This is a genomic window from Limnohabitans sp. Rim8 (genome assembly GCF_943326455.1).
Lineage (GTDB): Bacteria > Pseudomonadota > Gammaproteobacteria > Burkholderiales > Burkholderiaceae_C > Limnohabitans_A.
This window is the reverse complement of record NZ_CALPTI020000007.1, coordinates 1-55,829: the sequence shown is the minus strand read 5'-3', so window position 1 is coordinate 55,829 and position 55,829 is coordinate 1. Positions and strand designations below refer to the sequence as shown.

At 60.4% G+C, this 55,829-nt stretch carries 51 protein-coding genes and 2 riboswitches (1 of these 53 running past the window's edge); of the genes, 21 read left to right on the top strand and 30 right to left on the bottom strand.

Translation table 11 applies throughout. The features are described 5' to 3' along the window. Together Q1M54_RS06780 and arfB are read left to right on the top strand one after the other, a co-directional pair. Positions 1–506: the 3' portion of a DUF1178 family protein gene (locus Q1M54_RS06780; RefSeq protein WP_300555553.1), read on the top strand. The gene continues 34 nt to the left of window position 1, outside the view; only the last 506 of its 540 coding nucleotides appear in the window; its start codon lies beyond the left edge, outside the window; it ends in the stop codon at positions 504–506. Positions 507–523: 17 nt separating this feature from the next. Next, the gene (gene arfB / locus Q1M54_RS06775; protein ID WP_300555552.1) at positions 524–925 is read left to right on the top strand and encodes an alternative ribosome rescue aminoacyl-tRNA hydrolase ArfB; all 402 of its coding nucleotides are present in this window, start codon (positions 524–526) and stop codon (positions 923–925) included. 142 nt (positions 926–1,067) lie between these two features. Here the strand turns inward: arfB and Q1M54_RS06770 are convergent, their stop codons facing one another. Both Q1M54_RS06770 and Q1M54_RS06765 read right to left on the bottom strand, forming a co-directional pair. Further along, positions 1,068–2,090, bottom strand: coding sequence for an alpha/beta hydrolase (locus Q1M54_RS06770; RefSeq protein ID WP_300555550.1), 1,023 nt, complete (start codon positions 2,088–2,090; stop codon positions 1,068–1,070). Then, positions 2,087–3,058, bottom strand: a complete 972-nt coding sequence (locus tag Q1M54_RS06765) for a tripartite tricarboxylate transporter substrate binding protein (protein ID WP_300555548.1) — start codon at positions 3,056–3,058, stop codon at positions 2,087–2,089. The genes Q1M54_RS06770 and Q1M54_RS06765 overlap by 4 nt, the downstream gene beginning before the upstream one ends. A gap of 136 nt (positions 3,059–3,194) precedes the next feature. On the opposite strand from Q1M54_RS06765, the gene Q1M54_RS06760 reads away from it, so the two are divergent. Further along, a complete protein-coding gene (locus Q1M54_RS06760) occupies positions 3,195–4,148 on the top strand; it encodes a LysR family transcriptional regulator (RefSeq protein ID WP_300555546.1) in 954 nt (317 codons plus the stop codon). An 18-nt stretch (positions 4,149–4,166) separates the two neighbouring features. Here Q1M54_RS06760 and miaA read toward each other — a convergent pair whose 3' ends face one another. The 3 genes from miaA to mutL all read right to left on the bottom strand — a co-directional run bounded on the left by miaA (position 4,167) and on the right by mutL (position 8,484). Beyond that, positions 4,167–5,168: a tRNA (adenosine(37)-N6)-dimethylallyltransferase MiaA gene (gene miaA, locus Q1M54_RS06755; protein ID WP_300555544.1), complete on the bottom strand. Its 1,002-nt coding sequence runs from the start codon at positions 5,166–5,168 to the stop codon at positions 4,167–4,169. Positions 5,169–5,204: 36 nt separating this feature from the next. Continuing rightward, entirely contained in the window at positions 5,205–6,428 is a 1,224-nt protein-coding gene (locus Q1M54_RS06750; RefSeq protein ID WP_300555531.1) for a Bcr/CflA family efflux MFS transporter, read from the bottom strand. 142 nt (positions 6,429–6,570) lie between these two features. Beyond that, positions 6,571–8,484 carry a DNA mismatch repair endonuclease MutL gene (gene mutL / locus Q1M54_RS06745; protein WP_300555529.1) on the bottom strand — a complete coding sequence of 638 codons (1,914 nt, stop codon included), beginning with the start codon at positions 8,482–8,484 and terminating at the stop codon, positions 6,571–6,573. A 53-nt stretch (positions 8,485–8,537) separates the two neighbouring features. Here mutL and Q1M54_RS06740 point away from each other — a divergent pair, with 53 nt between their 5' ends. Further along, positions 8,538–9,176 carry a DedA family protein gene (locus Q1M54_RS06740; protein ID WP_300555527.1) on the top strand — a complete coding sequence of 213 codons (639 nt, stop codon included), beginning with the start codon at positions 8,538–8,540 and terminating at the stop codon, positions 9,174–9,176. Positions 9,177–9,202: 26 nt separating this feature from the next. On the opposite strand, the gene Q1M54_RS06735 is transcribed toward Q1M54_RS06740, so the two are convergent. Next, positions 9,203–10,615: an N-acetylmuramoyl-L-alanine amidase gene (locus Q1M54_RS06735; protein ID WP_300555525.1), complete on the bottom strand. Its 1,413-nt coding sequence runs from the start codon at positions 10,613–10,615 to the stop codon at positions 9,203–9,205. Then, positions 10,605–11,183: a tRNA (adenosine(37)-N6)-threonylcarbamoyltransferase complex ATPase subunit type 1 TsaE gene (tsaE, locus tag Q1M54_RS06730; RefSeq protein ID WP_300555760.1), complete on the bottom strand. Its 579-nt coding sequence runs from the start codon at positions 11,181–11,183 to the stop codon at positions 10,605–10,607. Before tsaE ends, Q1M54_RS06735 begins: the two co-directional genes overlap by 11 nt. Here tsaE and queG point away from each other — a divergent pair. Then, positions 11,172–12,272, top strand: coding sequence for a tRNA epoxyqueuosine(34) reductase QueG (gene queG / locus Q1M54_RS06725; RefSeq protein WP_300555523.1), 1,101 nt, complete (start codon positions 11,172–11,174; stop codon positions 12,270–12,272). The two genes, tsaE and queG, sit on opposite strands and share 12 nt — an antisense overlap. Positions 12,273–12,308: 36 nt before the next feature. Here the strand turns inward: queG and Q1M54_RS06720 are convergent, their stop codons facing one another. After that, on the bottom strand, positions 12,309–13,226 hold the full coding sequence (locus tag Q1M54_RS06720) for an AEC family transporter (protein ID WP_300555521.1): 918 nt from the start codon (positions 13,224–13,226) through the stop codon (positions 12,309–12,311). Positions 13,227–13,372: 146 nt separating this feature from the next. Here Q1M54_RS06720 and Q1M54_RS06715 point away from each other — a divergent pair, with 146 nt between their 5' ends. Both Q1M54_RS06715 and xerD read left to right on the top strand, forming a co-directional pair. Next, on the top strand, positions 13,373–14,347 hold the full coding sequence (locus Q1M54_RS06715) for a tripartite tricarboxylate transporter substrate binding protein BugE (RefSeq protein WP_300555519.1): 975 nt from the start codon (positions 13,373–13,375) through the stop codon (positions 14,345–14,347). A gap of 9 nt (positions 14,348–14,356) precedes the next feature. After that, on the top strand, positions 14,357–15,265 hold the full coding sequence (gene xerD, locus Q1M54_RS06710) for a site-specific tyrosine recombinase XerD (RefSeq protein WP_300555517.1): 909 nt from the start codon (positions 14,357–14,359) through the stop codon (positions 15,263–15,265). On the opposite strand, the gene Q1M54_RS06705 is transcribed toward xerD, so the two are convergent. From Q1M54_RS06705 to Q1M54_RS06690, 4 genes are all read right to left on the bottom strand, one after another. Further along, positions 15,266–16,180, bottom strand: coding sequence for a transglutaminase family protein (locus Q1M54_RS06705; RefSeq protein ID WP_366146251.1), 915 nt, complete (start codon positions 16,178–16,180; stop codon positions 15,266–15,268). Next, positions 16,177–18,936, bottom strand: coding sequence for a circularly permuted type 2 ATP-grasp protein (locus tag Q1M54_RS06700; protein WP_300555515.1), 2,760 nt, complete (start codon positions 18,934–18,936; stop codon positions 16,177–16,179). The genes Q1M54_RS06705 and Q1M54_RS06700 overlap by 4 nt, the downstream gene beginning before the upstream one ends. Next, complete coding sequence (locus Q1M54_RS06695) at positions 18,933–22,358, bottom strand: transglutaminase family protein (protein WP_300555513.1); 3,426 nt, start codon at positions 22,356–22,358, stop codon at positions 18,933–18,935. The genes Q1M54_RS06700 and Q1M54_RS06695 overlap by 4 nt, the downstream gene beginning before the upstream one ends. Before the next feature lie 113 nt (positions 22,359–22,471). Then, complete coding sequence (locus tag Q1M54_RS06690; protein WP_300555511.1) at positions 22,472–22,609, bottom strand: hypothetical protein; 138 nt, start codon at positions 22,607–22,609, stop codon at positions 22,472–22,474. Positions 22,610–22,621: 12 nt separating this feature from the next. Here Q1M54_RS06690 and Q1M54_RS06685 point away from each other — a divergent pair, with 12 nt between their 5' ends. The 3 genes from Q1M54_RS06685 to Q1M54_RS06675 all read left to right on the top strand — a co-directional run bounded on the left by Q1M54_RS06685 (position 22,622) and on the right by Q1M54_RS06675 (position 27,731). Then, positions 22,622–25,210, top strand: coding sequence for a DNA internalization-related competence protein ComEC/Rec2 (locus tag Q1M54_RS06685; RefSeq protein WP_300555509.1), 2,589 nt, complete (start codon positions 22,622–22,624; stop codon positions 25,208–25,210). Positions 25,211–25,276: 66 nt separating this feature from the next. Continuing rightward, positions 25,277–26,740, top strand: coding sequence for a circularly permuted type 2 ATP-grasp protein (locus Q1M54_RS06680; RefSeq protein WP_300555507.1), 1,464 nt, complete (start codon positions 25,277–25,279; stop codon positions 26,738–26,740). Between the two features lie 13 nt (positions 26,741–26,753). Then, entirely contained in the window at positions 26,754–27,731 is a 978-nt protein-coding gene (locus tag Q1M54_RS06675) for an alpha-E domain-containing protein (protein WP_300555505.1), read from the top strand. 1 nt (position 27,732) lies between these two features. On the opposite strand, the gene xth is transcribed toward Q1M54_RS06675, so the two are convergent. Genes xth through Q1M54_RS06650 form a run of 5 tightly spaced genes read right to left on the bottom strand, consistent with a single transcriptional unit; the run spans position 27,733 to position 31,786 of the window. After that, complete coding sequence (xth, locus tag Q1M54_RS06670) at positions 27,733–28,524, bottom strand: exodeoxyribonuclease III (protein WP_300555503.1); 792 nt, start codon at positions 28,522–28,524, stop codon at positions 27,733–27,735. After that, positions 28,521–29,021 carry a dihydrofolate reductase gene (locus Q1M54_RS06665; protein ID WP_300555501.1) on the bottom strand — a complete coding sequence of 167 codons (501 nt, stop codon included), beginning with the start codon at positions 29,019–29,021 and terminating at the stop codon, positions 28,521–28,523. The genes xth and Q1M54_RS06665 overlap by 4 nt, the downstream gene beginning before the upstream one ends. 11 nt (positions 29,022–29,032) lie before the next feature. Next, positions 29,033–29,884 carry a thymidylate synthase gene (locus Q1M54_RS06660; protein ID WP_300555499.1) on the bottom strand — a complete coding sequence of 284 codons (852 nt, stop codon included), beginning with the start codon at positions 29,882–29,884 and terminating at the stop codon, positions 29,033–29,035. A gap of 25 nt (positions 29,885–29,909) precedes the next feature. Further along, entirely contained in the window at positions 29,910–31,346 is a 1,437-nt protein-coding gene (locus Q1M54_RS06655) for an FAD-binding oxidoreductase (protein ID WP_300555497.1), read from the bottom strand. 5 nt (positions 31,347–31,351) lie between these two features. Then, on the bottom strand, positions 31,352–31,786 hold the full coding sequence (locus Q1M54_RS06650) for a DUF2069 domain-containing protein (RefSeq protein ID WP_300555495.1): 435 nt from the start codon (positions 31,784–31,786) through the stop codon (positions 31,352–31,354). Positions 31,787–31,807: 21 nt separating this feature from the next. Between Q1M54_RS06650 and Q1M54_RS06645 the strand changes: the two genes are divergently transcribed. After that, positions 31,808–33,049, top strand: a complete 1,242-nt coding sequence (locus tag Q1M54_RS06645; RefSeq protein WP_300555493.1) for a YihY family inner membrane protein — start codon at positions 31,808–31,810, stop codon at positions 33,047–33,049. Here the strand turns inward: Q1M54_RS06645 and Q1M54_RS06640 are convergent. From Q1M54_RS06640 to Q1M54_RS06625, 4 genes are read right to left on the bottom strand one after another with little or no spacing between them, the layout of a single operon-like run. Then, positions 33,039–33,362 carry a DUF962 domain-containing protein gene (locus Q1M54_RS06640; protein ID WP_300555491.1) on the bottom strand — a complete coding sequence of 108 codons (324 nt, stop codon included), beginning with the start codon at positions 33,360–33,362 and terminating at the stop codon, positions 33,039–33,041. The genes Q1M54_RS06645 and Q1M54_RS06640 overlap by 11 nt on opposite strands. A gap of 17 nt (positions 33,363–33,379) precedes the next feature. Continuing rightward, positions 33,380–34,720, bottom strand: a complete 1,341-nt coding sequence (locus Q1M54_RS06635) for a cytochrome P450 (protein WP_300555489.1) — start codon at positions 34,718–34,720, stop codon at positions 33,380–33,382. 40 nt (positions 34,721–34,760) lie between these two features. Continuing rightward, on the bottom strand, positions 34,761–35,579 hold the full coding sequence (locus Q1M54_RS06630) for an alpha/beta hydrolase (RefSeq protein WP_300555487.1): 819 nt from the start codon (positions 35,577–35,579) through the stop codon (positions 34,761–34,763). A gap of 2 nt (positions 35,580–35,581) precedes the next feature. Further along, positions 35,582–36,883 (bottom strand): O-acetylhomoserine aminocarboxypropyltransferase, encoded by a 1,302-nt coding sequence (locus Q1M54_RS06625; RefSeq protein ID WP_300555485.1) that lies wholly within the window; start codon positions 36,881–36,883, stop codon positions 35,582–35,584. Positions 36,884–36,998: 115 nt separating this feature from the next. Here Q1M54_RS06625 and Q1M54_RS06620 point away from each other — a divergent pair, with 115 nt between their 5' ends. The 4 genes from Q1M54_RS06620 to Q1M54_RS06605 are packed head-to-tail and all read left to right on the top strand — an operon-like array spanning position 36,999 to position 40,694. Continuing rightward, positions 36,999–37,466 carry a CBS domain-containing protein gene (locus Q1M54_RS06620; protein WP_300555483.1) on the top strand — a complete coding sequence of 156 codons (468 nt, stop codon included), beginning with the start codon at positions 36,999–37,001 and terminating at the stop codon, positions 37,464–37,466. A 45-nt stretch (positions 37,467–37,511) separates the two neighbouring features. Beyond that, on the top strand, positions 37,512–38,609 hold the full coding sequence (gene aroC, locus Q1M54_RS06615; RefSeq protein ID WP_300555481.1) for a chorismate synthase: 1,098 nt from the start codon (positions 37,512–37,514) through the stop codon (positions 38,607–38,609). Between the two features lie 3 nt (positions 38,610–38,612). Beyond that, entirely contained in the window at positions 38,613–39,794 is a 1,182-nt protein-coding gene (locus tag Q1M54_RS06610) for an MFS transporter (RefSeq protein ID WP_300555479.1), read from the top strand. 12 nt (positions 39,795–39,806) lie between these two features. Next, positions 39,807–40,694: an alpha/beta hydrolase gene (locus tag Q1M54_RS06605; protein WP_300555477.1), complete on the top strand. Its 888-nt coding sequence runs from the start codon at positions 39,807–39,809 to the stop codon at positions 40,692–40,694. Between the two features lies 1 nt (position 40,695). Here Q1M54_RS06605 and aroQ read toward each other — a convergent pair whose 3' ends face one another. Continuing rightward, the gene (gene aroQ / locus Q1M54_RS06600; RefSeq protein ID WP_300555475.1) at positions 40,696–41,133 is read right to left on the bottom strand and encodes a type II 3-dehydroquinate dehydratase; all 438 of its coding nucleotides are present in this window, start codon (positions 41,131–41,133) and stop codon (positions 40,696–40,698) included. Between the two features lie 100 nt (positions 41,134–41,233). Here aroQ and Q1M54_RS06595 point away from each other — a divergent pair, with 100 nt between their 5' ends. The 5 genes from Q1M54_RS06595 to Q1M54_RS06575 are packed head-to-tail and all read left to right on the top strand — an operon-like array spanning position 41,234 to position 44,334. Further along, complete coding sequence (locus Q1M54_RS06595) at positions 41,234–41,890, top strand: DsbA family oxidoreductase (protein ID WP_300555473.1); 657 nt, start codon at positions 41,234–41,236, stop codon at positions 41,888–41,890. Positions 41,891–41,892: 2 nt separating this feature from the next. Continuing rightward, positions 41,893–42,492, top strand: coding sequence for a histidine phosphatase family protein (locus Q1M54_RS06590; protein WP_300555471.1), 600 nt, complete (start codon positions 41,893–41,895; stop codon positions 42,490–42,492). Continuing rightward, positions 42,489–42,872 (top strand): thiol-disulfide oxidoreductase DCC family protein, encoded by a 384-nt coding sequence (locus Q1M54_RS06585; protein WP_300555469.1) that lies wholly within the window; start codon positions 42,489–42,491, stop codon positions 42,870–42,872. Before Q1M54_RS06590 ends, Q1M54_RS06585 begins: the two co-directional genes overlap by 4 nt. Continuing rightward, positions 42,872–43,639 (top strand): SUMF1/EgtB/PvdO family nonheme iron enzyme, encoded by a 768-nt coding sequence (locus tag Q1M54_RS06580; protein WP_300555467.1) that lies wholly within the window; start codon positions 42,872–42,874, stop codon positions 43,637–43,639. Before Q1M54_RS06585 ends, Q1M54_RS06580 begins: the two co-directional genes overlap by 1 nt. After that, complete coding sequence (locus tag Q1M54_RS06575) at positions 43,639–44,334, top strand: SDR family NAD(P)-dependent oxidoreductase (RefSeq protein ID WP_300555756.1); 696 nt, start codon at positions 43,639–43,641, stop codon at positions 44,332–44,334. Before Q1M54_RS06580 ends, Q1M54_RS06575 begins: the two co-directional genes overlap by 1 nt. A 23-nt stretch (positions 44,335–44,357) precedes the next feature. Here the strand turns inward: Q1M54_RS06575 and Q1M54_RS06570 are convergent, their stop codons facing one another. Next, positions 44,358–46,283, bottom strand: coding sequence for a radical SAM protein (locus Q1M54_RS06570; protein WP_300555465.1), 1,926 nt, complete (start codon positions 46,281–46,283; stop codon positions 44,358–44,360). Between the two features lie 98 nt (positions 46,284–46,381). Between Q1M54_RS06570 and Q1M54_RS06565 the strand changes: the two genes are divergently transcribed. Continuing rightward, entirely contained in the window at positions 46,382–47,542 is a 1,161-nt protein-coding gene (locus Q1M54_RS06565) for a J domain-containing protein (protein ID WP_300555463.1), read from the top strand. On the opposite strand, the gene Q1M54_RS06560 is transcribed toward Q1M54_RS06565, so the two are convergent. From Q1M54_RS06560 to Q1M54_RS06530, 7 genes are all read right to left on the bottom strand, one after another. Continuing rightward, positions 47,523–48,005 carry a GNAT family N-acetyltransferase gene (locus tag Q1M54_RS06560; RefSeq protein WP_300555461.1) on the bottom strand — a complete coding sequence of 161 codons (483 nt, stop codon included), beginning with the start codon at positions 48,003–48,005 and terminating at the stop codon, positions 47,523–47,525. The two genes, Q1M54_RS06565 and Q1M54_RS06560, sit on opposite strands and share 20 nt — an antisense overlap. 55 nt (positions 48,006–48,060) lie before the next feature. After that, a complete protein-coding gene (gcvP, locus tag Q1M54_RS06555; RefSeq protein WP_300555459.1) occupies positions 48,061–50,979 on the bottom strand; it encodes an aminomethyl-transferring glycine dehydrogenase in 2,919 nt (972 codons plus the stop codon). Between the two features lie 20 nt (positions 50,980–50,999). After that, complete coding sequence (gcvH, locus tag Q1M54_RS06550; RefSeq protein ID WP_300555457.1) at positions 51,000–51,365, bottom strand: glycine cleavage system protein GcvH; 366 nt, start codon at positions 51,363–51,365, stop codon at positions 51,000–51,002. A gap of 73 nt (positions 51,366–51,438) precedes the next feature. Further along, positions 51,439–52,578 carry a glycine cleavage system aminomethyltransferase GcvT gene (gene gcvT / locus Q1M54_RS06545; protein ID WP_300555455.1) on the bottom strand — a complete coding sequence of 380 codons (1,140 nt, stop codon included), beginning with the start codon at positions 52,576–52,578 and terminating at the stop codon, positions 51,439–51,441. Positions 52,579–52,622: 44 nt separating this feature from the next. Next, positions 52,623–52,755: riboswitch (glycine riboswitch) on the bottom strand. 11 nt (positions 52,756–52,766) lie between these two features. Then, a riboswitch (glycine riboswitch) is annotated at positions 52,767–52,884 on the bottom strand. 9 nt (positions 52,885–52,893) lie between these two features. Next, entirely contained in the window at positions 52,894–54,171 is a 1,278-nt protein-coding gene (locus Q1M54_RS06540; protein ID WP_300555453.1) for a TRAP transporter large permease, read from the bottom strand. Beyond that, a complete protein-coding gene (locus Q1M54_RS06535) occupies positions 54,168–54,662 on the bottom strand; it encodes a TRAP transporter small permease (RefSeq protein ID WP_300555451.1) in 495 nt (164 codons plus the stop codon). The genes Q1M54_RS06540 and Q1M54_RS06535 overlap by 4 nt, the downstream gene beginning before the upstream one ends. A 71-nt stretch (positions 54,663–54,733) precedes the next feature. Next, positions 54,734–55,705, bottom strand: a complete 972-nt coding sequence (locus Q1M54_RS06530) for a TRAP transporter substrate-binding protein (RefSeq protein ID WP_300555449.1) — start codon at positions 55,703–55,705, stop codon at positions 54,734–54,736. Between the last annotated feature and the right edge of the window lie 124 nt (positions 55,706–55,829).

The following is a 55,829-nucleotide window of genomic DNA, read 5'->3' as shown; positions in this document are numbered from 1 at the left end:
ACAGCTTTGAAGGCTGGTTCGGCTCTCAGGCCGACTACGACTCCCAGCGCGAGCGGGGCTTGGTCACGTGTCCCGTGTGCAGCGATAGCGAGATCACCAAAATGCTGTCTGCCCCTCGCCTGAACTTGGGCCATGGCACGGCCCCGGTTTCGCCTCAAGGGCAGGGCGGTGGCTCAGAAGTTGGTCCTGCAACTTCAGTCAATGGCTCTGAAGCGCCTTCCGAAGGGGCTGCGTCTACTGTCCCCGCGTCCCCCCCCGAACTTACCCATCCCAGCTTGCAACAAATTCAAGCGGCCATGATGAACATGGTCAGGCATGTCATGGCCAACACCGAAGATGTGGGCAGCCAGTTTGCCGAAGAGGCCCGCAAGATCCACTACGGCGAGCGCGAAGAGCGCAACATCCGTGGCCAAGCCACGCGCGAAGAAACCGAGGCCCTGATCGACGAAGGCATCGATGTCATGGCTTTGCCCGTGCCGGACAACCTCAAAGGGCCGCTGCAGTAACGCAGCCGCTGCGCCGCATGAAGCACGCCTTGCACATCGATGATGAAGAAGTTGAACTGACTGCCATCCGGGCGCAAGGGCCCGGCGGTCAGAACGTTAACAAAGTCTCCAGTGCGATCCAACTGCGCTTTGATGTTGCCCATTCGGGCTTGCCCAACGATGTCAAGCAGCGCTGGCTGCAATCGGGGGACAGCCGCTTGACCCTGGAAGGGGAATTCATTCTGAAGGCCCAGCGCCACCGGACCCAAGAGGCCAACCGGGTCGATGCATGGGCGCGGCTCTATGAAACTCTGGATCTTTACGCTAAGCCACCCAAGCCGCGCAAAGCCAGCAAGCCCACTTACGGCTCGGTGCAAAAGCGGCTGGAGGGGAAAGCAATCAAGTCGAAAATCAAGGCCTCAAGGCAGGCAAGAGATTGAGTTTTTGCTGCGAGACGAGCCAGTATATTCACCATCGACCATCGCTTCATGGGTTGAGGTCTATGCCGCTTCAAGACGATCGAGTGCGGCCAGTGATCGGCCTGATTGCTCGTGGCAGCCATGGCTCGGTTGTTTGAGATTGTCATTGTTCAACAAGGAAAGCGCTGATTTCATGGAGCAGGCGATCTCTGGCGTGTTCTAAGTGCAGCAAGTGCGTGCCTCGATGAAGAGTGACGAGTCGCTTGTTGGGTGCTCCCAGAGCATTCATCAGTGAAGCTGCGTCCACATCGCTCGAGAGCCTGTCCTGCGCACCCCGAAGTAGGAGCGTGTCACAGGAGACCTGGCTCGCATCGAACAAAGCCGATCCTTGCGTGACAGCCAAGGCATCCACCATAGGGCCAAGTGGCGCACGAAAGCCCCCCCATGCATGGAAGTCGTCTGAGGCCATCAGTGCCTGCTCAGCTGCAGCCAGTGCCTCAGGGCTGCGGAATCGGTTCGCATTTTCCTTGTCAATCTCCCAATCCCAATTCCGCGCTAAATCTCCAGGCTTGAACAAGAAATAGCCCCCGTGTTTGGGGTTCATCTGTCCTGGCGCGGCTGGGTTGTGCGCATCCCCGGCTGCACCGGTGCTGGGCTTCCAGACCGGCGCGTACAGAACCAACTTGCGGACCAAGCCGGCATGGCGCAGGGCATAGTTGACACTGCGCGCTGTTCCCCATGAATACCCCAGTAAATCAACCTGCGCTGCGCCTTCCTCATCAAGGACAAATCGAACAACATCTTCGAGATCAGCCACCGCATCGCGCATGCAACCCAGCGAGGGTGTGGTCTCCGCTGCTGGCCGATCCATGAATGGTGGGCGACTGGACAGACCATACCCGCGAAAGTCAAAGAGATAGACCCGAAAGCCTTGGGCGGCAAGCGCCTGCTGCATGGAGTAATCGGGCACGTCCAAAATGGCCGAGGCAGGCTGAAAGAAGCCATGAACCAAAACCAATGGGGTTCGCCCACGAGGTCCTCGGGCACGCACATAAAGCTTCTGGCCTTCTACCCAGGTACTCGGGACGAACCACTCCGAGGGTTCAAGGCTGCTAGGCGTTTCGTTATCGGGTGCCATGCCCACGGCCTTGGTGGCATCCATGCCTGTCGTGGCAAACGGACTCACTCTGCTTGTACTCCTGCCGTGCTCATGGCTTCGGCAATCAGTGGTGTCTCACGCTCCAACGCTGCCTTGAATTGCGCCGGGGTGTTGCCCATGGCCGACCACCCGAACCGAGCCAGAAAGTCTTGCATGGGTTTCTCTGCAAGAATTTTCACCACCCCATCTCGCACTTTGTTGACGACCTCTACCGGTGTGCCTGCTGGAGCAGCCAGCGCAACCCAACTTGGGACCGAAAAAGTGGCTTCGGTAAATCCCAGCTCGGCGTAGGTGGGTACGTCAGGCAGTGCTGCAGAACGCTGGCCACCGCCCACCGCCACAATCTTTCCCAAGCCTTTGATCTGTATGTCGAGGGCTGCAGGGACTCCCGCAATGGTCATCTGAATATGCCCCCCCATGAAATCCTGCACGGCGGGAGCGCCACCCCGGTAGCCCACGATGGTCATATTGGCGCGGGTCTTCTGCGCCAAGGCCGCTGCGATCAGGTGAGGGTAAGTCCCTGCGCCCCAAGTACCAAAGCTGATGGGTGGGCTTTTAGGGCCGAGGTCCTTGATCGAGGCTACCCCTGCGTCATTGCGCAGCACCAGCACGGGTGGTGTGCTGGCCACTTGCGTGATCGGGGCGAAATCCTTCAGGGGATCGTAGGGGAGATTCTTGAAGAGCCGGGGTAAATAGGTGAACGAGTCTGGGAGAGTGAACAGCAGCGTGTGGCCGTCGGCTGCGGACTTGGCCACTTCAGCAGCACCCAGGCTGCTGCTGGCTCCAGGCTTGTTGTCCACGACCACGGGCTGCCCGAATTGCTCGGCCAGCCCCCTTGCCACCTGACGCGCTGCAGCATCCACCGGCCCGCCAGCCGGATACGGAACCACGATGCGGACCGTCTTGCTCGGGTAACTTGCGGCCGTCTGTGCGTGTGAGGCACCAGTGGCCAGCACTGAAGCAGCCAGAGCCCAATGGATGAGATGTCGAATCATGATTGTCTCCTGATGGTGGTACCAAGTTCCCATGGTAGGACCCACCTTTCATTTGTGTGAACGATTGCACAGTTAGCAATCATCGATATGATCGATGGGAATAGATGGATCAAAACTGAGCAAGTGAAACAAGACGATGGGAATAGATGTCTCGCTCCTTCAGGTGGTTCGGGCGTTGGCTCGGCACGGAACGGTCACTGCCGCAGCTGCCAACCTAGGGCTGACGCAGTCCACCGTCAGCTATGCGCTTGGACGCCTGCGTGCCCATTACAACGATCAGTTGTTTGTTCCCGCTGGCAAGCAGTTAACGCGCACGCCACTCGCCTTGCGGTTGATTGAAGAGGCAGAGCGGCTTCTTCAGGACTTCGAACGTGTCGAGTTGATGACTGAGACTTTCGACCCCCGACGGTCAAGACGCAGGTTTCGAATTCACATGATCGATGTGGCCGAAGTGTTGATTCTTCCCGGCCTGATGCACCGGCTCAGCGAAGAAAGTCTGCCGGTGGAAATTGATGTGGTGAGGATCCCAGGCGTCGAAGTGTGGGGCGAGCTAGAGTCGGGCAGGCTCGACTTGGTGATCGGGACCCCATGGAAATCGCCGCCAACGCTGTTTCGGCAAAAGTTGTTGGCAGAGCACTACGTCGGGATTGCGCGCAAGGGACATCCTCTTCAGCATCAGCTGGAGTCGCTGGAGGGCTACCTGCGCTGTTCACACTGTGTGGTCAAGCCTAGGGGCCCAACTCTTGGGCGTATGGAGGCCGCCCTGGCATCGCTTTACCCGGAACGGCGAGTCCCGTTGCAGGTCATGGACTTTTTGTCAGTACCGTCCATCGTGGCCAGCACAGACATGGTGGCTGCTGTACCCTCAACTTTAGTGGCTCTTCACCCCAACAGAGACCAACTACAGGTCTTCAAGTTGCCCATAGCCCAGACGGGTTTCGTCGTGATGCAGCACTGGCACAAGCGCGTGCAATCCGACATGGCAAACGTCTGGTTGCGCCAGTTGTTAAAGGACTTGACGGCCAGTTATGCATCCCTGCCCGCCACCTTCGGCACAGACATGGATGACGTACAACGGCTCGGCGCTTGACCACCATCAAGCCATTCATCAGACCCCAAGTTTGCCTGCATCCATAGGCATTGCTGCGGTCAGCATTTGCGCGAGTGCTTCCGGTCCATCGGCCGCCACCACCACCCGATCCGGCATGCTGCGCAGCCAAGTGATCTGCCGCTTGGCCAGTTGGCGTGTGGCAAAGATGCCGCGCTCAAGGATGTCGGCTTCGCACCAGCCCGCGTCAAGACCTTCCCAAGCTTGCCTGTAACCCACGCAGCGCATGGAAGGCAAGTCAGGGTGCAAGTCGCCGCGCGCGCGCAGGGCTTTGACTTCGTCCATGAAGCCTGTCGCCATCATCTGCCCAAAGCGCAGCGCGATGCGTTGGTGCAGCCAAGCGCGGTCTTGTGGCTCCAGGCTGATGACCGGAATGTGCCAATCGGGCGCGTTGGCTTTGGCGCTTTGGTGAAAGGACGTCAGGGTCTGACCGGTGGCATTCCAGACCTCCAGGGCACGGCCAATGCGCTGGCTGTCACCGGGGGCCAAGCGCGCGGCTGTCTGTGGGTCTATTTGGGCCAGCTTGGCGTGCAGGGCCGGCCAGCCGATGAGGTCGGCTTCTTGGTGAATTTGGGCTCGGATCTCGGGGTCGGCAGAGGGGATGTCGTTCAGCCCTTCGAGCAGCGCTTTGAGGTACAGCATGGTGCCGCCCACCAGCAGAGGTGTTTTGCCGCGGGCGCAGATATCCTGAATCAGCCGAGAGGCGTCTTTGGCGAATTCAGCAGCGCTGTAGCTTTGCAGCGGGTCCAGCGTGTCGATCAGGTGGTGAGGCACGGCTGCCAACTCTTGGCGGCTGGGTTTGGCCGTGCCAATGTCCATGCCCCGGTACACCAGGGCCGAATCGATGCTGATGATTTCTGCGCCGCCTTGGGGGATAAAGCTCTCGGCCAAGGCCAGTGCTGCCGCTGTTTTGCCGCTGGCGGTGGGGCCAACGATGGCGATGGCATCCACCGGCCGGTCGGGTCGACCCAAGGCGTTGGGATTGTGGTGGCTGGAGATCATCTGATGCACGCCATGGGCTGGGTTCAGACTTGGGGCTCAGGCGCCAGCCGGTTGGGTGGACTGGACGATCGAGCGCCCAAGGCGCTGCACCACTGTCCAAGACACCAGGGCAATGAACACGCTCCAGAGCAGCAGGCCGTGGGCCAAGGCAAAGACGGGCTCATGCATCTGCGTACCCAACCAGCTGCCCATGGAAAAAGCACCCACCATCATCAAAAAGCCGTTCAAGGCCGAGGCGGTCCCGGCCCGCTCAGGGAACGGCCCGACCGCACCACTTTGTCCGCAAGACTGGTGCACGCCGTGTCCCAACATGAACAGATAAATGGGTCCCATGACACTGGCTGCGCCATACCAGTCTTGACCGTTGCCCGCATAGGCCAAAACGGCCATGCTGATACCGCCCAACAAGGTCAATATGGCGGCGATGCCCACGGCGCGGTGCACGCTGGTGCGGCGCAGCATCCAGCGGCACCAAAAAGTGCCCACGATATAGGACAGCGACATGCTGAGCATGAAAAACCCATAGGCCGTTTTGCTGTAACCCATGCTGCGCGTGAAGACAAAAGAGGAGCAGGCTAGAAATGTGAACAAACCCATGTAAGCCCCGGTCGACAAGGCACTCCAAGCACGGAAGGTGGGGTGTTGCGCAATTTGCCAATTGGCCCGCAAAAGTTGGCGCAGTTGCAGAGCCTTGGGGTTGGGTTGCGCCAAGGTCTCCTCAAAGCACCCAAGCAGCAGCCCAAAGGTGATGGCTCCAAACACGGCCAGCGTCAAGAGGGCCATGCGCCAGCCAAATGCATCCGTCAAGATGCCGCCAATGGGCGCGCAAGCGCAGGCGATGATGCCCAGCCCGGTGAGGGCTTGCGACATGACGTTGGCCCCTTGGGCCGGTGCGTAAAGGTCACGCACCACCGCCCGCGCGGCCATGACGCCTGCACCCATGGCCACGCCTTGCAGGGCGCGGCCTGCGATCAGCCAGGCCATGTTGGGAGCGAAGGCGCAGGCAATCGAGGCCACCACGTAAGCAGCCATACCCCAAAGCAGGATGGGTCGGCGACCAAAGCGGTCAGACAAGGGGCCCCACACCAACTGCGACAGGCCAAAGGCCAGCAGCAAAGCAGTCAGGGTGAGTTGAGCTTGGCCCATGTTTGCGCCAAAACCTTCGGTGATGGCGGGCAAGGCGGGCAGATAGAGGTCGGTGGTGACCGGTTGCAGGCCGAGCAGCAGCGCGAGGATCAGGACGATCAGTTTTTGCGACATGCTGTGTTTGCTGTGGTTTCTTCTTGGAACGCCAGCGTCGGGGCCAGTGCGCGACTGCCCTCATACTCGCTTCGCCCGCCAAATCGGGCAGTCGGCGCGCCGGCCCCGACGCTCGCTATGCGGTCGTTCAAAATCTGGCCCATCACCGACCTCGCAGAAACAGCGCGTCGAGATCGCGCATGCTCATCTGCCGCCAAGTGGGACGGCCATGGTTGCATTGGTCAGATCGTTCGGTGTCTTCCATTTGGCGCAACAAGCCGTTCATTTCATCGAGCGTCAGCCGGCGGTTGGCGCGGACAGCGCCATGGCAAGCCATGGTCGCCAAAATTTCGTTTTGGGCGCGTTGTACCACCGTGCTGGCGTCGTGCTGGGCCAACTCGGCCAGCACGCTGCGGGCGAGCTCCACCGCGTCGCCTTGGGCCAGGCTGGTGGGCACGGCGCGCACGGCCAAGGTTTTGGCCGACAGGGGAGAGATTTCGAGGCCCAGTTGCTCCAGCACCTCAAAGCAGGCTTCGGCCGTCGCTACTTCGGTGGGGGTAGCGGCAAAGGTCGCGGGGATCAAAAGCGGTTGGCTGGCGATGCGCGGGCCTTCGCTGCCTTGTGCGTTGAGCTGGTTTTTGAGGCGCTCGTAAACGATGCGCTCGTGGGCGGCGTGCATGTCCACCACCACCAGGCCTTGTTTGTTTTCGGCCAGTATGTAGACGCCGTGCAATTGCGCGATCGCGCGGCCCAAAGGCCACTCGCCTTCGGGCAAGGGTGTGGGCTCTGGCAAGTCGGCGGCGGGGCGGGGATTGACACGATCGACACCAAGCCAGGCTGGCGTGGGGCGTTCCTGAGCGCTCAGCTCCTGGCTGCGCTCGGGTGGATTCCAAAGCGCCTTGAGGTCGGCCATGGCCTGCTCACCGTCCACACGGGGACGCACAAAGGCCATGCCGCCTTGCTGCCAGTTGGCTGATTCGGGCAGGGCTTTGGGCGCAGAGGCTTTCAGCTCGAAAGCGTTGTCGGCGTCGTTTGGTGCATCGGCCAGCAGGTGGGCGCGCGGCGCGGCCAGCGCGTTCTCAAGGGCATGCCGCACGGCTTGGTGCACGGCACGGCTGTCTCTGAAACGCACTTCGATTTTGGTGGGGTGTACATTGACATCGACCAAGCTGGGGTCAATCTGCATGAACAGCGCGTAGGCCGGTTGTTTCTGACCGTGAAGCACGTCTTCATAGGCGCTCCGCGCACCGTGCATGACGACTTTGTCGCGCACAAAACGCCCATTCACATAAGCAAACTGGTGGTCGGGGCGTGAGCGGGCAGCGTCTGGCAAACCAGCGCGGCCGATCACCTTGAGCGGGCCTGCGTTGTATTCGACGGGGATGGATTGCGCCACGAAGTCCTCGCCCAATACGTCGGCCAAGCGTTGCTCCAGGCCCGAAGCGCCGGGGTGCACGCGCCACTGCTCGACCAGTTTGCCTTCATGCCATATGGCAAAGCCCACATCCGGGCGGGCCAAGGCGTGGCGGCGAACGGCCTCGATGCAGTGCGCTAACTCAGTGCTGTCGCTTTTCAAAAATTTTCGGCGGGCAGGGGTCGAGAAAAACAGCTCTTTCACCTCGACAGTGGTGCCCATCGCCCGGGCGGCGGGGCGGATCTCACCGGTGCGGCCATCCAAAGCAAAGGCGGTGGGCTGACCATCCATGCGAGAGAGCAAGGTCAGCTCTGACACCGAGTTGATGGCCGCCAGCGCCTCACCCCGAAAGCCCATTGTCATGACCGATTCGAGCTCATCGAGGTTGCCGATTTTGCTGGTGGCGTGGCGTTTGAGGGCCGTGGCCAGCTCGTCCGGCGCGATGCCGCCGCCGTCGTCCTCGACGGAAATCAGGCGTGTACCACCACCCATCAAACGCAGCGTGATGCTGCGAGCACCGGCGTCCATGGCGTTATCGACCAGCTCGCGTACCACCGAAGCCGGGCGCTCAACCACTTCACCAGCGGCGATTTGGCTGATCAGTTCATCGGGGAGTTCGCGGATGGGGCGGCGCGCGGGGGCCGGGGTCTGTTGTGAATGCACGTGGAGATTTTAGGGGGTCTGATGGGGGGGAGGAGTCCGGGGATAATCGGCTCATGGACATCTTGTTGCAACTCGTTGATTTCATCCTTCATGTGGACCGTTACCTGGAGGCCTTTGTTGCCCAACACGGGGCTTGGGTTTACGCCTTGTTGTTCGTCATCATTTTTGTAGAAACCGGCGTGGTGGTCATGCCATTTTTGCCGGGTGACTCTTTGCTTTTCATTGTGGGGGCCATGTGTGGCGCAGGGCTGATGAATTTGCCCTTGGTCATGGGCTTGCTGCTGGCCGCAGCCATTTTGGGTGACCAGATGAATTACACCATTGGTCGTTACTTTGGCCCGCGGGTTTTTCAGTGGGAAGAGTCCCGATTTTTCAGCCGCAGGGGTTTTGACCAAGCCCATGCGTTTTATGAAAAACATGGTGGCATCACCATCATCTTGGCTCGCTTCATGCCTTTCGTCCGCACCTTTGTGCCCTTTGTGGCGGGTGTGGCTGAAATGACGCGCAGCAAATTCACCTTTTTCAACGTGGTGGGGGCGCTGATCTGGGTGGTGGGCTTGCTGTTGGCGGGTTACTGGTTTGGTAACCTGCCCATCGTTCAAGAGCACCTTTCCAAAATCATTTGGGCCCTGATCATCGTGCCAGGCCTGATGGCCGTGTTCGGCGCCTGGAAGGCTCGACAGTCGGCATGAGAGCAGAACCTGGCGGACTTTGGGGTTCAAAGGCCCCGGTTTCGCGCCAGAGGTGGGTTGCGTGAAAAATAGTGCTGAATGCCCCGCATCAGGGCTTCTGTCAGTTGTTTTTGATAGGCCTCGCTGCGCAGCTTCTCTTCTTCCTCCGGGTTGCTGATGAAAGCCGTTTCGACCAGTACGCTGGGAATATCAGGGGCCTTGAGCACGGCAAAACCTGCTTGCTCTACCCGAGGTTTGTGCAGTCGGCCTACGCTGCCGATTTCGCGCAGGAGGTTGTTGCCCAATTGCAAACTGTCTTTGATCTGCGCGGCCGTGCTCATGTCGAGCAGGGCGCGCTGCACTTGGTTGTCTTGACCACCGAGGTTCATTCCGCCAATCAGATCCGCCTGGTTTTCTTTCTGCGCCATCCAACGCGCTGCCGCGCTGCTGGCTGCCCCTTGGCTGAGCGCAAAAACGCTCGCACCCCGGGCCTGAGGGGTGAAAAAAGCGTCAGCATGGATGCTGACAAACAAGTCGGCTTGTACCCGTCTGGCTTTTTGCACGCGAACATGCAGCGGGATGAAAAAGTCCGCGTCCCGAGTCAGGTAAGCACGCATGGGGTTGCCATTCACGCTGCTGACATTGATGCGGTCACGCAGCATCTTGGCGATGTTGAGCACCACGTCTTTTTCGCGGGTCCCGCCGGGGCCAATGGCGCCCGGGTCTTCACCGCCGTGGCCCGGATCGAGCGCGATCACGATCAGCCGGTCGGTCGTGTCTTGCGAGGCGGATGGAGGCGCTCGTCCGGGTCTGTCCATGAAGGTCTCGGGTTTGGACAGAGCGTCTTGGCGCCGGGTGGTGACACTTGGGGCCGGTGGCATCGGCGCGGGGATGGCTGCACTGGCCGATGACTGGCTCTGGCGGGCGATCAACTCCCCCAAGGGGTCGTTGAACGATGCGGGGCCAGAAGGCAGTCCCATGGCAGTTGCGGGCACGGAGGTCGCCATGCGCTGCTGGATCAATTGTTCCAGCGGGTCGACCGCTTGAACAGGGTAAAGGTCTAACACCAGACGGTGGGCATAAGGCGCGACGGGCGTGAGGCTGAAAACCTGCGGTGTGATGGGGTGCTTGAGGTCGATCACCATGCGCACCACGTTGGCGTTGAACTGGGCCACCCGTATGCCTGCAATATTCGGGTCCGAGGCTTGAACTTTACCCACCAATTCACGCAGGGCTGCGTTCAATTGCATGCCTTCGATGTCAACGGCCAAACGCGGGGGCGAGGCCACAAAGGTCTGCGTGGTTTTGATCGGGGCGTCCGACTCGAGCGTGACCCGGCTGTAGTCGGGGGCAGGCCAGATGCGGACCGCCAACATGTTGGCTCCCCGGGCCAGTTGTGCTGCGCCCAGGCTCAGCACCAAAAAACCTGCCTTCACCAAGCGGCGCCGGTCATGACGCATTGAGGGCTCCAGTGGCGGGTGGCTTGGGCGATGGGTGGGAATTCAGCCAAGCATCTAACCAAGCTTGACCTGCTGGCGTCTGTGCGCTGATGCGGACTCGGCGCTGGTCTTCATCGATCGCCTCTAAATCAATCACCCAGTCGGGCGGCGGCAATTGACCGGCCACTTTGTCTGGCCATTCCATGAGTTTGAGGCCTGGTCCGGCAAAGATGTCTCTGAAACCTGCGTCTTCCCACTCCTGAGGGTCGTTGAAACGGTAAAAGTCAAAATGCCAAATGGGCCAAGCCGTATCGCCTGTGAGCGCTTGGTGTGGCTCAACCACGGCATAAGTCGGGCTTTTGATGCGACCCATCACCCCGGCCGCGCGCAACAGGTGGCGCACGAATGTGGTCTTGCCCGCGCCCAAGTTGCCACGCAGTTCGACGCGTGCATCGCGCCCACCGGGCCAGTTTTGCAGACCTTGCGCCAAGTGCGCGGCAAAGTTTTGCGTGGCAGTTTCGTCCGACCACAGGCCTTCCCAATGCGCGGCGGTGTTGGGGCTTTCTACAATCGGCGGGTGACTGCTCAACGTACTCAAATCGACCTTCTTGAACTGTGGCCCCAGATCCAGATCTGGGCGCGTGAATTGGGATTGTCCCAAATTGGCGTGAGCGGTATCGATTTGTCCTCGGCAGAGCCCGGATTACAGGCTTGGTTGGATGCGGGATTTCATGGCAGCATGGCTTACATGCAAAGCCACGGCATGAAACGCGCCCGCCCAGGCGAGCTGCAACCGGGCACGGTGAGCGTGATCACCGCACGGATGGATTACTTGCCCGAGGGCACACCAGATGATTGGCTTGCCCGTGAAACCGCGCGCAGTTTGCAGCCCGGCGAGGCGGTGGTGTCGCTCTATGCCCGGGGTCGGGACTACCACAAGGTTTTGCGCAGTCGTCTGCAAAAACTGCAGGACCGAATTGCCGATGCGATTGGCCCCTTTGGCCACCGCGTGTTCACCGACTCGGCCCCGGTCATGGAGGCCGAGTTGGCCACCCGCAGCGGCTTGGGTTGGCGTGGCAAACACACGCTGGTTCTCTCCCGCGAGGCGGGGTCGATGTTTTTCTTGGGTGAGTTGTTTGTCGACTTATTTTTACCCGAAACGCCCGCTGCTTCGGCGCATTGCGGCCAGTGCACCGCCTGCATGGACCTGTGTCCGACACAAGCCATCGTGGGGCCTTATCAGCTGGATGCGCGGCGTTGTATTTCATACCTCACGATCGAGCACGAGGGGCCGATCGACGAAGCCTTGCGCCCGCTGATTGGCAACCGCATTTACGGTTGTGACGACTGCCAGTTGGCATGCCCTTGGAACAAATTCGCGCAAGTCAGTACCGTGCCGGATTGGCAAACCCGAGAGGGTTTGGGCGCATCCAGCATCGTCGATTTGATGCGCTGGAGTGAAGCCGAATTTTTGCGCCGCACCGAAGGCAGCGCGATTCGCCGCATTGGCCACAAGCGTTGGTTGCGCAATTTGGCGCTGGCTGCGGGCAATGCATGCGCGTCGCAGTCCTTGCAGGTTGAAGAGCGCAGGGTTTTACGGCAAGCCTTGACGGCCCTGATTCAGCACCCTGACCCGGTGGTGCAAGAGCAAGTGGCTTGGTCTTTGGCGAGAGCTTGATGTGCTCAAGGGGTCAATGACCCAATGGCCTCAAAACTAGATCACATAATTGCGCAGCACACCCAGCGCAAACGGCAGGCTCAGCATGCCGCCCAAAGTGGACAGGGTCACCAAACCTGCGACATAAGGCCCGTTGTAGCCCATGCGGGCGGCCAACAGATAACAGGTGGACGCTGTAGGCAGTGCCGAAAAAGCCAACAAAATGGTGGACTGCACCGAGTCGAGCTTGAACAGCACACACATGCCCAATGCGATCAAGGGCATGAGCAGGTGTTTGATCGTCAGCACACAAGCGCCCAGCAACTTGCCTTGTCGCAGAGAGTCCAGTTGCATGCCAGCTCCAGCAGACATCAAGCCCAACGCCAAGGATGCGGAGCCAATGCGACTCACACTCGGTTCGATCCAGGTGGGAATGCGAAAGCCAAGCAGGTTGGCAACCAGACCCGAAGCCGTGGCGATGATCAGCGGATTGCGCAGCAGTTCGCGCAAAAAACCGGTGTTGGCTTGCCTGGCCATGGGCCAGACTGCCCCGATGTTGAACATGGGCACACAAAAACCGATCAGTACCGCGATCAGCAGCAAGCCCTGTGGTCCTGCCAAGCGCTCGGCCAGCGCCAAGCCAATGAAGGAGTTGAAGCGAAATGCCACTTGCGCGCTGGCGGCATGGTCTCGCGGGTCCAAGCGGTGCCCAAGGATGGGCCAATAGGGCAGGCTGTACGACAGCAAAATAGAGCAGATCGCCAAGCTCAAGCCCGCACCGATCAGGCTGGAGGCGGCCACCACATCGAGAGGGCTTTTCAGAATCGAATGAAAGAGCAGCACCGGGAACAAGAAAAAATAAACCAGTCTTTCAACTTGTTGCCAGACTGCACGGTTCAGGGCTGTGAAGCGGCAAATCAAATAGCCGCATAAGACCAAGGAAAAATCTGGGAATAGAAGTTCTGCAAAGTTCACTCAGCTAGGATAACAAAGTCCGCACTAGGCCAGCGTTTATCCTGTCACTTGGGTTCATATGCTGATTTTTTATGCTGATGTGGGTTTCCCCCTCTCCGTTTTGCTCTTTTTTTCCTATGATGTGAACTTTTTTTGGGGAGTTTTTCATGAAGCGTCGTTCTTTTGTTCATGCGGCCGGACTGGCTGCAACGGTCTTGGCCAGCGGCAGCGTTTTGGCTCAGGCTTATCCCAACAAAACCATCAGGTTGCAAGTGCCGTTTGCGCCTGGCGGCACGACCGACATCGTGGCCCGCGTGATCGCTGAGCCGCTGGGCAAAGCCCTGGGCCAGAGCGTGATTGTTGAAAACAAAGCCGGTGGCGGTGGTGTGGTGGGTGCCACAGAAACCGCGCGCGCAGCGCCCGATGGCTACAACTTGGGCATGGCCACGGTGTCGACCACTGCGGCCAACCCCGCCATCAACCCCAAGATTCCGTACAACGTCCTGACCGACTTCACGCCCATCATCAACATTGCGGCCACCCCCAACGTGATTGCGGTGCACCCCAGTTTCCCAGCCAAGGATTACGCAGGCTTTCTCGCTGAAGTCCGCAAGAACCCTGGCAAATACTCCTATTCCTCCTCGGGAACCGGCGGTATCGGCCACTTGCAAACCGAGTTGTGGAAAAGCCTGACCGGCACTTTCATCACGCACATCCCTTACCGCGGTGCAGGCCCGGCCCTGAACGATACCGTGGCCGGCCAAGTGCCAATCATTTTTGACAACTTGCCATCGGCTTTGCCCTTCATCCAGTCTGGCCGTTTGGTCCCCATTGTGGTCGCAGCACCCCAGCGCCTGACGCAGTTGCCCAACGTGCCCACATTCAAAGAAGTCGGTTTGGAGCCGGTCAACCGCATGGCTTATTACGGCATCTTGGGCCCCAAGAACCTGCCCAAGGAAGTGGTTGACAAGATCAGCGCTGGGGTGAAAAAAGCCCTGCAAGAGCCGGGCGTGACCAAGCGCATCAACGACACTGGCTCTTTGGTGGTGGCCAATACGCCTGAAGAGTTCACCGCTCAGATCAAGGCCGAGTTCGAGGTGTACAAGAAGGTGGTTGACCAGCAAAAACTCAAGCTGGACTGATCAAAGTCCATGCACGAGACCAGCCAGAGTGCCATCGACGGTTTTGCCGAGGCGCTCTGGCTGGAGGATGGATTGGCCACCAACACCTTGGCCGCTTACCGTCAAGACCTGTCTCTCTTCGCCACCTGGCTTTTTTTAACGCACAGGCTGGCGCTGGAGGCGACCCAAGAACACCACCTGCAGGCTTACTTTGCCGAGCGCCACGGGCAAACCAAGGCCACATCGGCCAACCGCAGGCTCACCGTGTTCAAGCGCTTTTTTCGTTGGGCGCTGCGTGAACGTCGGATGACGGTAGACCCCACGTTGCGCATGTTGGCGGCCAAACAAGCGCTGCGAGTGCCCAAGACATTGGGCGAAGCCCAAGTTGATGCCTTGTTGTGCGCGCCGGATGTGGGCACCCATCTGGGTCTGCGAGACCGCGCCATGCTGGAGCTCATGTACGCCAGTGGTCTGCGTGTGAGCGAACTGGTCAGCCTCAAAACATTGCATTTGTCATTGAACGAAGGTGTGCTGCGCATCATGGGCAAGGGCAGCAAGGAACGCTTGGTGCCTTTTGGCGAAGAGGCCCGCGAATGGCTGCAGCGTTATTTGGCCGAGGCCCGTCCCGCCATGCTGGGTCAGCGTCAAACCGAAGACCTGTTTGTCACCACGAGCGGTCCCAAACCGGGCACCGGCATGTCGCGCGTCATGTTTTGGAGTTTGGTCAAGCGTTACGCCATCGATGCGGGCATCACTGCACCCCTGTCACCCCACACGCTGCGCCATGCCTTTGCCACGCACTTGCTCAACCATGGCGCCGATTTGCGTGCGGTGCAGATGCTGCTGGGCCACGCTGACATTTCAACGACCACCATCTACACGCATGTGGCGCGTGAACGCCTCAAGACCTTGCACGCGCAGCACCACCCAAGGGGCTGATCAGTCGAGGGGAGCGACCGTCACCGCCACCTCCAGTGTGTGGGCACTGCCCCCTTGCAGAACACCTCGCAGTGGCGAAACATCTGCAAAGTCGCGGCCCACCGCCAAACGCACGTAGTCAACACCAGGGCTGGCCCAGCCAGTGCGGTTGTTGGTGGGGTCCAGGTCAAGCCAGCCTTGGCTGGCATGGGTGGCCAACTCGGGCAGGAACACCGAGGCCCAAGCGTGGGAGGCATCGCTCCCGACCAATCGGGGTTGACCCGGCGGGGGCTGGGTCAGCAGGTAGCCGCTGACATAGCGTGCGGGCAGGCCGAGCGAGCGCAGGCACGCCACCAAAATATGGGCGAAGTCTTGGCACACGCCGCGTTGCTGGGTCAGTGCGTCGAGTGCGGGTGTGTTGATGTCGGTGCTGGCCGATTCATAGCGAAAATCGCGGTGCATGCGGGCTGTGAGTTCTTGTGCAGCTTGTACCAAGGGACGTCCGGGTGGAAAGCTGCTTTGGGCATAGGCCAAAAATGCTTCGTGAACAGGGGCATGGTGCGAGCCGAACACCAAGCCGCTGTGCACATCGCCCGCATGCCCGCTCCTGTAACGGAAGTGCTCACGTACCGATTCCCAGCTTTGGGCGGTGCTGGCTGCGGCAATTGCGCAGGTGTCGATCTCGCTGTAGGCACGCACCAGCAAGCCATCGTGCGGATTCGTCAGGGCCCAATAAGCGCGGTGGTTCAAAAAGGCGTCGATGCTGTGCAGCACCAAGGCATCGGGCTCGATCTGCATCCAGTGGCGGATGATTTTTTGGCAAGGCGTGTCTGCCGCTTGCAGGTGTGCCACATGCTGCGCGGTTTGCACATCGGGGCTGTAGCGGTAGCGGGTGTCGTGGGTGATGGCCAAACGCATGGTCTGTTTGAGTTTCAAGAACTCATGCTGTAGCGTGCTTCGCCACTGTGGGTGAAAAACAGGGCGCACAACTGGTCTGACACCTCGCGTGCCGTGGTTTCGCAATGGGCCAAGGTGCTCTGCAGGGGCGGTGGCACTGGGTCGTCGTTGGCATGGGCTTGGTTATGGGCAGTGGCAGGCCATAGTGATTCGGTGGTCATGCCCATCAAATCCGGCACCCGTTGGGCCAAGCTCAGTGTGGCGCCATCGGCCAGTGTGCCCATGCGCCGAAGGCGTGATCGCAAGGTCTGCGCCACCCAGCCCAGTGAGCGCGGGTTGTCCGGGTCGGTCACCAGCAACGCCACCAAGGCTTGGGGGGTGCGGCTTTGCTGGTGTTGGGCATGGAAGCTGATGGTGCTGTCAAACAGCTCAAGGACGACATCGAATCCAGCCTGCTCTTCAAGCAGGCCCAGTTGAACGGCCTCGCTCAGGGCATGGGATAAAAACGCCAACCGCTCAATGTGGCGACCCAGTGAGAGCAAACGCCAGCCGTCGTCGCGGCTCATTCGATCGGTTTGTGCACCGGTGAGCGCGGCCAGCATCTGGCTGGTGTCGGCCAGCAGGCGCTGCACGGTCGGGGTGTCGGTCAGCGCGGTGGGTTTCCCGGATTCAAGTTGGTCTTCGCAGGGTTGGAAAAAGCGGGATTCGGTTTGCTCCAGCAAGCGCCAGTGCTCGGGCGACAGCCGTTCGCGCACCGAGGCCGCTGCCAAACGAACCGAGCGCAAGTTGAAGCCCACGCTGGTGGCCAGTTCTTGGTCCCACAGACCCGCGATCAGTGAGCGTTCGAAAACACGGTGCGCTTGCCCGGCATTCGGCACCCCCGCCCGGACCAAGCCATGCCGTATGGCCATGCGGTTGATGAAGTTCAGCAAGCCCAGCTGATGTTGGTTTTCTCCGTTCAGAACTTCTAGGCTCAAACGCACCAGCCGCAAGGTGTTTTCGGTGCGCTCGGTGTAGCGGCCCATCCAGAACAGGTTTTCGGCGGCGCGGCTGGTGACCAGGCGCTGGCGCTGCGCAACGGCTTCGCTGGCGGCGGGGATGGCGCTGTGGTCTGTCGCGGGCTCTGACGCCGAAGACTGAGACTGAGACTGAGACTGAGACTGAGACTGAGACTGAGACTGAGACTGAGACGGCGATGACCCACTGGTGTGGGTGACCTGTACAGCTTGTTCTGCGGGGCTTTGCACCCACACGTCGGCACTGCTGCCGCCGCGCTGCATGGAAGCGATGCCCTCGCGCGTGCCCAGTCGGGCTAATCCGCCGGGCAGAACCTGCCAGCCGCCATGTGCGTCGGTCACGGCAAATACCCGCAACACCACCGGGCGCGACTGGATGCTGGATGCACCATCAGGTCTGGTTTGCCAAGTGGGTTGGTGCGACAGTGGCAACCACGACTGAAGGGTGTGCGCGTCGGGGTCGCGCAAGATTCGGCCAGCCCATGCGTCTAGTTCTTGACTTGACAGGCTGTGGCCCAGCACGGGTTCAAAACTTTGCCGGTCGGTGTTGTAGGGGTAGGTGGGTTTGATCACGCAGCTTTTCATGCGGGGCAGCACGTCTTGCAACGCAGCCGCCTCACCGCACCACCAACTCGGAATTGCGGGCAGTTGTAGGGCCTGCCCTAAAAGTTTGCGAGCCAAGGCCGGCATGAAGCCCAGCAACGCGTTGGACTCCAAAAAGCCAGAGCCTGGCGAATTGGCCACCAACACGTTGCCGCTGCGCACAGCTTGTAAAAGTCCTGGCACACCCAGTGTGGAGTCGGCTCGCAATTCCAGCGGGTCGAGCCAGTCATCGTCTACACGTTTGAGCAATCCATGCACTGGTTGCAGGCCTTGCAGGGTTTTGAGGTACAGCTTTTCATCGCGCACGGTCAGATCGTTGCCCTGGACCAAGCTCAAGCCCAAATAGCGGGCGAGGTAGGCGTGCTCAAAATAGGTTTCGTTGTAAGGACCCGGTGTGAGCAGCGCAACATGGGCTGCAGGGCCCGCAGGGCTCCTGGCCTTGATGCCGTCGACCAACGTGCGGTAGGTTCCAGCCAAACGCTGCACGGGCAGGGCCTCGAAGGCCTGCGCAAACTGGCGAGACACAATTTGCCGGTTTTCGATCAAATAACCCAAACCCGAAGGGGCTTGGGTTCGCTGAGACAGCAGCCACCAGCAGCCGTCCGGGCCTCGCGCCAAGTCAAATGCAGCCAAGGACAAATAACGTCCACCTACTGGGGTCACGCCGTGCATGGCTGGCAGATAACCCGGGTGTCCTTGAACCAATGCGGCGGGCAATTGGCCTTGCAACACCAATTGCTGGGGGCCATAGGCGTCGGCCATGATGCTTTCCAGCAGCTGCATGCGCTGCAACACACCAGATTCAATCTTCAGCCAGTCGGCAGCGCTCAGCATGAGCGGAAAGAGGTCCAGCGACCAAGGCCGTTGCGGTTGGTCGGCGGCGGCGTACACGTTGTAGCTGATGCCGTTGTCACGCACCTGCCGCTGCAGGTGGTTCATGCGGGCGTTCAGGTCTGCTACTTGGTGGGTGGGGGGCATGTTCAGTGGGTCAATGAACTGCTGCCAAAGACCGCTGACCATAGGGTCTGCCAAATGGGCGGTGGATGTCTTGGCCCTGATGACCGCGCCACGCAGCTCGTCCCAATGACCAAGGGGTGCCCGCTCTTTTTGAAGCGCCAGCCAGTTTCTGGCCTGCGCTTCGATGGCGTCTTTCGGTGTTGGAGAATGCCCATTCATCGGGTCATTGTCGTTGATCCACAGCGCCTCAGGTCCAAGGTGTAAGGGAACTCAGGGCTTGCGTGCAGCAAGGCATTGGGCTGCAAAGTCGGCAGGTTTTTCATGCTGCCTGGGGTGTGGCCCATGCGAAAGAACCGGGCCATGCGTCGGCTTTCTGCCTCGTAGGCATTGACAGGAAAGCCTTCGTAACTGCGACCACCTGGATGCACCACATGGTATTGGCAGCCGCCCAAAGACCGTTTCATCCAGGTGTCGAACAAATCCACCGTCAGCGGCGCGTGTACCCCGATGCTTGGGTGCAGCGACGAGGGTGGGTTCCAGGCCTTGTAGCGCACGCTGGCCACGAACTCGCCCACCACGCCCGTGGGCTGCAGGGGCAGCGGGTGGCCGTTGACGGTGACGGTGTGGCGTGCGGGGTTAAGGCCGCTCACATGCACCTCAATGCGCTCCAGTGATGAGTCCACATAGCGGGCCGTGCCGCCGCCACCGCTTTCTTCGCCCATGACGTGCCAAGGCTCCAGCGCATGGCGCAGTGTGAGCACCGCACCATCGACCTGAACTTGACCGACCAATGGGAAACGAAATTCGAAATGCGGCGCAAACCAGCTTGGGTCAAATCGAAAGCCCGCATCGCCCAGCTCGGTGAGCACGTCGTCAAAGTCTTTGTGAATCCAGAACGGCAGCATGAAGCGGTCATGCAATTCGGTGCCCCAACGGGTCACGGGAGCGGCATAGGGTGCATCCCAAAAGCGGGCCACCAGCGAGCGCAGCAGCAACTGCTGCACGATGCTCATGCGCTCGTGGGGAGGCATCTCAAAGGCGCGCAACTCCAACAAACCCAAGCGCCCGGTGCTGCTGTCGGGTGAGTACAACTTGTCGATGCAAAACTCGCTGCGGTGGGTGTTGCCGGTCACGTCGATCAGGATGTTTCTGAGCGTTCTGTCGACCACCCAAGGTGGCATGTCTTTGCCATGGTTTTGTCTGTGCCGAACGACCTCGCGCAGCGCGATTTCCAGTTCATAGACCTGGTCGTTGCGCGCTTCGTCTACCCGCGGCGCTTGGCTGGTGGGGCCGATGAACATGCCGCTGAACAGGTAGCTCAAACTCGGGTGGTTGTGCCAATACAAAACCAAGCTGGCCAGTAATTCAGGGCGGCGCAAAAAGGGGCTGTCGGCCGGAGTGGCTCCACCCATCACCATGTGGTTGCCGCCGCCAGTGCCCGTGTGGCGGCCATCGGTCATGAACTTTTCAGCCGACAAGCGCGTCTGGAAAGCGGCTTGATAAAGAAATTCGGTGTGCGCGACCAACTCGGTCCAGTTGTGTGCTGGGTGGATGTTGACTTCGATGACGCCGGGGTCGGGTGTGACCTGCAAGAGTTTGAGGCGCGGGTCGCGCGGTGGCGGGTAGCCCTCCAGGATGATTTTCATGCCCAGCTGGCGGGCAGTGGCCTCGACTTCGCTGACCAGCGCCAAGTAGTCTTCAAGTCGGGCCAGTGGCGGCATGAAGACATAAAGAACGCCTGACTTTTCACCCTTGGCATCAGCCTCCGCTTTGGGGCCGTTGGCGCGGTTCGGGTCGCGCACTTCCACGCACAAGGCAGTGCGCACCACGGAGGAATCTGACTGGAATTTTTGGGTTGCTGCGGCTGCCGTCTGGGCCGGTGCATGGCGTGGCTGCACGGTCAATGGGGCTGGGGCAGGCAGTGCGCTGCGAGGTGCGAGATGTGGTGAAAAAGGGTCTTGATCGATCATGTGCCAGCGCTCCGTGGGCGCAGCCCAAGGCAATGAGTCCAAGGGCAAACGCCAGCCCATGCTGGAGTCGCCGGGCATCAGGTACATGCGCTCCTCGCGCACAAACCAAGGCCCGGTTTGCCACTGCGTCCCTTTCAGCTCTGAGTTCTCGCTTTCGGACGGATCGATGGGCTGGAGCGGCAGCACATAGCCCACCGCAGTGTCCAGCCCCTGGCTGAAGATGCGGCGCAAACGAATGCGTTCCATCTCGTCGTCCAAGCGGGCATCGAACGGGTCCACGTTGACAGGCAAGCGGCGTTCGCGCCAGAGGTAGTACCAAGTGTCCTCAAACCCGGGCAGCACGGTGTCGCCCGGTAGGCCCAACTGTTCAGTCAGGGCTTGCATGAAGCGCAGCGCGTCAGCGCTGGTGTAGCAGCTGGGTTCGCGCTCGTCCGCAAACACTGCAGGGTCTTGCCAGCAGGGCATGCCGTCGGCCCGCCAGTAAATGCTGAGCGCCCAGCGCGGCAACTGCTCACCGGGGTACCACTTGCCTTGGCCAAAATGCAAAAAGCCGCCTTGCCCGTATTGCTGGCGCAGTTTGTGCACCAACTCGGTGGCCAAGCCCCGCTTCGTTGGCCCCAAGGCGTCGGTGTTCCACTCGGCACCGTCGCGATCTTGCGTGGACACAAAAGTGGGCTCGCCGCCCATGGTCAGGCGCACGTCTTCGGCCTGCAGTTGCTCGTCCACCTTGTCGCCCAAACTCAGCACATCTGCCCATTGCGTGTCGGTGTAGGGCTTGGTCACGCGGGGCGATTCGTGGATGCGGGTCACGCTCATGTCGTGGCTGAACTCGACCTTGGCCTCGTCCATCAGGCCTTCTATGGGTGCAGCGGCTGACGGCTGCGGTGTGCAGGCCAGGGGAATGTGGCCCTCGCCCGCCAAGAGGCCCGAGGTGGGGTCCAGGCCCACCCAGCCCGCACCTGGCAAATACACCTCGCACCAGGCGTGCAGGTCGGTGAAGTCAACCTCGGTGCCGCTCGGCCCATCGAGCGATTTCACATCGGGGGCCAGCTGGATCAAATAGCCCGAGACAAAGCGTGCGGCGATGTTCATGTGCCGGAACAATTGCACCAGCAACCAAGCGGTGTCGCGGCAAGACCCGCTTTTCAGGGTCAGAGTTTCCTCGGGCGTTTGCACACCCGGCTCCATGCGGATGGTGTAGCGGATGTCTTGGTGCAGGCGCTGGTTGATCTGCACCAAAAAATCGATGGTGCTCTGGCGTTGACGGTCCAAGCTGGCCAGGTATTTTTTGAAGAGTGGCGTCTTGTGGTCCTTGGCCAGATACGACTGCAACTCGTCGCGTACTGTGTCCGAATATTTGAACGGCACCTCTTCGGCCGAGGGTTCTAGGATAAAGTCAAAAGGGTTGAACACGGCCATTTCGCTGACCATGTCCACGGTCACTTTGAAGGACGTGGTTTTTTTCGGAAAAACCAAGCGCGCTTGGTAGTTGGCAAAAGCGTCTTGCTGCCAATTGATGAAGTGTTCTGCGGGTTCGACTTGGAGGCTGTAGCTCAGGATGCGGCTGCGGCTGTGCGGGGCCGGGCGCAAGCGAATGACTTGAGGGCCAAGCTGCACGGGACGGTCGTAGGTGTAGTGGGTGACGTGGTGCAGGGCAACGTGTATCGACATATCTCGTTCAGCGCAACAGGGGCTGCACGCATGACAAATGCAGCTTGGGCAGTTACAAACAAGCAAGACACGCGCCAGACCTGCTTTGCCAAATTATGCTGATCAAGACCCCTTTAAAGGGGCAGCGAGCAGTTGGGGCGTGTCAGCACCAGTGGGCGAAGACCCGCGATTTCCATCAACAGCCAAATCAGGGGGGCTGACGTGAAGCGTTGCTGCACTGCAGGTGTGGGGCTGCCGTTTGTGGCTGTCATGGGGCGAAACCCATGATGGCCATGGCTTGGGCGCGTTTTTTGGGGACGAGCCTCTTGGCTTGGTGCTTGGGGGTGGCGCTGCAGTTGCAGCAAACCGTGTTGTGGCCTGTGTTCATCTATGGCGCCGGCTTGATGTTGGCGTGTGTGGGTGCATGGGCCTTGCGTCGCTTGGCTTTGGGGCCAGGTGCTTCCGTGCTGGCCTGGGGTTTGATTTGGGCATGGGCTGCATTTGCCGTGACGGGCTTGCACGCCCAGTCACGCGGGGCCGCCATGTCACCGTCTTTGGAGGGACAAGACCTGGATGTGGTGGGTGTGGTGCAAGCCATGCCCCAAAGGCAAGACCTGGGTTGGCGGTTTCGTTTTCGGATTGAGCAGGCTTGGTGGGTCGATGCGACCGGCACTTTGCAGCGTGTGCAACTGGCGCGTGATTTGCCTTCGCAGGTGTATTTGGGTTGGTACGGTCAGGATGGCGCCCATGACAGCGGCTGGAAACTGACGGCCCTGCCCGAGCCGGTGAAGGCCGGAGAGCGTTGGCGCATGCGAGTGCGCATGAAAGCGCCGCACGGTCACATGAACCCGCGCGGTTTCGACTACGAGTTGTGGCTGTGGGAGCAGGGCATTGGGGCCACGGGATATGTGCGCACCCGCGCCAAAGACCCGTCGCCCCATCTTTTGGCCACCACTTGGTGGCACCCGATCGAGCGTCTGAGGCAAATGGTGCGTGACCGTTTGCTCACGCGTTTGGCCGGACCTGGAACCGATGCTGAAGACGCCAAACGTGCCGGGGTGTTGGCGGCCTTGGTGGTGGGCGATCAGGCGGCGATTGACCGCAGCGATTGGGATGTGTTCAGAGCCACGGGCGTGGCGCACTTGATGAGCATTTCGGGCTTGCATGTGACCATGTTTGCCTGGCTGGCCTCTGCCTGTGTGGGCTGGGCTTGGCGACGTTCGGCGGTGTGGGCTTGGCGTGGTTGGAGGGGGCCAACCCTATGGCCTGCGGTGCATGTGGGAGCAGTATCGGGTTTGTTTTTGGCGGGCTTTTACGCCTTGTTCAGTGGATGGGGATTGCCCGCTCAGCGCACCTTGTTGATGCTGTTGGTGGTGGTGGTGCTCAGGGTATCGGCACGCCACTGGCATGGTACTTTGGTGTGGTTGACGGCTTGCGCTGTGGTGCTGGCGTGGGACCCGTGGGCGCTGCTGCAACCGGGTTTTTGGCTGAGTTTTGTGGCCGTGGGGGTCTTGATGGCGTCTGACCCCCAAGCTCAGCGGCAGCCCAATGGCGCACCAGAAGTGGGTGCGAGCGACGCACCGAGTTGGCGTGATGGCGCCAGGCTTGGGCCATTTGCGCACCGTTTGGGTGCGTTGCGCTTGTCCAGGTGGTGGAGTGCTTGGTGGCTCAAACTGAGGTCCCTTCTGCGCGAGCAGGCCAAAATCACTTTGGCCTTGGCGCCATTGACCTTGTTGTTTTTTGGACAAGTGTCTTTGGTGGGCTTGTTGGCCAACATTCTGGCCATTCCCTGGGTCACTTTGGTCATCACACCGCTGGCCATGCTGGGCGTTTTTTTCTCTGGCGTCTGGGATGTGGCCTCTTGGGCCTTGCAGCCTTTGTCGGCCCTGCTGGCATGGCTTTCGTCTTGGCCCCTGGCCAGCGTCTCCACCGCTATGCCGCCTTGGGGTTTGGCGCTGTTGGCCCTGGCCGGGGCATTGGGCCTGGTGCTGCGCATGCCCATGTCTTGGAAGCTGCTGTGTTTGCCTTTGCTCTGGCCGGTTTTGTTGTGGTCGCCGCAACGCCCCGAAGATGGTCAGTTTGAGTTGCTGGCTGCCGATGTGGGGCAGGGCAACGCGGTCTTGGTGCGCACCGCCACGCACAGCCTCTTGTACGACGCGGGACCGCGTTACTCACTTGAGAGCGATGCCGGCCACCGGGTGCTGGTGCCCTTATTGGCCCACATGGGTGAACGTCTGGATGTGTTGATGCTCAGCCACCGTGACAGCGATCACACGGGTGGCGCAGCCGCGGTGTTGGGCATGCAAAAACAAGCGGCCTTGTGGTCTTCGCTCGAAGACGAACACCCTTTGCACACCCTGAGGCCAGGCTGGACGCGTTGCCAAGCAGGGCAGTCCTGGGCGTGGGACGGCGTAGCTTTTGAAGTGCTGCACCCACCGCCCCTTGATGCGCTGGCCAAAAAGCCCAAGCCCAATGAAGTCAGCTGCGTGCTGCGCATCAGCACTGCTCAGGGCAGCGCTTTGCTGGCGGGCGACATTGAGACCCGGCAAGAATTGGCGCTGGTCAACCTCGGCTTGAGTCCGGTGGATGTGCTGCTGGCACCACACCATGGCAGCAAGACCTCCTCGAGCTTGCCCTTTTTGCAAGCCTTGCAGCCCCGGATTGCACTGGTGCAGGCGGGTTACCGCAACCGGTTTGGTCATCCGGCGCCAGAAGTGGTGGCGCGTTACGCGGCACAAGGCGTCCAATGGGTCGAGAGCACGCGGTGCGGCGCCGCCACTTGGCGCAGCCAAGCGCCAACCCAAGTGGCGTGTGAACGGGGTGAGCGTCAACGGTATTGGCACCGCAAATTGCCGTTGCCTGCCAAGCCTTGAATCGCGTTGCCTTGAAACCACGGGTAGGTATATATCTTGCATAACTTGATTCAGGAGTGAAGACCCATGCGCCAATTCGACGAGATGTACAGCCGCCTGCCCGCAGTGGGCGATGGCGGTGAAGTCCGAAAGCACTACCAGGCTTACGCCCGTTGGTTGCAAACGCAAGCCCCGCACGCCATGGCTGCACGGCGCGAAGAGGCTGAGATGATTTTCAGGCGCGTGGGCATCACTTTTGCGGTGTATGGCGACAAGGACGAAGATGCAAACACCGACGAGGGGGGCACCGAGCGGCTGATCCCGTTTGACCTGATTCCCCGCGTGATCGCCGCCCAGGAGTGGCACAGCATGGAAGCCGGCTTGGTCCAGCGCGTGACCGCCCTGAATCGCTTCATCCATGATGTTTATCACGATCAGGAGATCCTCAAGGCAGGGGTGGTGCCGCGTGAGCAAATCGAGCGCAACGCCCAGTTTCGCCCTGAAATGTTGGGCGTGGACGTGCCCAACAACACCTATTCGCACATCAGTGGCATCGATATCGTGCGCGCCCCCGACAGTTCGGGCAAGGGCGAGTATTACGTGCTGGAAGACAACCTGCGCGTGCCCAGCGGCGTGAGTTACATGCTGGAAGACCGCAAGATGATGATGCGGCTGTTCCCCGAGTTGTTCAGCCAGCACCGCGTAGCCCCCGTGGCGCATTACCCCGATTTGTTGTTAGAGACTTTGCGTGCCTCCAGCCCTGCCAGCACGGCCGAGCCCACGGTGGTGGTGCTCACCCCTGGCATGTACAACAGCGCTTACTTTGAACACGCCTTTTTGGCCCAGCAAATGGGCGTGGAGTTGGTCGAGGGCCAGGACCTGTTTGTCAAAGACAAGTTTGTGTACATGCGCACCACGCGCGGCCCCAAACGGGTGGACGTGATTTACCGCCGGGTGGACGATGATTTTTTGGACCCCAATGTGTTCCGTCCCACTTCAACGCTGGGCTGCGCTGGCCTGATGGACGCCTACAAGGCAGGGCATGTGGCGATATGCAATGCCGTGGGCACGGGCGTGGCGGACGACAAGTCGATCTACCCGTATGTGCCCGAGATGATCAAGTTTTACCTGGGCGAGGCGCCTATCCTCCAAAATGTGCCCACATTTCAGTGCCGCAAGCCCGAGGATTTGCAGTACACCCTGGCGCACCTGAAAGATTTGGTGGTCAAGGAAGTGCACGGCGCTGGAGGCTACGGCATGCTGGTTGGCCCGGCATCGACTGCCGCAGAAATCGAGCGATTCAGGGCGGCTTTGTTGGCCAACCCCGAGGGCTACATCGCCCAGCCCACGCTCAGTTTGTCCACTTGCCCGACCTATGTGGACAGCGGCATTGCACCTCGCCACATTGACCTGCGCCCCTTTGTGCTGAGCGGCCGCACGGTACAGATGGTGCCCGGTGGGCTGACCCGCGTGGCGCTCAAAGAGGGCTCTTTGGTGGTCAACAGCAGCCAGGGCGGCGGCACCAAAGACACCTGGATATTGCAGGACTGAAGGGACAACGCACATGCTTTCAAGAACCGCCGACCATTTGTTCTGGATGTCCCGCTACATGGAGCGGGCCGAGAACACCGCCCGCATGCTCAACGTGAGCTACGAGACCTCGCTCCTGCCGCAATCTGCCGCCGCTGTGGAAGCGGGCTGGGAGGGTATTTTGTCGATCAGCGAGCTGCTGCCGTCTTATTTGGCACTGTACAAAACCATCACTTCACGCGATGTGATGGCCTTCATGGTCAAGGACGCCAACAACCCCTCATCCATTTTGTCTTGCTTGCGTGCGGCGCGAGAAAATGCCCGCGCCGTGCGCGGCACCTTGACCACCGAGGTTTGGGAGACGCAAAACCAGACCTGGCTGGAAGTCAACCGCATGCTCAAAAGCGGCGAATTTGAGCGCGACCCGGGTCAGTTTTTCGAGTGGGTCAAGTTCCGCTCGCACCTGTCACGCGGCGTGACGGTGGGCACCATGCTGATGGATGAATCCCTGTACTTCATGCGCATGGGCACATTTTTGGAGCGGGCCGATAACACCGCGCGTTTGGTGGATGTCAAGTTCCACGCCATGCAAAACGATTTTTTTGGCGCGCCGCAGTTGGGTGTGCTTGAGACAGAATCCACGCAGGAATACGATTTTTACCACTGGAGTGCCATCTTGCGCAGCGTGAGCGGCTTTGAGGTTTACCGCAAGGTCTACCGCGACGTGATTCGCCCTGAGCGCGTGGCGGAGTTGCTGATCTTGCGCCCGGACATGCCGCGCTCATTGCATGTGAGCCTGAACGAAGTGGTGGCCAATTTGGCGCTGGTGTCACATGACCGCGAGAGCGACACACTGCGCCACGCCGGTCGCTTGCGTGCCGAATTGGCTTTTGGGCGCATCGACGAAATTTTGGCGACCGGCCTGCATGCCTATTTGACGCAGTTTTTGGAGCGGGTGAATGTGTTGGGTGGACGCATCAGCCGCGAATTTCTGATGCCGCAGGCCGCTTGAATCAGTCCAGCGTCAACACCACAGGCGCGTGGTCGCTGGGTCGCTCGTTCTTGCGCGGAGCGCGGTCGATCACGCAGGCCGTTGTACGAGATTTCAAGGCTTCAGAAATCAAGATGTGGTCAATGCGCAAGCCCCGGTTGCGGCGGAACGCAAAATCACGGTAGTCCCACCAGCTGTAGCTTTTTTCGGCTTGTTCAAACAGTCGGAAACTGTCGGTCAGGCCCAGATCGGTCAAGGCTTGCAGCTTTTCACGCTCGGCCACGGTGCAGTGGATCGTGTCTTTGAGGCCCACCGGGTCCCACATGTCCAATTCGTCAAAGGTGATGTTGTAGTCACCCAGCAGCACCAGGTTCGGGTGTTTGTGCATCTCGCTGCCCACCCAATCGCGCAGCGCGTCCAACCAGCGCATTTTGTAGACAAACTTGTCGCTGTCGGGTGCTTGGCCGTTGGGGAAGTAGGCACCGATGACCCGTACCGAACCGCCCGCACCGTCGGGGTAGGTGGCGGCGATCACACGCGACATATCGTCTTCAAAGCCTGGGATATTTTTGACCACATCGGTGCCCGTGGCAGGGGAAATCAGCGCCACGCCGTTGTAGGTTTTTTGGCCAAACCAATGGGCTTGGTAGCCGGCCTCTTGCAGGGCGGCGATGGGAAATTTATCGTCGGTGAGCTTGAGTTCTTGCAGGGCGAGCACATCGATGCCACCGGACGCTTTTTGCGCTGCCAGCCAGTCTAAAACTTGCGGCAGGCGCACCGACAACGAATTCACATTCCAGGTGGCGATTTTCATGGCGTGCAGGTGCTGTGGTTTTGGTAGGTCACAAAGCTGAAGTGCAAGCCGTTGGCCGCCACATGGGCCTCGCGCTGCACTTCAGACCAGCCAGCCGACAGCTCGGGTGCGAAGGCATCGCCTTCAAAATCGGCATCGATCTCGGTGACGACCGCTGAGCTGGCCAAGGGTTGCGCCAAACGGTAAATTTCGGCACCGCCCATGATCCAGGCGTCAGGCGCATCGCCGCACAGCCGCATGGCGTTTTCGATGGAGGCTGCACGCCAAGCGCCTTCGGCTTGCCAGTCGCTCTGGCGGGTCACGACGATGTTCAGGCGCCCGGGCAGTGGGCGAAAGCGTGCGGGCAACGAATCCCAGGTCTTGCGGCCCATGATGACCGGCTGGCCAAGGGTGATGCGCTTGAAGTGCGCCAGGTCTTCAGGCAGATGCCAGGGCATTTGGTTGTCTTTGCCGATCACACCATTGCGGGCGCGGGCGTAAATCATGTGCAACTTCATCGGGCTCCGCCTCAAACAGCGACCGGTGCTTTGATGGCAGGGTGGCATTCGTAACCCACGACCTCGAAATCTTCAAATTCGTAATCGAAGATCGAAGCAGGCTTGCGTTTGATGTTCAGGGTCGGGTAGGCCATGGGCGAGCGGCTGAGCTGCAGCTCGACCTGCTCATGGTGGTTGCTGTAAATGTGGCAATCGCCACCGGTCCAAATGAAATCCCCCACGTCCATGTCGCACTGCTGGGCCACCATGTGGGTCAGCAGCGCATAGCTGGCGATGTTGAAGGGCACGCCCAAAAAGATGTCGGCGCTGCGCTGGTAAAGCTGGCAGGACAGGCGGGGCTTGTCGCCCGCCTTTTGCGGCGGGGCCACATAAAACTGGAAGAACGCATGGCAGGGCATCAGCGCCATCTGGTCGAGCTCGGCCACATTCCATGCACTCACGATGATGCGGCGACTGTCGGGGTTGTTTTTGAGCGTGTCCATGACCTGCTGCATCTGGTCGATATGGCCGCCGCCCGGCGTGGGCCAGCTGCGCCACTGCACGCCATAAACCGGGCCGAGCGAGCCGTCCTCGCGCGCCCATTCGTCCCAGATGGTGCAGCCGCGCTCTTGCAACCACTTCACATTGCTGTCGCCCCGCAAAAACCACAGCAACTCCACGATGATGGCCCGTAAAAACACCTTTTTGGTGGTCACCAGCGGGAAACCTTCGTTCAGGTCAAACCGCATCTGGTGGCCAAACACGCTGCGCGTGCCCGTGCCGGTGCGGTCACCCTTTTGCACGCCGGTCGTGTAGACATGGCGCATGAAGTCTTCGTACTGGCTGCGTACTGGGCGATGAAGGGTGGCGACAGTGGCGTTCATGGTCTTGGTTTTCAGGTCAAAGGGGTTAGGCAAGCACGCGCCCCGGGTTCAAGATGTTGTGGGGGTCCAGCGCCTGTTTCACGGCCCGCATCATGGCCATGGCTGTGGGGTCTTTGTAGTGGGGCAGCTTGTTCACTTTTTGTGCGCCCACACCATGCTCGGCGCTGATGGAGCCGCCATAGCGTTTGACCTGGTCAAACACCAGGGTGTTGATCTTGTCCTCGAAAGCGATCACAAAGGCCTTGCTGTCAGACCCTTCGGGTGCTTGCACGTTGTAGTGCAAGTTGCCATCGCCCAAGTGACCAAAGTCAACCAAGCGCACGCCGGTTACTTCGCGGGTCAGCAGGGCATCGGTCTCCTGCACAAAGTGGGCGATCTGCGAGACCGGAATGCTGATGTCGTGCTTGATGTTTTGGCCTTCTTGCACTTGGGCCAAAGTGATGCTTTCGCGGATGTGCCAAAGGCCTTTGGCTTGCGTCAAGCTTTCGGCGACGACGGCATCGCTCACCCAGCCTGCTTCCATGGCCGTTTCAAGCAGGGCCTCAAACTGGCCGCGGGCGTGTTGCTCGCTTTCGCTGTCAGAGTTTTCCAGCAGCACGCACCAAGGGGTGTCTTGCCAAATCGGCACGCGCAGATGGGGGTAGTGCTTGTCCACCAAGCTCAGTGCAAATTGGCCCATGACCTCAAAGCCCGTCAAGCCCGGCCCCAAGCGTTGGTGGGCCAGGCCCAGCAATTGCACCGCAGCTTCCATGCTCGGCACCGCGGCCCAGGCCGTCAGTTGCGCAGCGGGTTGGGGGTAAAGCTTCATGGTGGCGGCGGTGATGATGCCCAGTGTGCCTTCGCTGCCAACCATCAGGTTGCGCAGGTCATACCCGGTGTTGTCTTTGCGCAGGCCGGTCAGGCCATGCCAGATGTCGCCTTGTGCGGTGACGACTTCCAGGCCCAGGCACAGCTCGCGGGTGTTGCCATAGCGCACCACCTGGGTGCCGCCCGCGTTGGTTCCAAGGTTGCCGCCAATCGTGCAGCTGCCTTCAGCGCCCAAACTCAAAGGGAATAAAAATCCAGCTTGCTCGGCAGCCGTTTGCAGGTTTTGCAGCACACAGCCGGCTTCCACGGTGATGGTCAGGTTGGCCGGGTCAAGGGCGCGCACCGCGTTCATGCGGGTCATGCTCAGCACGATTTGCTGTCCGGTGTTGTCGGGGATGCCGCCCACCACCAAGCCCGTATTGCCGCCTTGGGGAACGATGGGCGTGCGGGTTTGCGCACAGGCCTTCACGACGGATGCCACTTCTTCAGTGTTACCCGGGCGAACCACAGCCAAGGCCCGACCGCTCACCCGTTTGCGCCAGTCTTGCTCCCAAGGGCTCAGGTCGGTGGCAGGGTCTTCGTGCGTCAAAACATTGGCCGGGCCGCAAATTTGGCGCAGCTGTTCGAGCAGAGCTGGGGGCAAAACTTGGCTCATGGTGTTCAGTCCCTTGGGACGGGCACAAAATTGCCCGTGGCTTTGGCCGCTTTAAAACGGATGCGTACATGCAGAGCGCAAGCCACAAACAAAGTGGTGCACAGCAAGGTTTGCAGCATGGCCAAGCCCGAAGAGGGCCAGGCATCGCCCCAAGCCCGCACCACCCCTTCGGTGAAGTACAGCCAAACCAGCATGCTGACCCAGCGGTAGGTGTACATGCGGTTTTTCAGCAAACCGGCCATGGGGATGCACAAAGGCAGCACCTTGATGGCCCACCATGAGCCACCTTCGCGCAGTGGGGCCAGCCAAAGTTCCCAGGCCAGTCCCAGAACAATCAGGCCCAGCAAGCTGCCCACGGCCAGCCAGCGGGTGCTATCGAGACCCGCTGGCGCAGCGGGTTCTTCGGTGGAGGGGGTGCTTGTTTCAGTGTTCGTGTTCATTGCGGTGGCATCATACCGGGCATGCAATCTAACTTGAACAAGACCTCTTTGCGCGACCACACGGGTCTGTGGTGGCAAGAGGTGTCGGTTTTCCCTTGGCGACAGATGGGTGCGGTCTTGGCCGAGCGCTTTCGCGATGCGCGTTTGGGTGTCAGCGCCAGCTCGCTCACCTTCACCACCGTGTTGGCCTTGGTACCGCTGTTTGCAGTCGGTTTGGCGGTTTTTTCAGCTTTTCCGGTTTTTGGCAAATTTCAGGACACGATCCAGCGCTGGTTGATCGAAAGTCTGGTGCCCGAGAGCATTGCACGCCAAGTGCTCAGTTACCTCACCCAGTTCTCGCTCAAGGCCAGTCGGCTGGGCACGGCCGGATTGGTCGCTGTGCTGTTGTCGGCGGTTTTTTTGATGGTCACGATCGAGCGCACCTTGGGCCAAATTTGGCGTTTGCAGCGTCAACGACCCTTGCCGCAAAGGGTCTTGTTGTATTGGTCGGCCATCACGCTGGGGCCCTTGCTTTTGGGCAGCAGTTTGGCCGTCACTTCTTTTGTGGTCACGGCCTCCCGCGACGTTGTGAATGTCTTGCCGGGCTCAACCCGCTGGTTGTTGGACGGGTTTGAGTTTTTGATGCTCACCGCTTGTGTGAGTGGTTTGTATTTCTATGTGCCTTACACCCGGGTCCGTTGGCGTCACGCCATCACGGCTGGCTTTTTGGTGGCGGGGTCGCTGGAAGTGGCCAAAAAAATGATGGCTTTTTACCTGCTCGAGGTGCCCACCTATTCGCTGGTCTACGGTGCATTTGCAGCCGTTCCGATTTTGCTGGTCTGGATTTATGTGACTTGGTTGCTGGTTTTGCTGGGTGCGGTGCTGGCTTCTAGTTTGCCCGAGTTGGGGCGTCAGGCTTGGCGCAAACCCGAAGGTGCTGGGTGGTCATTCCGCTTGGCCCTGGAGGTGTTGGCCGAGTTGAATGCGGCCAGAGCCACCGATCAACGGGGCTTTAGTGCCGACGAACTGGCGGTGCGCTTGCGGGTGGAAACCGACGAGCTGCGTCAGGTCTTGGGGGTGCTGCAAAGTCTGGATTGGGTAGGCCGCTTGACCGAGCAAAACGATTCAGGCCAAGCCCGGCAAGTGTTGTTGGTGGACCCTCACATGGCCAGTGTGGCGCCTCTGGCTGACCGTTTGCTGGTGTTGCGGGGTTCAGCCACCGACCCGCTGTGGCTGCAAACGGGCTTAGACCAGATCCGGTTGGCGCAGCTTCTTAAAAACTGACCCGGCCTCGCCACATGTCACGGTACATCACCCAGTCACCCATGAAGCTGTAAAGCGGGCGTTTGAAACTGGCGGGCTTGTTTTTCTCAAACACAAAATGCCCGATCCATGCGCAGCCATAGCCGCACAGCAAGGCATATAAAAAGTATTGCGGCTTGCCCGTCACGGCCAACATGGCCAGACACATCAGGCTCAAACTGCTGCCCAAAAAATGCATGCGGCGGCAGGTGCGGTCGCTGTGCTCGCTCAAATAAAAGGGGTAGAACTCTGCAAAGCTAGCGTGCCGGGGTGCAGGTGTTTCAGCGGGATTCATGGTGTGTCTCCGGGTGCTTATTCGATTGAAAATGGCGCGTGCAAAAAGCCCCGAAACCGGGCTCGGCCGCCGCGCACGGGGGCTTGCGTGAGTTGGTAATTGGGAAAGCGCTGCACAAACCGGCCGATCGCGATGCGACCTTCCAAACGCGCCAAGCTCAAGCCTGCGCATTGGTGCACGCCAAAACCAAAAGCCAGGTGTTTGTTGCCGGTGCGGCGCAGGTCCAGCTTTTCGGGGTTGGCATAAACGGCCGGGTCACGGTTGGCCGCGCCGATGCACAGCGTGACCAAGGCTCCCGCTGGCAGATCGAAGCCGTTGACCTGCGTGGCTTGCAGGGCTCGTCGGTTGCTCAGTTGGTTGGACGATTCAAAGCGCAAAAACTCGTCCACCGCCAAGCCCAATACGCTGGCCTGGGCTTGTTCATCGCTGGCTTGACTCAGATCGGCCAAGAGCTGCAGGCGCTGCTCGGGCCATTCTTGCAGGCTGATGAGCGCGTTTCCGATCAGGTTGGTGGTGGTCTCATGTCCGGCATTGAGCAAAAACACGCAGTTTTGCAGCAGCTCCACTTCGCTCAGGGCATCGCCACCCGTGTCGCCTTCTTTTTCTCCCTGGATCAGCCGGGTCAACACATCGTGTTCTGGATCACCCGGGTGCAGGCGGCGATCCGCCACCAGAGCGCGCAGATAGGCCAGAAACTCGGTCACGCTGCGGTGTCCCAGCGCTTCCTGCTCAGGGGTGAGGGCAGGCTCAAGCGCCCCCAAAATGGCCAGCGACCAGCCGCGCAGAGGCTCTCGCTCGGCGTGCGGCACGCCCAGCAGGTTGCCGATGATCTCGACCGGAATGGCCGATGCAAAGTGCTCGATCAGATCGCCGCCGCCATGGGCCTCGATCTTGTCCAGCAGGCTGTCCACCAGCAGCACCAGCCCCGGCTCCATGGCTTCAATGGCCCGGCGGGTCAGTGCCCCCATGATGAGGCGGCGCACCCGGGTGTGCAGGGGTGGGTCATTGAAGACCAGGCTGTGGGTGTGGTGCTCGAACAGCGGGGAGACACCGCTCGCTGTGGCGAAGGGCGGCTGGTTGAACGGGGCGTGGTTGTATTTGGGGCCGAACTCGACTTGCTTGTCGGAGCTGAACACCTTGGCATCTCGGTAAACCGCCACCAAATCGGCATGGCGGGTCAGGAAGAACGAGCCATCGGGCATGCGCTTGAAAGGCTCAGCCTCGCGCAGTGCGGCATAGACCGGATACGGGTTGTCCAGAAAGTCGCGTGGCAAGGCCCGCAGGTCCAGCGAGTGGGCGATTGTCTGGGCTCTGTCAGCCGACAAAGGCGGGGTGATGTGTGCAGCCAGTGTGTTCATGTTGCAGGTGCGTAAGCCTGTGCGCAAAGGGTCGTGAAGCTCACGGCTTCAAAAAATCCTTGAGCGCCTGCAACACGCCTTCGGGCGCTTCGGTCATGAGCGAATGGCCTGCGGCCAGCCTCACCACCTTGGGCTGTTGGCACAGGTCGATCAGGTTTTGCGCCGCTTTGGGCGGCGTCATCTGGTCGGCGTTGCCCAGCACAAACAGGGTGGGGCAGGCCACTTGCGGCATGGCGGCTTCTGCGCCTCGGTAGTCGTCACAGGCCTTGAAGCCGGTGTGGAACACATTGACCTGCGTGTTGCTGGCCAGCACCCGGCGCATCAGCGCCTTGCTACCGCCGTACAGCCAAGTGCCGGGGCCCAAGGCCGAAGGGGGTGGGGCCCATGTGGAATGCGAAAAGGTGTTGACCATGTCGATGGCCTTGAACGGGGCGCTGACCGATAAGTCGAGCAAAGTGGGCGACACGGCCATGGGATAGGCGGTGCCGACCATCACCAAATGGCTCACGCGCCCAGGGTGCGCTGCGGCGTCGCGTGCTGTGGCTTCAAGCGCGATCAGCGAGCCAAAGCTGTGGCCGATCAGCGCGGCTTTCTCGATCTTCAGGGCGTCGAGCAAGGCGATGACGGTGTCGGCGGCTTGCTCCACGCTTTGGGGCGGTGTGCCTTCACTTTTGCAGTGCCCGGGCAGGTCAAGCGCCAGCACGTTCCAGCCGTGGTGCGCCAAATAACGGGTTTGCAAAATCCAGACGCTGTGGTCGTTCAGCACGCCGTGGATGAACACGGCGGTGGGCTGGGCGGGGTTGAAGGGCTTGCCGCCGGTGTAGGCGTAAAGCTCGTGGCCTTGAACGGAGATCTTCATGGTCAGGCCCCTGCTTTCTCGGCCGCTTTGAGTGCCTTTTTCAGGTCGTCGATCAGGTCGGCCGGGTCTTCCAAGCCAATCGACAGTCGGATGGTACCGGGGCCAATGCCGCCTGCGGCCAAGGCTTCGTCCGTCATGCGGAAATGCGTGGTGCTGGCCGGGTGGATCACCAGACTGCGGCAGTCGCCCACATTGGCCAGGTGGCTGAAGACCTTGAGGGTTTCGATGAACTTTTGGCCTTGGGCGCGGCTTCCCTTGATGTCAAAGCTGAACACCGAGCCAGCGCCGCGTGGCAGAAGCTTTTGCGCCAAAGCGTGCGAAGGGTGGCTGTCCAACATGGGGTGGCCCACGCGGCTGACCAGCGGGTGCGCGGCCAAAAATTCGACCACTTTGGCGGTGTTTTCCATGTGGCGCGCCATGCGCAGGGGCAAGGTTTCGATGCCTTGCAAAATCAGCCAAGCGGTGTGCGGGCTCATGCAAGCGCCAAAGTCGCGCAGGCCTTCGCGCCGGGCGCGCAGCAAAAAGGCACCCACGGTGCTTTCTTCGCTGAACACCATGTTGTGAAAGCCTGCGTAGGCTTGGCTCAGCTCGGCGAACTTGCCCGATTTGTCCCAGTCAAAACTGCCGCCATCCACCACCACGCCGCCCACCACCGTGCCGTGGCCTGACAAAAATTTGGTGGCCGAGTGGTAGACCAGATCGGCTCCGTGGTCAAAAGGTTTGATCAGCCAAGGCGAGGTGAGGGTGGAGTCCACCAGCAGTGGCACCCCCGCTTCGTGCGCGATGGCACTCACCGCTTCGATGTCCAGCACGTCCATGCCAGGGTTGCCCACGGTTTCGCCAAAAAAGAGTTTGGTGTCGGGTTGAACAGCGGTGCGCCAGGCGTCCAGGTCACCGGGTTTGACAAAAGTGGTGCGAATGCCAAAGCGGCTCAGGGTGTAGTGCAGCAGGTTGTGTGAGCCGCCGTACAAAGCAGAAGAGGCCACGATGTGCGAACCCGCACCCATGAGCGTGGCAATCGCCAGGTGCAGCGCCGCTTGGCCGCTGGCGGTGGTGATCGCGCCGATGCCGCCTTCAAGGGCCGAGACGCGCTGCTCCAGCACCGCATTGGTGGGGTTGCTGATCCGGCTGTAGACATGGCCTGGGCGCTCGAGGTTGAAGAGGGCAGCGGCTTGGTCTGATGACTCGAAAACGAAAGAGGTGGTCAGGTGAATGGGGACTGCGCGAGCACCAGTGGTCGGGTCGGGCGCTGCGCCTGCGTGCAAGGCCAAAGTGTCAAAACCAGGGTCACCGTAACCGGCCATGAGAGATCTCCGAAAAAAGAAAACGTTGGACAGGGTTTTGGCTTGTCCGTCGGTGTTCATTGTGAGCTATATTGAATTCTCACCGATACCGATTTCGACCCCAAGGAGACACACCATGCAAGTCAGCGACATCCTCCGCGTCAAGGGCGGTACCTTGTTCACTGTTCAGCCTGACGAACCCCTGTCTTTGGCCATGACCGACATGGCCGAAAAGGACATCGGCTCTTTGGTGGTCATGGACCGGGGCCAATTGGTGGGCATGTTGACTTTTCGCGAAGTGATACAGCGAATTGTCAAAAACGGTGGGCAAGTGGGCAGCACCAAGGTGCGAGAGGCCATGGAAGCCCAACCGCAGACTTGCTCTGGCGCTACCGACATCGACGAGGTGCGCCGCATGATGTTGGAACACCATGCCCGTTACATGCCTGTGATGGACGACCAAATGTTGATGGGTGTGATCAGTTTTTACGATGTGGCCAAAGCTGTGGTGGACAGCCAGAATTTTGAAAACACCATGCTCAAAGCCTACATCCGGGATTGGCCCGACGCTTCCTCTTCAGAAGCCGGAAACGCCAAGCAGTGAAGCTTTTCCCAGCGGAGTGAGCCCGCTCTGGGATAATTCGTACCCATGAGCGGCAATACATTCGGAAATCTCTTCTCGGTCACCAACTTTGGTGAATCCCACGGCCCAGCCATTGGCTGCGTGATTGACGGCTGCCCCCCGGGCATGCCTTTGAGTGAGGCTGACATCCAGCCCGACCTCGACCGCCGCCGCCCCGGCACCAGCAAATTCGTCACCCAACGCAACGAACCCGATGCGGTGCAAATCTTGTCGGGCGTGTTCCAAGGCCTGACCACCGGCACCCCCATCTGCCTGTTGATCAACAACACCGACCAGCGCAGCAAGGACTATGGCGACATTCTGCAAACCTTTCGCCCGGGCCATGCCGACTACACCTACTGGCGCAAATACGGCCTGCGCGACCCGCGTGGCGGTGGCCGTTCATCGGCCCGCTTGACGGCCCCCATGGTGGCCGCAGGCGCGGTGGCCAAAAAATGGCTGAAGGAACAATTTGGCACCACCTTTGTGGGCTGCATGACCCAAATTGGCGATGTGCCGATTGGCTTTGAGAGCTGGGACCATGTGCCGAACAACCCGTTTTTTGCCCCGGTGGCCGATGTGTCGGCCCTGGAGAACTACATGAACACTCTGCGCAAATCGGGCGATTCTTGTGGTGCGCGCCTGCGCGTGGTGGCGCGGGGCATGCCCGTGGGCTTGGGCCAGCCGCTGTTTGACAAGATCGACGCTGACATTGCGTTTGCCATGATGGGGATCAATGCTGTCAAGGGCGTGGAGATCGGCGCGGGCTTTGGCTGCGTCACGCAAAAGGGCAGCAGCGCTGGCGACACGCTCACGCCCGAGGGTTTTGTGGGCAACAACGCAGGCGGCGTGCTGGGCGGCATCAGCACCGGGCAGGACATCGAGGTGTCGATCGCCATCAAGCCCACCAGCTCGATCCTGATTGCCCGCGACTCGATTGATTCTGACGGCAAGCCGACCGAGGTCATCACCAAAGGCCGACATGATCCGTGTGTGGGCATCCGCGCCACGCCGATTGCAGAAGCCATGCTGGCGCTGGTGGTGATGGAGCACGCCTTGCAGCACCGCGCCCAATGCGGCGATGTCGAGCACGCGCAGGCCCCGATTGCTGCGGCCAAGCCATAAGGCATGACGCCACGCCGTCAGCTTTGGCCTTTTGCCGCTTTGTCGGCCAGTTACTTTGCACACATCGGGTTTTTCAATCCGTATTTGCCGCTGTGGCTGAAAGACATGGGCTTGAGCCTGCTCACCATCAGCGTGCTCACGGCCGTTCAGGCCACCACCCGATTGTTTGCCCCTTATGCCTGGGGCGCCTTGAGCGACCGCACGGGCGAGCGGGTCAAGTTGTTGCGCATCGGGGCTGGGGTGGCGTTTGCCACAGCTTGTTTGCTGTTTTGGGACTGGAGCCCGGTGGGTTTGGGCCTGGTTTTGTTGCTCATGTTCACCCATACCAGCGCCATGATGCCCATGAGCGAGGCGGCCATGGCCCATTTGGTGAGCCGCGATGGCGCCTTTGACACCAAGCGTTATGGCCGAGTGCGCCTGTGGGGTTCGATGGGTTTTTTGGTCACTGTGTTTGCCGCCGGGGCCTGGTTCGAGGCCTTTGGCATGCAGCACTTTCCGGGCTGGACCGTGCTCACCTTGGGGGCGGTGTTGATCAGCGTTTGGTGGATGCCCGACCTCAAAGAGTCGGCGCCTCAAGTGCGCGTGCATGCCTCGGTCGTGCCGGTTTTGAGTCAACCACCCGTGCACTGGTTTTTTGCGTCCACGTTTTTTCATGTGTTGTCGCACATTGGTGTGTATGTTTTCTTCTCCCTGTACCTCGATTCCTTGGGCTACAGCAAAACCATGATCGGCTTGCTCTGGGCGGTGTCGGTGGCGGTGGAGGTGGTGTGGTTTTTCACCCAATCGCGTTGGTTACCCCGGCTGCCGCTGACCGCTTGGTTGGTGGCTTGCTCGGCCGTCATGCTGTTGCGCATGGTGCTCACCGCCGGATGGGCCGACGTGTTGTGGGTCTTGTTGTTGGCCCAGACGCTGCACGCCATCACCTTTGCAACCCATCACACGGTGTGTATCGCCTTGATTTCAAAGCATTTTTCGGGCCCTTTGCGTGGTCGCGGTCAGGCGCTGTACACCGTGGTGGCCTATGGGTTTCCGGGCGTGTTGGGGGCTTTGCTGGGCGGCGTCATCAGTGAGCGCTGGGGCCTGCAAAGCGTGTTCGTGGCCAGTTGTCTGATCAGTTTGCTGGCCACGGCCGCAGCTTTCAAGGTGTGGCGTTTGCACCACCTCGGCAGGTCGGCCGCGATGTGATGGAGATTGCTTGTGTCAACTATTTTTTTACCGCTGCAATTTTTACCGCCTGAACTGGCCCAGGCTTTGGGCGATGGACAGCGCCTTGACACCCAGCTGATGAGTGCCCACACGGTCTGGCATGTCTGGGGCCCTGCGCACCATCCTGCGCTGGTTTTGCTGCATGGCGGCAGCGGCAGCTGGACCCATTGGGTGCGCAACATCGCCACTTTGCGTGACGCAGGCTGGCGTGTACTGGTACCAGATTTACCCGGCTTTGGCGACTCGGATCTGCCGCAGGGCTGCACCGATGTCGACGCATTGCCTGCACACCTGCATGCAGGACTGCAGCAATTGCAGGCCAACGGGGTGTGCAGCGGCCCTGTGCGCGTGGTGGGTTTTTCGTTTGGTGGCATGGCGGGCGCTTTGTGGCTGGCCGCGCACCCGCAAGATGCCGAACAGCTGGTGTTGGTCGGCGCGCCGGGTATGGGCCTGTCGACGTCGCAGCGGGTGCCGCTCAAAGGCTGGCGGCATTTGCCCACGCCCGAAGCGCAAGAAGGTGTGCACCGTCACAACCTGATGGCGCTCATGTTCGAATCCATCACCTCAATGGATAGTTTGGCGCTGAGTTTGCATGCCGCCAATGTCCAGCGCGACCGCATGCCAAGGCGGCGCTTGTCATCGACCGACATCGTGGCGCGTGCCTTGCCTCAATTGCAGGTGCCTGTGAGTGCCATTTTTGGCGAGCACGATGCTTTGTACCGTGAACGCTTGTCAGAGCTCCAAGCGGCCATGCCTCGTTTGGCACAACGTTGGGGACAGTGGCACACCGTGCCCGGTGCCGGGCATTGGGTGCAGTACGAGGCGGCACAGGCCTTTGATCAGGCCTTGCAGCGGGTGTTGGGCTCGGTGCCTGCTTGAATCAAGCGCGGGCGGCCGTGACCGCCGCGCGCAGGCCCAGCAGGTAGCTGTCCACACCAAAACCGGCAATCTGGCCCTTGGCAATGTCGGCGATCACCGATTGGTGGCGAAAGGCTTCGCGGGCATGGATGTTGGACATGTGCACTTCGATGATGGGGCACTTCAAAATGGCCAAAGCATCGCGGATGCCGTAGCTGTAATGCGTCCAGGCCCCTGCGTTGATGACCACGGCTTGCACCGCATCGTTGTGGGCCCGGTGGATGCGCTCGGCCATCTCGCCTTCGATGTTGGTCTGAAAGCACTCCACCTGGGCGCCGAGGGTCTGGCCCAAAGCGGTCACTTGCGCGTTGATTTCATCCAGCGTGACGGTGCCGTACTGGGCTGGGTCGCGTTTGCCGAACATGTTCAGGTTGATGCCGTGCAGGACAAGGATCTTCATGGTGGGGCTCTATCGCTCGAAGGATCATGGGAATTGAATGGCTTGGATGCGATTGTCGGTGATTTGCGGCAATATCCAAGGCCTTGCATGAAAGTGTGCCATGACCCCTCTAAAAATCGATTTTGTGTCTGACATTGCCTGCCCCTGGTGCGCCGTGGGTTTGGGGGCGCTGGAGCAAGCGCTGCAGCGGCTGAACGCAGAAGTGCAGGCTGAGCTGCACTTTCAGCCCTTTGAGCTGAATCCGCACATGCCCCCCGGTGGCCAAGATTTGGGCGAACACCTGACGCAAAAATACGGCTCTACCGCAGAGCAGCAGGCGCAAATTCGCCAGAACATCGCCGCACGCGGGGCAGAGGTGGGTTTTGAATTTCACCCAGGCGGCCGGGGTCGTGTGTACAACACCTTCAATGCGCACCGCTTGCTCCATTGGGCCGAAACCCAAGGGCCTGGCGCCCAGCACCGCTTGAAAAAAGCTTTTTTGGAGGCCTACCAAGGCCGAGCCGAATGCATGGAAGACCCCGAGGTTTTGCTGGCGGGCGTGGCCGCAGCAAGCCTGGATGTGGCCGCTGCCCGCGAGGTGTTGCAAAGCAACGCGCACACTGAGGAGGTGCGTGAGCGCCAACAGTTCTACACCCAAGCGGGCATCCGATCGGTGCCCGCTGTGATCATCAATGACCGCCATTTGATCTCGGGCGGCCAGCCGGCCGAGGTGTTTGAGCAAGCCTTGCGCCGCATCGCTTTGGGCGAGGTCTCTTGAGCATGTCCTGCACAACGCGCCGCAAGTGGCTGGGTCAATGGGGCGGGGCTGCGGCTTTGGCGTGGGTGGGTGTTCCGGGCGCAGTGCTCGCACAGCCAGAAGTCAACGCTGCCAAGATCGAATTGTTGCGTCTTTGGCGTCAAAGCGGCGGTGCGCTGCTGATTCGCCATGCCGCAACCGAAGCGGGCTTGGGCGATCCGCCTGAATTTGCGTTAGGGCAGTGCCGCACTCAGCGCAATTTGAGCGAGGACGGCAGGCAAGCCTCGCGGGCTTTGGGCGCGTGGCTGAAGGCGCAAAATTTCCAGCCGGAGGCGGTGCTGACAAGCCAGTGGTGCCGCTGCCAGGACACAGCGCGGCTGGCTTTTGGCCAGTTCGAAGACTGGCCAGCCCTGAACAGCACCTTTGCGGGGCAAGGCGATCCGGCGGCTCAGCAAAAAGCCTTGTTGACCCGTTTGCGGGGATTGCCCAAAGGGCGCACCGAGGTGTGGGTCACGCACCAAGTGATCATGACCGGCTTGACCGGCGCTTATCCCAGCATGGGCGAGGGGTTTTTGGTGGACCGGCAAGGCCGTTTGCTGGCCAGAGCGGCTTTGGCCCCATGAGCAGCCTGCACAGTTTGACCGTTTACTTTGACGGCTCGTGCCCCATGTGCCGCCGCGAAATCGCCATTTACCGGCGTTTGCCCCAGGCGGCCGCCATCGATTGGGTGGATGTGAGCGCCGGGGCCGAATTGGGCGCCACGCTCAGCTGTGCGCAGGCCATGGCCCGATTCCATGTGCGCGACCGCCACGGCCGCTTGTACAGCGGCGCAGCAGCGTTCTCGCAGATGTGGCGCATGTTTCCAGGATGGCGCTGGCTGGGCTGGTTGTCGGCCTGGCCACCTTTGTCGTGGCTGTTTGAGGCCGCTTACCGTTTGTTTTTGCCGCTGCGGCCCACTTTGCAAAAGTGGGTCAGGCGCGGCTTGGGTGAGGAGAGACCATGATGACCAAAGTTTCGAGGGCCAGCGCAAAGCCCGTGCTTGCGGCCAGCTTGCTCGCTTGTTTGAGTGTGTCGCAGGCTGTCGCGCAAGCGCCAAGCCCAGTTGGAGAGAAGGTGACTTTGGGCGCTTGGGCCATCGACCGGACGGAAGTGACCATCGGCCAGTTTGAGCGTTATGTGCGTGCGACCGGCACCGTGACCCGCGCCGAGAAAGAAGGCGGTGGTTTTGAATATGGCGCAGGCTGGGAGCGTCGTCCGGGCTGGTCTTGGCGCCAACCCGATGGCGTGCCGGCGAACAAAGACCTGCCTGCCGTGCACATTGACTTTGCCGAAGCGCAGGCTTACTGCCGCTGGGCCGGGGGCCGTTTGCCCACCGGGGCCGAATGGCAAAAAGCGGGCTTCACCGAGCTGCGCGAATCACCCCCTGCACCTTGGGTCAAGGGCCGCACCTATGCCTGGAGCACGGGCGACAGCCCACAGGGCGCCAACACCAGCGACCCCGACCCGTGGCCACGCGCCGCACCTGCCGGGGCAACCCGACAGGGTGTGAATGGCCTGTATGACATGGGCGCCAATGCCTGGGAGTGGACCACCGATGCCCGGGGCAACGAAAGGCGCACGGTGGGCAGCTCCTGGTGGTACGGCGCTTTCAACATGAAGGCCGATGTGCAGGCCTACAAGCCGGCTGATTTTTTGGCGGTTTACATTGGTTTTCGCTGCGTGTATGACCTGACACCCAACGTGTCCGGTGCTGCCAGAGCCAAACCATGATGCATTCCTTGCCTGAGGGCTTCCGGGCCTTGGTGGTGGGCGCCACTGGGGCGATTGGCGGGGCCTTGCTGCAGCAACTTCGGGCTGACCCACGCTGCGCTGCGGTGGTGGGTGTGTCGCGCCAAAGCGCACCCGGGTTGGATCTGCTCAGTGAGCCCAGCATAAAGGCCTGTGCCCAGGCCTTGGCGGAGCGTGGGCCGTTTCATCTGGTGCTCGATGCCACGGGGGCTTTGACAGTGAACGGTCGCGGCCCCGAAAAGCGCCTAGAGGAGCTCGATGCCACGCATTTGCTCCACGCAATGCACCTGAACGCCGTGGGCCCTGGCCTCTTGCTCAAGCACTTCGCGCCTTTGCTGGCGTCTGGGCAGAGGGTGATTTGGGGCAAGCTGTCGGCGCGGGTTGGCAGCATTGAAGACAACCGCAAGGGCGGTTGGTACGGCTACCGGGCAGCCAAGTCGGCACTCAACATGCTGCTGCAAACCGCGGCCATTGAGCTGTCGCGGCGCAGGCCACTGCTGGTGGTGGCCGCTTTGCAGCCGGGCACGGTGCAGTCGGCCCTGAGTCAGCCCTTTGTGGGTCAGGATGCCCTGCACCCCGACGAGTCAGCCCAGCGTTTGCTGGCCACGCTCGATGGCTTGCAGCCCTCCGGGCGTGCGCAGTTTGTGGACCACCAAGGGCAGCACATCCCTTGGTGATGCGCCAGGGCTGAGTGGCGAGATCAGCCCAACGCCTTGGCGATCTTGTGCCGCGGCACGGTGCTTTTGGGGCACTGTCCCTTGGGCAGTTCAAACCACTGGCGCACGTCGTTTTCCACACCCACCCCGTGCATGAAGTTGTAGATGGCTTTTTTGAGGCCTTGGCCCAGCAGGTCGTGGTCAACGCCAGCAGGCATGGGGGTGGGGTCCACAAAGCCCACATCGTTTTTGGCAAAGGTCCCCTCGGGCAGCGGCAGCAGCGTCACGCCGTAAGCCTCGGGGTTCAGGCCCACGGGTGAATGCACGGTGCAGACAAAGCGGTGAAAAAAGCCGCTGTGGATGCAGCCGTTTTCAAACAACTGGCGCACGTACTCGAGCGCGTCCACCGTGTCTTGCACGGTTTGCGTCGGAAAGCCATACATCAGGTAAGCGTGCACCAGCACGCCTGCATCGGCAAAGCCTTTGGTGACCTGTGCCACCTGCTCAACCGACACGCCTTTTTTCATGAGGTTGAGCAAGCGGTCAGACGCCACTTCGAGGCCGCCTGACATGGCAATGCAACCGCTTTGAGCCAGCAATTCGCACAACTCGGGGGTGAAGGTTTTTTCAAACCGGATGTTGCCCCACCAAGAGATTTGGACACCCCGGCGCAGCAGCTCCTCGGCCAATGCTTTGAGGGCTTTGGGGGGTGCTGCTTCGTCCACAAAGTGAAAGCCGGTCTGGCCCGTCTCGGCCACGATCTGCTCGATGCGGTCCACCAGCGTGCTGGCTTGGGCGGTTTCGTAGCGGCTGATGTAGTCCAGACTCACGTCGCAAAAACTGCACTTCTTCCAGTAGCAGCCGTGCGCCACGGTGAGCTTGTTCCAACGCCCGTCGCTCCACAGCCGGTTCATGGGGTTGAGCATGTCCAAAAGCGACAAGTACTTGTGGAGCGGCAAGCCGTCCCAAGTGGCCGTCCCCACGTCTTCAAAGGGGACGTCGGGCTCTTGCAGGTGGATGTACTGCACCTGGCCTTTGTCATTGCGCACAAAGGTGCGTTGCAGCCGCTGCGCACTGCGCTGGCCTTGCAGGTGCTCAATCAAGCTGAGCAAGGGGCGCTCGCCACCGTCAAGGGTCACGAAATCCACATGGTCAAACACCCGCGCGTCTTTGAGTTCGCGCAGCTCGGTGTTCACAAAGCCGCCGCCCAGGGCGATGCGGATATCCGGGTGCGAGCGTTTGATGCATTGGGCGATGCGAAAAGCCGCATAGACCGAACCGGGGAAGGGCACGGACAACAACACCAGGGTGGGCTGGTGGTGTTCAATCGCATCCAGCGCCAAGCGCTCCAGTGTGCTGTCGATCAGGTTGGGCGGCTCGGCCAGGGCCTCGGCCAGCGCGTTAAAGCTGGGCTGGCTGGCGGCCAGGCGTTCGGCGTAGCGCACAAATTCAAAGCCCTCATCCACCGCGTCGCGCAGCACATCGGCCAGGTCGTTCAGGTACAGCGTGGCCAGGTGCCGGGCCCGGTCGGTTTGGCCCAGTGAGCCAAAGGCCCAGCCGATCGGGTCGCCAGTGCCATCGTCCTCATAGGCGTCGAGCGCCTCAAAACGCGGGCCTTCGGGCAAAAATCCCCGGCCTGCGATGCGGTGGCTGAGCGTGCTGTCTCGGCCTTGCAAAAACGCGATCACTGGATCGATGCTGATGGCGTAATCTTGGAAGTGGTCCAAGAAAAAGTTCACCGGCCCCGAGCGTTCTTCGACCGGCAAAGCCAATGCCGTGTCGCGCAAGTCCGTTAGTCCCTTGCGGTTGAGCAAGGCCAGTACGGTGGCCAGTGCCAAATCTTCTTGAACCGCATCGATGCCCCTTGAACGCAAAAAACCCGTCAGGTAGGCCGTGGACGGGTAGGGCGTGTTCAGCTGCGTCATCGGAGGGATGAGGCTGAGCACTTTGATCGGGGTGAGACTGGGCATCAGGCGGGCAATGGTCGGATCGGTGGTGGGATTATCAACGGGCGCAAGGGCGTTAACATCCAGCTGCCCATTAAGCCTTGCCCTGCCATTTTTTTCAGATGACCCCTTCGCCCGAAGCGCTTCAAGACGCTGCCTTGTCCCTGTCCGCATTGATGGTCCAGCCCGGCGAACAAGCTCGGCTCAGCCCTGCACAGCAGCGCTTCAATGATTTGCTCGCCCGAATTGAAAAACTGTCGGGCCTGATCCAGCGGCTGGAGGCTTGGTCAGACCAGCACCGTTACGCGCACATCCAAGCGTTGAGAGTCTCAGTGCAGCAAGCACAGGTCCACCGTAAAAGCCTCTTGCTGTTTGTGCACGACCGCTTGCAAACCGCAGACTTGACCGATCGGCAGCATCGCATGGCTCGGGGGCTGCTGCGTGGACTGATCGACCAACTGTCAGCCACTGCCGACCCGCAGGTGAAGGCCTTGGCCGAGGTGTATGTGAGCGAAGAGGACACCCAAGAAGCCGCAGACGAGCAGGCTCAAGCCGCTCAAGCCTTGCGTGAGCGCATCGAAGAAGCCTTGGGTCAGCCCCTTCACAAACCCAGCCAGTACCAGACCCCTGAGGAGATGATGCAGGCGGGCATGCGCCAGTGGCAACAGCAGCAAGAGGCCAACGAGGCACGCAAGGCGGCCAAGCGTGCCGCCCGAAAAGCGCAAAAACAAGCCCAAAAGCAAAGTGCCGCCGCCGAAAAAGGCGATGTGCCGCCCGCGATGCTGCGTGAGCTTGACGCCAAAAGCGCGATCCGCACGATTTTTCGGCAACTGGCCAGTGCTTTGCACCCTGACCGTGAGCCTGATGAACAAGAGCGCCTGCGCAAAACCGCGCTGATGAGTGAGGTCAACGCCGCTTATGAAAAAAACGACCTGACCACCTTGCTTCGTTTGCAAATGCAAGGGACGCAGGGGAATCATCAAAGCGGATCACACTTGGCCGACGACAAATTGATCGCCATGTGCATGCTGCTCAAGGAGCAGTTGGCAGCGTTGGAAGAAGATTTAGACCAGTTGCAAACCCGTTTGAGCCTGGAGCTGTGCGTGCCCGTGCAGGCAGAAGCTGACGTGGCACTGATGACGCAATCACTGCAGCGCCTTCAGGCCGATCAGCGCCACATCTCCGACAGCTTGGAGGCGGATTTGCGCCGCATTCAGAACGAGGCGGAGCTCAAACGCTGGCTCAAAGAGCAGTGGCAGTTGGCTAAAGCCACTTCTGCATGAAGCTGGCTTGGCCCGCAGCCGGGTCCAGTGCATAGGGCGCAAAGCCAAAGCCCAGATAACTTTTCAGAGCTGGCGCATTGCCGGTCAGCACCTCCAGCGTGAGCTTGCAGCAGCCGCGGTTTTTGGCATGCTGCTCTGCAGCCGCAAGCAAGGCTTGACCCACGCCAGCGCCCCGGTGACCGGGCAGCACGGCGATGTCGTGGATGTTCATCAGGGGCCGCGCCTTGAAGGTCGAATAGCCTTCGATGCAGTTGACCAGGCCCACGGGTGCATCGCCAAGCCAAGCGATGAAACTGGCCGTGTCGGTGCGGCCAGCCAGGTCATCGCACAGGCGCGCTTTCACTTCCTGCGCAAGTCCTTCTCCACCCCCCATGGGGTCTTGGGCATAGGCGTCCAGCAACATCACCAGCGCAGTCCGGTGTGAGGGGTTTTGGTAGTCAACCGGCAGGATTTGAAGCGGCATGGTCAGACAGTGGCGGTGGGCATGGGGGGCATGCAAAGGGTCCTTTGGGCTTGGATCAGGTGTAGTCGCTGACAGGAATGCAGCTGCAAAACAGGTTGCGGTCACCATACACGTTGTCGACGCGGCCCACTTGCGGCCAGTACTTCACGCTGCCGGGCAGGCGCTGGGCTTGGGCCGCACCGATTTCACGGCTGTAAGGACGGTTCCATTCGTTGCCCAGCAGGCTGTCCGCGGTGTGTGGCGCGTTTTTGAGTGGGTTGTTGTCTTGCGGCCAGTTGCCGTTTTCGATGAGGCGGATTTCTTCGCGGATGGCGATCATCGCGTCGATGAAGCGGTCGATCTCCTCCAGCGTTTCGCTCTCGGTGGGCTCGACCATCAAGGTGTTGGCCACAGGGAAGCTCAGCGTGGGCGCATGAAAGCCATAGTCCATCAGGCGCTTGGCCACGTCTTCGGCCATCACGCCGCTGGTGTCCTTCAAGCCGCGCAAATCCAAAATGCACTCGTGGGCGACACGACCGTTTTCACTGGCGTACAGGGTGGGGTAATGGTCGGCCAAGCGCTTGCTGATGTAGTTGGCCGCCAAAATTGCCGCCTCGGTCGCGTGTTTCAGGCCTTGGGCGCCCATCATGCGGCAGTACATCCAACTGATGGGCAGCACAGCGGCATTGCCCAGGGGGGCAGCACTGACTGCGCCCACCCCATTGACTGGCAAGCCGCCCGTGGCGTGGCCCGGCAAATAAGGCACCAGGTCTTCCACCACGCACACGGGGCCGACGCCGGGGCCACCACCGCCGTGAGGGATGCAGAAGGTCTTGTGCAGGTTCAGGTGGCTCACGTCGCCGCCGAACTCGCCGGGTGCGGCCACGCCCACCAGCGCGTTCATGTTCGCGCCGTCCACGTAAACGCGCCCGCCATGTTGGTGCACCAATTCGCACAAGGCTTTGACTTGCGTCTCGAACACACCGTGGGTGCTGGGGTAGGTGATCATCACCGCAGCCAGGTTGGCGCTGTGTTGCTCGCACTTGACCTGCAGGTCGTTCATGTCCACGTTACCGTTGTCGTCGCACTTGGTGACCACCACGGTCATGCCGACCATCTGGGCGCTGGCGGGGTTGGTGCCGTGCGCGCTGGAAGGGATCAGGCAAATGTTGCGGTGGCCCTGGCCTTGGGCGCGGTGGTAGGCCTGAATGACCAAGAGTCCTGCGTATTCGCCTTGCGATCCGGCATTGGGCTGCAGGCTGATGCCTTTGTAGCCAGTGGCCTGGCACAGCCAGTCGCGCAGCTGCTGGTCCAAAAGTTGGTAGCCCGCCAGTTGGTCGGCCGGGGCAAAGGGGTGGACGCCCGCGAACTCGGGCCAGGTGATGGGGATCATCTCGCTGGTGGCGTTGAGCTTCATGGTGCAGCTGCCCAGCGGGATCATGCTGCGGTCCAGCGCCAGGTCTTTGTCGGACAACTGGCGGATGTAGCGCAGCATGCCGGTCTCGCTGTGGTAGCGGTTGAACACTGGGTGCGTGAGGAAGGGGCTGGTGCGCTGCAGGGAATCGGGAATGAGCGGGGCGACGCCTTTTTCAAACTGTTCCCAGCTCGGCAGCGGCTGACCGCTGCTGGCGAATATTTCCCAAAGGCGTTGGATGTCATCGCGGGTGGTGGTTTCGTCGAGCGAGAGACCCACATATTCTTCCCACACCACCCGGATGTTCAAACCGCGCTGCACAGCCCGTTGCGCCAATTCACGCGCGCGATCTGCGCCGACTTGCAGGCTCAGGGTGTCAAAAGCGTTCTCATGGACCCGTGTGTAGCCCATCTGCTGGAGTCCGTTGGCCAAGACTGCGGTGTAGCTGGCCACGCGCTGCGCAATGCGCTTCAAGCCCTGCGGACCGTGGTAGACGGCGTACATGCTGGCCACCACGGCGGGCAACACTTGCGCGGTGCAGATGTTGCTGGTGGCTTTTTCGCGGCGAATGTGCTGTTCGCGGGTTTGCAGAGCTAGGCGGTATGCCGGGTTGCCGTGTGCGTCCACACTCACGCCCACCAAGCGGCCAGGCAGAGAGCGCTTGTATTCGTCACGGCAGGCCATGAAGGCCGCGTGCGGACCGCCCGCGCCCATGGGCATGCCAAAGCGCTGGGTGGTGCCCACCACAATGTCGGCACCGTTGGCACCGCCACCATCCCATTCGCCCGGTGGCATGAGCAGGGTCAGCGCGAGCAAATCAGCGGCCACGATGTAAGCCGCGTTCTTGGCGTGCACTTTGAGGGTGTCCCCAGTGTCTTGACCCAAGCGTCCGGTGGTCGACGGGTACTGCTCCAACACTGCAAAATAATCGTCGCCGTCCAGCAACTCGTTCCACTGCGCTTCGCTCTCGGCCAGCACCACTTCAATGCCCAGAGGCTCTGCGCGCGTGCGGATCACCTCGATGGTCTGCGGGTGGGCGTCGCCTGCGACGATGAAGCGGTTGCCCTTGGCTTTGACCGAGCGCTTGGCCAGCGTCATGGCTTCGGCCGCCGCAGTGGCTTCGTCCAGCATCGAGGCATTGGCAATCGGCATGCCCGTCAGGTCGCACACCATGGTCTGGAAGTTGACCAACGCTTCCATGCGACCTTGTGAAATTTCAGCCTGGTAGGGCGTGTAGGCGGTGTACCAAGCGGGGTTTTCCAGGATGTTGCGCAAGATGACGCCCGGCGTGTGCGTGCCGTAATAGCCTTGACCGATGTGGCTTTTGAGCAGGCGGTTTTTTTGCGCCAGGGTTTTGAGTTCGGCCAGAGCGGCTGCTTCGGTGAGGGGCGCAGGCAAGACCATGTCCTGGGCGCGGGCGATGCTGCGCGGCACGATGGATTCGATCAGCGACCGGCGCGATGCCTCACCGATCACGCTCAGCATGTGCTGTTCGTCGGCAGCGCTGATGCCAATGTGGCGGGCGATGAATTCGGATGGGTTTTCGAGTTCGCCCAAGGGCTTGAGGGTGGACATCAGCATGCGTGGCTCCGTTTAATCTTTCAAGCTGCAGAAAACGCTTTGTAAGCCGTCTCGTCCAGCAAAGCATCGGTTTGTGCCGGGTTGGACAACTTGACCTTGAAGAACCAGCCTTTGCCCAGTGGGTCGGTGTTGGCCAGTGATGGGTCGCCGCGCAGTTCTTCGTTCACTTCGGTGACTTCACCGTCCACAGGCATGTAAACATCGGCGGCGGCTTTGACCGACTCGACGACGCCCGCAACATCTTTTGCTGCAAAGGACTTGCCCACTTCGGGCAGGTCGACAAACACCACATCGCCCAGCGCATCTTGCGCATGGTGGGTGATGCCCACGACAGCGGTGTCGCCGTCAATGTGCAACCATTCGTGGTCTTCGGTGTACTTGATCATGAGGGGGCTCCTTGAGTGTTGAATTGGTGACATTTAATTGGGATCTGACCCCAATTAACGATGAAGTGAGGCTTTAACCACGGTAATAGCGGTTGGGCACGAAGGGCAGGGGGCTGATTTGCATGGGCACGGCTTTGCCGCGCACCATGGCGTTCAGACGTGTGCCCGACGCTGCATATTCTGCCTGCACATAGGCCAGCGCCACGGGCTGGTCGGCGGTGGGAGCGAGCAGGCCGCTGGTGACTTCGCCCACCTTCTGACCTGCGTCGTTGTGCAACTCGACATGCTCGCGCACCGGCACACGTTCTAGGCCGATGAGGCCCACGCGCAAGCGTTGCGCTGGGGCTGTGCCATCGAGTTGAGCCAGCACCTTGGTCGCACCCGGAAAGCCGCCCGCACGCGCACCACCGGTGCGGCGCACCTTTTGCATGGCCCAGTTCAAGCCCGCTTCGACCGGGGTGGTGGTGGTGTCGATGTCGTTGCCGTACAGGCACAGCCCGGCTTCCAAGCGCAATGAGTTGCGGGCGCCCAGGCCAACGGGCTTGACTTCGGGCTGGGCCAGCAGGCGGCGGGCAAAAGCCTCGGCAGCGTGGGCGGGCAGAGAAATTTCAAAACCGTCCTCGCCGGTGTAGCCGCTGCGCGTCACATACAGGTCTGCGCCATCCACATTAAAAGCTGCGCCGGTCATGAACACCAGCTTTTCGACACCCGGCAAGAACCGTTGCAAAGCGATCACCGCTTGCGGGCCTTGCAGGGCGAGCAAGGCGCGGTCAAATTGCGGCGTGATGGTGCAGCGGCTGCCGATCCGCTCTTGGATGTGGGCCAAATCGCCGTGCTTGCAAGCGCCGTTGACGATCACAAAAATGTCGCCACCGTTGGCCACATCGCGGTTCACGAACATCAGGTCGTCGATGATGCCGCCCTCGTCATTGAGCAACAGGCCATAGCGTTGTTTGTGCAGGCCAAGACCCATCACGTCCACCGGCATCAGGCTCTCGAAGGCGGCTGCAGCATCCGGTCCGCTCAGGCACAACTGGCCCATGTGCGAGACATCGAACAAGCCAGCCGCGCTGCGAGTGTGGTGGTGCTCAGCGACCAAGCCTGCCGGGAATTGCACGGGCATGCTGTAACCGGCAAAAGGCACCATGCGGGCGCCCAGCTCGGTGTGCAGTGCATTCAAAGGGGTGGTGAGCAAGTCGGCAGCAGCGGTCACAAAAACTCCAAGGGCAATGAAAAACCACAGCACATGCTGTAGCGCTTGCCCTCGCTGTCCGCTTTACCTGAGAGATTCGCCGGGGACATTCAGCCTAAAAGCCAAACGTTCTGCGGGTTGCTCCTTCGGTGGATGCCGTGGATCGATATCCCAGCACCTCTCTCCAGTGAGGTAACGCTTTGATGAAAAGCGTTTTGTCAGTCCTTTTGCCTGAGCGTTCAGCAGTTTTTCAAACCGCCTGCGCCTTCGGCGGTCTGACTTGTTTCATGAGGGAAGACAAGTCAGGCACTCTCCTGACAGAGGTTGATTCTAGCTTTATTTGTTGTAAATCCAGTCGCGCAAGGTCAGTGATACCTCTGGTACATAACTGATCAGCATCAGGCAGCCCAAGATGACCCCGATGAAGGGGATCAGGTCTTTGATGATCCTGTCCAGCGATATTCGTGCCACCGTACACGCGGCAAACAGGTTCACGCCAAAAGGCGGGGTGATCATGCCTAAAGCCAGGTTGACGATCATCACCATGCCGAATTGAATCGGGTCGATGCCAAAGTGGATCGCCACCGGCACCAGGATCGGGGCCAGCACGATGATGGCCGCGCTGGTCTCGATGAACATGCCGATGATGAACAAGGCCGCATTGACGCCCAGCAAGAAATATACGGGTGACTGCAGCACCTCTTGCAGCCAGGCACCAATGGCCGCGGGCACACCGGCACGGGTGATCAAAAAGGCAAACAGCCCGGCGTTGGCGATGATGAACATGATCACCGCGCTTGAAATCACCGATTTGCGCAGGATGTTGTACATGTCTTTGACACCGATTTCGCGGTAAATCAAGGTGCCGACAATGAAGGAGTAAAGCACCGCCACGGCAGCCGCTTCGGTGGGTGTGAAGACGCCGCCATAAATGCCGCCGAGCACAATCACCGGCATGAGCAAAGCCCAGCTGGCTTGCCAAGTGGCTTTGCCAAAGCTCAGGCGGCCCTCGCCGTCGTTTTTGCCCCAGCCTTTGTACTTTGCATACAGCCAGCAAAACAGCATCAGGGCAAAGCCAATCAGCAGGCCAGGCCCCACGCCCGCCACAAACAGCTCGCCGATCGAGAGTTCGGCACTCACGCCCAGCAAAATCATGGGGATAGATGGGGGAATGATCACCCCCAACTCAGCCGAGGTGGCCTGCAAGGCCGTGGCCCAGGGGCGGGGGTAACCGTGTTTGATCAGGGCGGGAATCAAGATGGCACCAATGGCAAAGGTGGTGGCCACTGAGGAGCCTGAAACCGCAGCAAAAATCATGCAAGTCAGCACGCAGGTGATGGGCAGGCCACCCTGGATGCCACCCACGATGCTCTTGGCAAACTCGACCAAGCGGCGAGAAATGCCGCCGGTCTCCATCAGGTTGCCCGCCAAAATGAAGAAGGGAATGGCGGCCAGCGGAAATTTGTTGAGAGAGTTGAACATTTCCTTGACGGAAATGAGCATGTTGGCGTTGGCAATCTGGATGCCGACAATCGCCGACAAACCAATCGAAACGGCCACTGACACTGTCAGTGCAAAGCACAACAGCATCGTGAAAAGCATGACTGAACTCATTGTGCGTTCTCCAATTCCATGCGCTGGGGATCCAGCCAAAAGCCGATGATGCCGATGATGCTGAACACAGCGCCCACTGGCAGAGCCAAGTAGGCCCAGAACATGGAAACGCCCTCAAGGCCAATCATGGACTGCACGCTGCCCCGATTGGCATAGTCCCAGCCCCACCACAAAATGATGCAGCACAGCGTCAGTGCCGAGATGGCCACCACAGCATCCAAAACCCGCCGCATGCGTTGGCCGCTCAAGCGGTACAGCAAATCCACGCTGACCATGGAGCCGGTGCGAAAAGCGGTGGGAATGCCGAGAAACACCATCCAGATCAGGCTGAAGCGGATCAACACCTCGGTCCACTCTGCCGGAGACTCCAGGATGAAGCGGGTCACGATTTGGTGAATGGCAAATGCCGAGGCCAGAGCCATCATCGCGCAGGCGACCATCATCGAGAAGGCGGTGGTCCGTTGCTCAAGGCGTAAAAATAATTGTTTCATGGGGAGTTTCTCGGCCAAATTGAAAAACGCCCGCCAGCCTGAGCCGGTCGGGCGTCATGGGCAAACTCAAATCACTTGAAATTGCGGATGCGGTCCAAGTTGGCTTTGCCGAACTGCTTTTCGAATTCAGCAATGGCTGGACCCATGGTGGCAATGAACTTGGACTTGTCCACGTTCTCGATGATGTTCATGCCTTTTTTGCGCAACTCGGCCACACCGTTGGCATCGTCTTTGTCAACACGGGCGCGGTTGGCTTTGACAGCTTCTTTGGCGGAGTCCAAAAAGATTTGCTTGTCGGCAGCGCTGAGTTTGTCAAAGCTGGCTTTGTTCATCAAGATCACAGCAGGCGAATAAACGTGACCCGTCAGCGACAAATGCTTTTGCACCTGGTCAAAGTTGGCGGCCATGATCACCGACAGGGGGTTTTCCTGGCCGTCCACAGTGCCTTGTTGCAAAGCGGTAAACACCTCTGTGAAGGCCATGGGGGTGGTCACGATGCCCAAGCTCTTGTAAGCGGTCACGTGCACGGGGTTTTCCATGGTGCGCATCTTCAGTCCCTTGAGGTCATCCGGGCCGTTGACAGCGCGTTTGCTGTTGGTCATGTGGCGCACACCGTTTTCAGCCCAGGCCAAGGCTTTGAAGCCCTTGGCTTCGAACTTGGTCAGCAGTTCTTGACCGATGGGGCCATCCAACACAGCGCGTGCGTGCGCCTTGTCCCGGAACAAGAAGGGCACATCCAAGATGCGTGTTTCGGGCACAAAGTTGGGGACTGGACCGGTGGAGGTTGTGGTCAGCTCTTGCGTGCCCAGTTGCACCGATTCGATGGATTCACGCTCTGCGCCCAATGCGCCAGCGTAGAAGTTTTGAATTTTGATGCGGCCGTTGGTGCGCTTTTCAACTTCCTTGGACAAGGTGTCGATGGCCTCGCCTTGGTGAGAGTTTTGGCCAACAGAAATGCTGTTGCGCATGGTGATTTGTGCGGAGGCCGTGGCCACGATACCTACAGCCAGGCTCAGGCCCAACATCAATTTGCTCAGTTTCATTCAAAAGCTCCTCATGATTCGGTGGACGACAACAAGGTGGGAATCAACTTGTCATACAAATCGGATTATGGTGTTTGGCGTCAGCGTTTCGCCTAGGGTTTTCGCGGGGGTGATGATGCCTTGG

Bases quoted from the DNA above. Each gene is read 5' to 3' on its own strand.
- Q1M54_RS06585 (WP_300555469.1), top strand. From the start codon at position 42,489: ATGAGCAGCCTGCACAGTTTGACCGTTTACTTTGACGGCTCGTGCCCC.
- xerD (WP_300555517.1), top strand. From the start codon at position 14,357: ATGCACGAGACCAGCCAGAGTGCCATCGACGGTTTTGCCGAGGCGCTC.
- Q1M54_RS06740 (WP_300555527.1), top strand. From the start codon at position 8,538: ATGGACATCTTGTTGCAACTCGTTGATTTCATCCTTCATGTGGACCGT.
- Q1M54_RS06715 (WP_300555519.1), top strand. From the start codon at position 13,373: ATGAAGCGTCGTTCTTTTGTTCATGCGGCCGGACTGGCTGCAACGGTC.
- Q1M54_RS06650 (WP_300555495.1), bottom strand. From the start codon at position 31,786: ATGAACACGAACACTGAAACAAGCACCCCCTCCACCGAAGAACCCGCT.
- Q1M54_RS06700 (WP_300555515.1), bottom strand. From the start codon at position 18,936: ATGAATGGGCATTCTCCAACACCGAAAGACGCCATCGAAGCGCAGGCC.
- Q1M54_RS06590 (WP_300555471.1), top strand. From the start codon at position 41,893: ATGTCCTGCACAACGCGCCGCAAGTGGCTGGGTCAATGGGGCGGGGCT.
- Q1M54_RS06610 (WP_300555479.1), top strand. From the start codon at position 38,613: ATGACGCCACGCCGTCAGCTTTGGCCTTTTGCCGCTTTGTCGGCCAGT.
- Q1M54_RS06630 (WP_300555487.1), bottom strand. From the start codon at position 35,579: ATGAAGATCTCCGTTCAAGGCCACGAGCTTTACGCCTACACCGGCGGC.
- Q1M54_RS06580 (WP_300555467.1), top strand. From the start codon at position 42,872: ATGACCAAAGTTTCGAGGGCCAGCGCAAAGCCCGTGCTTGCGGCCAGC.
- xth (WP_300555503.1), bottom strand. From the start codon at position 28,524: ATGAAAATCGCCACCTGGAATGTGAATTCGTTGTCGGTGCGCCTGCCG.
- Q1M54_RS06570 (WP_300555465.1), bottom strand. From the start codon at position 46,283: ATGCCCAGTCTCACCCCGATCAAAGTGCTCAGCCTCATCCCTCCGATG.
- Q1M54_RS06760 (WP_300555546.1), top strand. From the start codon at position 3,195: ATGGGAATAGATGTCTCGCTCCTTCAGGTGGTTCGGGCGTTGGCTCGG.
- Q1M54_RS06620 (WP_300555483.1), top strand. From the start codon at position 36,999: ATGCAAGTCAGCGACATCCTCCGCGTCAAGGGCGGTACCTTGTTCACT.
- Q1M54_RS06535 (WP_300555451.1), bottom strand. From the start codon at position 54,662: ATGAAACAATTATTTTTACGCCTTGAGCAACGGACCACCGCCTTCTCG.
- Q1M54_RS06765 (WP_300555548.1), bottom strand. From the start codon at position 3,058: ATGATTCGACATCTCATCCATTGGGCTCTGGCTGCTTCAGTGCTGGCC.
- Q1M54_RS06750 (WP_300555531.1), bottom strand. From the start codon at position 6,428: ATGTCGCAAAAACTGATCGTCCTGATCCTCGCGCTGCTGCTCGGCCTG.
- Q1M54_RS06625 (WP_300555485.1), bottom strand. From the start codon at position 36,883: ATGGCCGGTTACGGTGACCCTGGTTTTGACACTTTGGCCTTGCACGCA.
- Q1M54_RS06685 (WP_300555509.1), top strand. From the start codon at position 22,622: ATGATGGCCATGGCTTGGGCGCGTTTTTTGGGGACGAGCCTCTTGGCT.
- gcvH (WP_300555457.1), bottom strand. From the start codon at position 51,365: ATGATCAAGTACACCGAAGACCACGAATGGTTGCACATTGACGGCGAC.
- Q1M54_RS06675 (WP_300555505.1), top strand. From the start codon at position 26,754: ATGCTTTCAAGAACCGCCGACCATTTGTTCTGGATGTCCCGCTACATG.
- Q1M54_RS06560 (WP_300555461.1), bottom strand. From the start codon at position 48,005: ATGCCGCTTCAAATCCTGCCGGTTGACTACCAAAACCCCTCACACCGG.
- Q1M54_RS06655 (WP_300555497.1), bottom strand. From the start codon at position 31,346: ATGAGCCAAGTTTTGCCCCCAGCTCTGCTCGAACAGCTGCGCCAAATT.
- Q1M54_RS06575 (WP_300555756.1), top strand. From the start codon at position 43,639: ATGCATTCCTTGCCTGAGGGCTTCCGGGCCTTGGTGGTGGGCGCCACT.
- Q1M54_RS06660 (WP_300555499.1), bottom strand. From the start codon at position 29,884: ATGAACGCCACTGTCGCCACCCTTCATCGCCCAGTACGCAGCCAGTAC.
- Q1M54_RS06695 (WP_300555513.1), bottom strand. From the start codon at position 22,358: ATGTCGATACACGTTGCCCTGCACCACGTCACCCACTACACCTACGAC.
- Q1M54_RS06735 (WP_300555525.1), bottom strand. From the start codon at position 10,615: ATGCGTCATGACCGGCGCCGCTTGGTGAAGGCAGGTTTTTTGGTGCTG.
- Q1M54_RS06665 (WP_300555501.1), bottom strand. From the start codon at position 29,021: ATGAAGTTGCACATGATTTACGCCCGCGCCCGCAATGGTGTGATCGGC.
- Q1M54_RS06645 (WP_300555493.1), top strand. From the start codon at position 31,808: ATGCAATCTAACTTGAACAAGACCTCTTTGCGCGACCACACGGGTCTG.
- miaA (WP_300555544.1), bottom strand. From the start codon at position 5,168: ATGATCTCCAGCCACCACAATCCCAACGCCTTGGGTCGACCCGACCGG.
- Q1M54_RS06680 (WP_300555507.1), top strand. From the start codon at position 25,277: ATGCGCCAATTCGACGAGATGTACAGCCGCCTGCCCGCAGTGGGCGAT.
- aroQ (WP_300555475.1), bottom strand. From the start codon at position 41,133: ATGAAGATCCTTGTCCTGCACGGCATCAACCTGAACATGTTCGGCAAA.
- gcvP (WP_300555459.1), bottom strand. From the start codon at position 50,979: ATGCTGATGTCCACCCTCAAGCCCTTGGGCGAACTCGAAAACCCATCC.
- aroC (WP_300555481.1), top strand. From the start codon at position 37,512: ATGAGCGGCAATACATTCGGAAATCTCTTCTCGGTCACCAACTTTGGT.
- Q1M54_RS06690 (WP_300555511.1), bottom strand. From the start codon at position 22,609: ATGACAGCCACAAACGGCAGCCCCACACCTGCAGTGCAGCAACGCTTC.
- Q1M54_RS06640 (WP_300555491.1), bottom strand. From the start codon at position 33,362: ATGAATCCCGCTGAAACACCTGCACCCCGGCACGCTAGCTTTGCAGAG.
- Q1M54_RS06595 (WP_300555473.1), top strand. From the start codon at position 41,234: ATGACCCCTCTAAAAATCGATTTTGTGTCTGACATTGCCTGCCCCTGG.
- Q1M54_RS06530 (WP_300555449.1), bottom strand. From the start codon at position 55,705: ATGAAACTGAGCAAATTGATGTTGGGCCTGAGCCTGGCTGTAGGTATC.
- Q1M54_RS06635 (WP_300555489.1), bottom strand. From the start codon at position 34,720: ATGAACACACTGGCTGCACACATCACCCCGCCTTTGTCGGCTGACAGA.
- arfB (WP_300555552.1), top strand. From the start codon at position 524: ATGAAGCACGCCTTGCACATCGATGATGAAGAAGTTGAACTGACTGCC.
- Q1M54_RS06540 (WP_300555453.1), bottom strand. From the start codon at position 54,171: ATGAGTTCAGTCATGCTTTTCACGATGCTGTTGTGCTTTGCACTGACA.
- Q1M54_RS06565 (WP_300555463.1), top strand. From the start codon at position 46,382: ATGACCCCTTCGCCCGAAGCGCTTCAAGACGCTGCCTTGTCCCTGTCC.